58 protein-coding genes (1 of these 58 running past the window's edge) are annotated in these 55,927 nt (G+C 67.7%); 39 read left to right on the top strand and 19 right to left on the bottom strand.

Annotated elements, in window-relative coordinates; translation table 11 throughout:
• Positions 1-53 precede the first annotated feature (53 nt).
• The 11 genes from IG196_RS23275 (at position 54) to IG196_RS23225 (ending at position 14,057) form a co-directional block, all read left to right on the top strand.
• Positions 54-1,112 (top strand): flagellar basal body P-ring protein FlgI, encoded by a 1,059-nt coding sequence (locus IG196_RS23275; RefSeq protein ID WP_263864222.1) that lies wholly within the window; start codon positions 54-56, stop codon positions 1,110-1,112.
• Positions 1,113-1,122: 10 nt separating this feature from the next.
• A complete protein-coding gene (gene flgJ / locus IG196_RS23270; protein ID WP_192193198.1) occupies positions 1,123-2,115 on the top strand; it encodes a flagellar assembly peptidoglycan hydrolase FlgJ in 993 nt (330 codons plus the stop codon).
• Positions 2,116-2,190: 75 nt separating this feature from the next.
• Positions 2,191-3,756: a methyl-accepting chemotaxis protein gene (locus IG196_RS23265; RefSeq protein ID WP_192193197.1), complete on the top strand. Its 1,566-nt coding sequence runs from the start codon at positions 2,191-2,193 to the stop codon at positions 3,754-3,756.
• A 7-nt stretch (positions 3,757-3,763) separates the two neighbouring features.
• Positions 3,764-4,045: a hypothetical protein gene (locus IG196_RS23260; RefSeq protein WP_192193196.1), complete on the top strand. Its 282-nt coding sequence runs from the start codon at positions 3,764-3,766 to the stop codon at positions 4,043-4,045.
• Between the two features lie 186 nt (positions 4,046-4,231).
• A complete protein-coding gene (locus IG196_RS23255; RefSeq protein WP_192193195.1) occupies positions 4,232-5,815 on the top strand; it encodes a methyl-accepting chemotaxis protein in 1,584 nt (527 codons plus the stop codon).
• Between the two features lie 15 nt (positions 5,816-5,830).
• Positions 5,831-7,453, top strand: coding sequence for a methyl-accepting chemotaxis protein (locus IG196_RS23250; protein ID WP_192193194.1), 1,623 nt, complete (start codon positions 5,831-5,833; stop codon positions 7,451-7,453).
• A 16-nt stretch (positions 7,454-7,469) separates the two neighbouring features.
• Positions 7,470-7,976, top strand: coding sequence for a chemotaxis protein CheW (locus IG196_RS23245; protein WP_192193193.1), 507 nt, complete (start codon positions 7,470-7,472; stop codon positions 7,974-7,976).
• Between the two features lie 10 nt (positions 7,977-7,986).
• A complete protein-coding gene (locus tag IG196_RS23240; protein ID WP_192193192.1) occupies positions 7,987-9,705 on the top strand; it encodes a methyl-accepting chemotaxis protein in 1,719 nt (572 codons plus the stop codon).
• 125 nt (positions 9,706-9,830) lie between these two features.
• Positions 9,831-11,783, top strand: coding sequence for a flagellar hook-associated protein FlgK (gene flgK / locus IG196_RS23235; RefSeq protein WP_263864221.1), 1,953 nt, complete (start codon positions 9,831-9,833; stop codon positions 11,781-11,783).
• Positions 11,784-11,818: 35 nt separating this feature from the next.
• Positions 11,819-13,030 (top strand): flagellar hook-associated protein FlgL, encoded by a 1,212-nt coding sequence (flgL, locus tag IG196_RS23230; protein ID WP_192193190.1) that lies wholly within the window; start codon positions 11,819-11,821, stop codon positions 13,028-13,030.
• Between the two features lie 133 nt (positions 13,031-13,163).
• The gene (locus IG196_RS23225; protein WP_101489179.1) at positions 13,164-14,057 is read left to right on the top strand and encodes a DMT family transporter; all 894 of its coding nucleotides are present in this window, start codon (positions 13,164-13,166) and stop codon (positions 14,055-14,057) included.
• A 58-nt stretch (positions 14,058-14,115) separates the two neighbouring features.
• Here IG196_RS23225 and IG196_RS23220 read toward each other — a convergent pair whose 3' ends face one another.
• Positions 14,116-15,024 (bottom strand): LysR family transcriptional regulator, encoded by a 909-nt coding sequence (locus IG196_RS23220; RefSeq protein WP_192193189.1) that lies wholly within the window; start codon positions 15,022-15,024, stop codon positions 14,116-14,118.
• Between the two features lie 273 nt (positions 15,025-15,297).
• On the opposite strand from IG196_RS23220, the gene IG196_RS23215 reads away from it, so the two are divergent.
• From IG196_RS23215 to IG196_RS23205, 3 genes are all read left to right on the top strand, one after another.
• Complete coding sequence (locus tag IG196_RS23215; RefSeq protein WP_192197124.1) at positions 15,298-16,329, top strand: alpha/beta hydrolase; 1,032 nt, start codon at positions 15,298-15,300, stop codon at positions 16,327-16,329.
• 80 nt (positions 16,330-16,409) lie between these two features.
• Complete coding sequence (locus IG196_RS23210) at positions 16,410-17,540, top strand: MFS transporter (RefSeq protein ID WP_192197123.1); 1,131 nt, start codon at positions 16,410-16,412, stop codon at positions 17,538-17,540.
• 95 nt (positions 17,541-17,635) lie between these two features.
• Positions 17,636-17,977: a cyclophilin-like fold protein gene (locus tag IG196_RS23205; protein ID WP_192193188.1), complete on the top strand. Its 342-nt coding sequence runs from the start codon at positions 17,636-17,638 to the stop codon at positions 17,975-17,977.
• Here the strand turns inward: IG196_RS23205 and IG196_RS23200 are convergent.
• Positions 17,974-18,885, bottom strand: coding sequence for a LysR family transcriptional regulator (locus IG196_RS23200; protein ID WP_192193187.1), 912 nt, complete (start codon positions 18,883-18,885; stop codon positions 17,974-17,976). The genes IG196_RS23205 and IG196_RS23200 overlap by 4 nt on opposite strands.
• Before the next feature lie 136 nt (positions 18,886-19,021).
• Here IG196_RS23200 and IG196_RS23195 point away from each other — a divergent pair, with 136 nt between their 5' ends.
• Positions 19,022-19,513: a cupin domain-containing protein gene (locus IG196_RS23195; protein ID WP_192193186.1), complete on the top strand. Its 492-nt coding sequence runs from the start codon at positions 19,022-19,024 to the stop codon at positions 19,511-19,513.
• Between the two features lie 94 nt (positions 19,514-19,607).
• Positions 19,608-20,273 carry a carboxymuconolactone decarboxylase family protein gene (locus IG196_RS23190; protein ID WP_192197122.1) on the top strand — a complete coding sequence of 222 codons (666 nt, stop codon included), beginning with the start codon at positions 19,608-19,610 and terminating at the stop codon, positions 20,271-20,273.
• A 72-nt stretch (positions 20,274-20,345) separates the two neighbouring features.
• Here the strand turns inward: IG196_RS23190 and kdsA are convergent, their stop codons facing one another.
• From kdsA to IG196_RS23175, 3 genes are all read right to left on the bottom strand, one after another.
• The gene (gene kdsA / locus IG196_RS23185) at positions 20,346-21,197 is read right to left on the bottom strand and encodes a 3-deoxy-8-phosphooctulonate synthase (protein WP_192193185.1); all 852 of its coding nucleotides are present in this window, start codon (positions 21,195-21,197) and stop codon (positions 20,346-20,348) included.
• A 98-nt stretch (positions 21,198-21,295) separates the two neighbouring features.
• Positions 21,296-21,952, bottom strand: a complete 657-nt coding sequence (locus IG196_RS23180; RefSeq protein ID WP_192193184.1) for a dihydrofolate reductase family protein — start codon at positions 21,950-21,952, stop codon at positions 21,296-21,298.
• A gap of 79 nt (positions 21,953-22,031) precedes the next feature.
• Positions 22,032-23,219: an alpha/beta fold hydrolase gene (locus IG196_RS23175; RefSeq protein WP_192193183.1), complete on the bottom strand. Its 1,188-nt coding sequence runs from the start codon at positions 23,217-23,219 to the stop codon at positions 22,032-22,034.
• Positions 23,220-23,457: 238 nt separating this feature from the next.
• On the opposite strand from IG196_RS23175, the gene IG196_RS23170 reads away from it, so the two are divergent.
• The 3 genes from IG196_RS23170 to IG196_RS23160 all read left to right on the top strand — a co-directional run bounded on the left by IG196_RS23170 (position 23,458) and on the right by IG196_RS23160 (position 25,872).
• Complete coding sequence (locus tag IG196_RS23170; protein ID WP_192193182.1) at positions 23,458-24,522, top strand: sensor histidine kinase; 1,065 nt, start codon at positions 23,458-23,460, stop codon at positions 24,520-24,522.
• On the top strand, positions 24,486-25,313 hold the full coding sequence (locus IG196_RS23165; protein WP_192193181.1) for a LytR/AlgR family response regulator transcription factor: 828 nt from the start codon (positions 24,486-24,488) through the stop codon (positions 25,311-25,313). Before IG196_RS23170 ends, IG196_RS23165 begins: the two co-directional genes overlap by 37 nt.
• Before the next feature lie 187 nt (positions 25,314-25,500).
• On the top strand, positions 25,501-25,872 hold the full coding sequence (locus tag IG196_RS23160; protein WP_101489190.1) for a hypothetical protein: 372 nt from the start codon (positions 25,501-25,503) through the stop codon (positions 25,870-25,872).
• A 76-nt stretch (positions 25,873-25,948) separates the two neighbouring features.
• Here IG196_RS23160 and IG196_RS23155 read toward each other — a convergent pair whose 3' ends face one another.
• The 14 genes from IG196_RS23155 to fliF all read right to left on the bottom strand — a co-directional run bounded on the left by IG196_RS23155 (position 25,949) and on the right by fliF (position 37,987).
• Entirely contained in the window at positions 25,949-26,788 is an 840-nt protein-coding gene (locus tag IG196_RS23155; RefSeq protein ID WP_192193180.1) for a hypothetical protein, read from the bottom strand.
• A 152-nt stretch (positions 26,789-26,940) separates the two neighbouring features.
• Positions 26,941-27,738 (bottom strand): flagellar biosynthetic protein FliR, encoded by a 798-nt coding sequence (gene fliR / locus IG196_RS23150; protein WP_192193179.1) that lies wholly within the window; start codon positions 27,736-27,738, stop codon positions 26,941-26,943.
• The gene (fliQ, locus tag IG196_RS23145; RefSeq protein WP_192193178.1) at positions 27,735-28,004 is read right to left on the bottom strand and encodes a flagellar biosynthesis protein FliQ; all 270 of its coding nucleotides are present in this window, start codon (positions 28,002-28,004) and stop codon (positions 27,735-27,737) included. Before fliQ ends, fliR begins: the two co-directional genes overlap by 4 nt.
• The gene (gene fliP / locus IG196_RS23140; protein ID WP_370680129.1) at positions 28,001-28,732 is read right to left on the bottom strand and encodes a flagellar type III secretion system pore protein FliP; all 732 of its coding nucleotides are present in this window, start codon (positions 28,730-28,732) and stop codon (positions 28,001-28,003) included. The genes fliQ and fliP overlap by 4 nt, the downstream gene beginning before the upstream one ends.
• A 23-nt stretch (positions 28,733-28,755) precedes the next feature.
• Positions 28,756-29,238 carry a flagellar biosynthetic protein FliO gene (gene fliO, locus IG196_RS23135; RefSeq protein WP_192193177.1) on the bottom strand — a complete coding sequence of 161 codons (483 nt, stop codon included), beginning with the start codon at positions 29,236-29,238 and terminating at the stop codon, positions 28,756-28,758.
• Positions 29,235-29,663, bottom strand: coding sequence for a flagellar motor switch protein FliN (gene fliN / locus IG196_RS23130; RefSeq protein ID WP_192193176.1), 429 nt, complete (start codon positions 29,661-29,663; stop codon positions 29,235-29,237). The genes fliO and fliN overlap by 4 nt, the downstream gene beginning before the upstream one ends.
• Complete coding sequence (fliM, locus tag IG196_RS23125) at positions 29,656-30,657, bottom strand: flagellar motor switch protein FliM (RefSeq protein WP_192193175.1); 1,002 nt, start codon at positions 30,655-30,657, stop codon at positions 29,656-29,658. The genes fliN and fliM overlap by 8 nt, the downstream gene beginning before the upstream one ends.
• Before the next feature lie 30 nt (positions 30,658-30,687).
• The gene (gene fliL, locus IG196_RS23120; protein WP_192193174.1) at positions 30,688-31,203 is read right to left on the bottom strand and encodes a flagellar basal body-associated protein FliL; all 516 of its coding nucleotides are present in this window, start codon (positions 31,201-31,203) and stop codon (positions 30,688-30,690) included.
• 118 nt (positions 31,204-31,321) lie between these two features.
• The gene (locus IG196_RS23115; protein ID WP_192193173.1) at positions 31,322-32,644 is read right to left on the bottom strand and encodes a flagellar hook-length control protein FliK; all 1,323 of its coding nucleotides are present in this window, start codon (positions 32,642-32,644) and stop codon (positions 31,322-31,324) included.
• Between the two features lie 19 nt (positions 32,645-32,663).
• On the bottom strand, positions 32,664-33,125 hold the full coding sequence (fliJ, locus tag IG196_RS23110; RefSeq protein WP_192193172.1) for a flagellar export protein FliJ: 462 nt from the start codon (positions 33,123-33,125) through the stop codon (positions 32,664-32,666).
• Entirely contained in the window at positions 33,122-34,549 is a 1,428-nt protein-coding gene (fliI, locus tag IG196_RS23105) for a flagellar protein export ATPase FliI (protein ID WP_192193171.1), read from the bottom strand. Before fliI ends, fliJ begins: the two co-directional genes overlap by 4 nt.
• A gap of 4 nt (positions 34,550-34,553) precedes the next feature.
• Positions 34,554-35,318, bottom strand: a complete 765-nt coding sequence (fliH, locus tag IG196_RS23100; RefSeq protein ID WP_192193170.1) for a flagellar assembly protein FliH — start codon at positions 35,316-35,318, stop codon at positions 34,554-34,556.
• Positions 35,305-36,306, bottom strand: coding sequence for a flagellar motor switch protein FliG (fliG, locus tag IG196_RS23095; protein ID WP_062469343.1), 1,002 nt, complete (start codon positions 36,304-36,306; stop codon positions 35,305-35,307). The genes fliH and fliG overlap by 14 nt, the downstream gene beginning before the upstream one ends.
• The gene (gene fliF / locus IG196_RS23090; RefSeq protein WP_192193169.1) at positions 36,299-37,987 is read right to left on the bottom strand and encodes a flagellar basal-body MS-ring/collar protein FliF; all 1,689 of its coding nucleotides are present in this window, start codon (positions 37,985-37,987) and stop codon (positions 36,299-36,301) included. Before fliF ends, fliG begins: the two co-directional genes overlap by 8 nt.
• A gap of 281 nt (positions 37,988-38,268) precedes the next feature.
• Here fliF and fliE point away from each other — a divergent pair, with 281 nt between their 5' ends.
• From fliE to flhB, 20 genes are all read left to right on the top strand, one after another.
• Complete coding sequence (fliE, locus tag IG196_RS23085; RefSeq protein WP_192193168.1) at positions 38,269-38,589, top strand: flagellar hook-basal body complex protein FliE; 321 nt, start codon at positions 38,269-38,271, stop codon at positions 38,587-38,589.
• Positions 38,590-38,753: 164 nt separating this feature from the next.
• Positions 38,754-40,400, top strand: a complete 1,647-nt coding sequence (locus IG196_RS23080) for a flagellin (RefSeq protein WP_192193167.1) — start codon at positions 38,754-38,756, stop codon at positions 40,398-40,400.
• A 169-nt stretch (positions 40,401-40,569) separates the two neighbouring features.
• A complete protein-coding gene (locus IG196_RS23075) occupies positions 40,570-40,932 on the top strand; it encodes a flagellar protein FlaG (RefSeq protein ID WP_192193166.1) in 363 nt (120 codons plus the stop codon).
• 55 nt (positions 40,933-40,987) lie between these two features.
• Entirely contained in the window at positions 40,988-42,436 is a 1,449-nt protein-coding gene (fliD, locus tag IG196_RS23070; RefSeq protein WP_192193165.1) for a flagellar filament capping protein FliD, read from the top strand.
• 14 nt (positions 42,437-42,450) lie between these two features.
• A complete protein-coding gene (gene fliS / locus IG196_RS23065; RefSeq protein ID WP_192193164.1) occupies positions 42,451-42,870 on the top strand; it encodes a flagellar export chaperone FliS in 420 nt (139 codons plus the stop codon).
• Positions 42,870-43,235 carry a flagellar protein FliT gene (locus IG196_RS23060; RefSeq protein WP_225616770.1) on the top strand — a complete coding sequence of 122 codons (366 nt, stop codon included), beginning with the start codon at positions 42,870-42,872 and terminating at the stop codon, positions 43,233-43,235. Before fliS ends, IG196_RS23060 begins: the two co-directional genes overlap by 1 nt.
• A gap of 31 nt (positions 43,236-43,266) precedes the next feature.
• Complete coding sequence (locus IG196_RS23055; protein ID WP_192197121.1) at positions 43,267-44,478, top strand: flagellar hook-length control protein FliK; 1,212 nt, start codon at positions 43,267-43,269, stop codon at positions 44,476-44,478.
• Entirely contained in the window at positions 44,475-44,759 is a 285-nt protein-coding gene (locus tag IG196_RS23050; RefSeq protein WP_192193163.1) for an EscU/YscU/HrcU family type III secretion system export apparatus switch protein, read from the top strand. Before IG196_RS23055 ends, IG196_RS23050 begins: the two co-directional genes overlap by 4 nt.
• A gap of 341 nt (positions 44,760-45,100) precedes the next feature.
• A complete protein-coding gene (gene flhD, locus IG196_RS23045; RefSeq protein ID WP_412556351.1) occupies positions 45,101-45,481 on the top strand; it encodes a flagellar transcriptional regulator FlhD in 381 nt (126 codons plus the stop codon).
• On the top strand, positions 45,478-46,068 hold the full coding sequence (gene flhC / locus IG196_RS23040; protein WP_101489209.1) for a flagellar transcriptional regulator FlhC: 591 nt from the start codon (positions 45,478-45,480) through the stop codon (positions 46,066-46,068). Before flhD ends, flhC begins: the two co-directional genes overlap by 4 nt.
• 62 nt (positions 46,069-46,130) lie before the next feature.
• Positions 46,131-46,991, top strand: coding sequence for a flagellar motor stator protein MotA (gene motA, locus IG196_RS23035; RefSeq protein ID WP_099791973.1), 861 nt, complete (start codon positions 46,131-46,133; stop codon positions 46,989-46,991).
• A 13-nt stretch (positions 46,992-47,004) separates the two neighbouring features.
• The gene (gene motB / locus IG196_RS23030) at positions 47,005-47,913 is read left to right on the top strand and encodes a flagellar motor protein MotB (protein ID WP_192193161.1); all 909 of its coding nucleotides are present in this window, start codon (positions 47,005-47,007) and stop codon (positions 47,911-47,913) included.
• A 52-nt stretch (positions 47,914-47,965) separates the two neighbouring features.
• Positions 47,966-49,984 carry a chemotaxis protein CheA gene (cheA, locus tag IG196_RS23025; protein ID WP_192193160.1) on the top strand — a complete coding sequence of 673 codons (2,019 nt, stop codon included), beginning with the start codon at positions 47,966-47,968 and terminating at the stop codon, positions 49,982-49,984.
• A 26-nt stretch (positions 49,985-50,010) separates the two neighbouring features.
• The gene (locus tag IG196_RS23020) at positions 50,011-51,297 is read left to right on the top strand and encodes an EAL and HDOD domain-containing protein (RefSeq protein WP_192193159.1); all 1,287 of its coding nucleotides are present in this window, start codon (positions 50,011-50,013) and stop codon (positions 51,295-51,297) included.
• 91 nt (positions 51,298-51,388) lie between these two features.
• Positions 51,389-52,216 (top strand): CheR family methyltransferase, encoded by an 828-nt coding sequence (locus IG196_RS23015; protein ID WP_192193158.1) that lies wholly within the window; start codon positions 51,389-51,391, stop codon positions 52,214-52,216.
• On the top strand, positions 52,213-52,806 hold the full coding sequence (gene cheD / locus IG196_RS23010; RefSeq protein ID WP_192193157.1) for a chemoreceptor glutamine deamidase CheD: 594 nt from the start codon (positions 52,213-52,215) through the stop codon (positions 52,804-52,806). The genes IG196_RS23015 and cheD overlap by 4 nt, the downstream gene beginning before the upstream one ends.
• Positions 52,807-52,808: 2 nt before the next feature.
• Positions 52,809-53,900 (top strand): protein-glutamate methylesterase/protein-glutamine glutaminase, encoded by a 1,092-nt coding sequence (locus IG196_RS23005; RefSeq protein WP_192197120.1) that lies wholly within the window; start codon positions 52,809-52,811, stop codon positions 53,898-53,900.
• Between the two features lie 39 nt (positions 53,901-53,939).
• Positions 53,940-54,335 carry a chemotaxis response regulator CheY gene (cheY, locus tag IG196_RS23000; protein ID WP_180288722.1) on the top strand — a complete coding sequence of 132 codons (396 nt, stop codon included), beginning with the start codon at positions 53,940-53,942 and terminating at the stop codon, positions 54,333-54,335.
• A 323-nt stretch (positions 54,336-54,658) separates the two neighbouring features.
• On the top strand, positions 54,659-55,291 hold the full coding sequence (gene cheZ / locus IG196_RS22995) for a protein phosphatase CheZ (RefSeq protein ID WP_192193156.1): 633 nt from the start codon (positions 54,659-54,661) through the stop codon (positions 55,289-55,291).
• 123 nt (positions 55,292-55,414) lie between these two features.
• Positions 55,415-55,927, top strand: partial view of a flagellar biosynthesis protein FlhB gene (flhB, locus tag IG196_RS22990; protein WP_192193155.1) — the 5' portion only. Its footprint extends 630 nt past the window's final position; 513 of the gene's 1,143 nt are visible here — the first part of the coding sequence; the start codon lies at positions 55,415-55,417; its stop codon lies off the right edge, out of view.

Here is a 55,927-nt window from a genome sequence, read left to right as displayed (position 1 = left end):
CCACGAATGATTCGGCTCGCTGGCGCATCGCGGCGCTTGCGGTGGTCGCGTCCATGTTTTTTGCGCCTGCGCATGCAGAGCGCCTGAAGGAACTCGCCAGCATCCAGGGCGTGCGCGACAACCCGCTCATCGGCTACGGCCTCATGGTCGGCCTGGACGGCACGGGCGATCAGACGATGCAGACGCCGTTCACCACGCAGAGCCTGAACAACATGCTGCAGCAGCTGGGCATCACGATCCCGCAGGGCGTGAACATGCAGCTGAAGAACGTGGCGGCCGTCATGGTGACGGCCACGCTGCCGTCGTTCGCGCGGCCGGGCCAGAACATCGACGTCACGGTGTCGTCCATGGGCAATGCCAAGAGCCTGCGCGGCGGCACGCTGCTGATGACGCCGCTCAAGGGCGTGGACGGCGCGACGTACGCCGTGGCGCAGGGCAACATGGTGGTCGGCGGCGCGGGCGCGTCGGCCAACGGCAGCAAGGTGCAGGTCAACCAGCTGAGCTCGGGGCGCATTCCCGCGGGCGCGCTGGTGGAGCGCACGGTCGAGGCGCCGGTGGGCGCGGAGGGCTCATTCACCATCGAGCTGAACCGCTCCGACTTCGGCACCGCACAGCGCGCCATGGACGCGATCAACCGCCAGTTCGGCGCCGGCACCGCCGAGGCGATGGACGCGCGCGTGATCCGCGTGCAGGCGCCCGAGCCGCAGCGGCGCGTGGGCTTTCTCGCGCAGCTGCAGGAGCTCGAAGTCACGCCCACGCAGGCGGGTGCGCGCGTGGTGGTCAATGCGCGCACGGGCTCGGTCGTGATGAACCAGGCGGTGCGCGTGAAAGACTGCGCCGTGGCGCACGGCAACCTGTCGGTGGTGATCAACACCGAGCCGGTGATCAGCCAGCCCGGCGCGTTCTCGGGCGGCAGCACGGTGGTGGCCCAGACCTCGCAGATTTCCGTCAACCAGGGCGGCGGCGCGATCCAGATGGTGCGCGGCGGTGCCTCGCTGGCTGATGTGGTGAAGGGGCTGAACAGCCTGGGCGCCAACCCGCAGGACCTGGTGTCGATCCTGCAGGCCATGAAGTCGGCGGGTGCCTTGAGCGCCGAACTCGAGATCATCTGAGGACGACGGCATGACGATCTCTGCCAACACCGCATGGACCGGCACCGATGCGGCCAGCCGCAGCGGCGCGCTCGACCAGCGTTTTGCGCTCGACGTGCAAGGCGTCGATGCGCTGCGGCGCACCGTGCGCACCTCGCCCGAAGAGGGCCTGCAGCAGGTCTCGCGCCAGTTCGAGGCACTGTTCATGAACATGGTGCTCAAGAGCATGCGCGAGGCGACGCCCTCGAGCGGCCTGCTCGACAGCCAGGACCAGAAGGTCTATTTGTCGATGTTCGACCAGCAGCTCACGCAGAACCTCTCGGGGCGCGGCGTCGGGTTGGCCGAGGCGATGCTGGCGCAGCTGCGGCGGCAGATGCCTTCGGCGGCACCGGAGGCCGACGATGGCATCGGCACGCGGCCCCTGTCGCTCGAAGCGCCCCCCTGCCTGCCGTACGGTCCGCGCGCGGGCATTCCCATCGGCTCGGCGCCTGGCGCGCGCGTGTCGACGGCGGCCGACCTCGGCGTCTATCAAATGAAGAGCGGCCCCGCGCCCGCCGCCAACGCCTCGCTGCAAGGCCAGGTCGATGCGTTCGTGGACCGCATGGGCGCCTCGGCACAGGCGGCCAGCGCCGCCAGCGGCGTGCCCGCGCCGCTGATCCTGGCGCAGGCCGCGCTCGAATCCGGCTGGGGCAAGCGCGAGATCCGCGCGGACGACGGCACGCCCAGCTTCAACCTTTTCGGCATCAAGGCCGACAAGGGCTGGAAGGGCGCGACGGTCGAGACCACGACCACCGAGTACATCGACGGCGAGCCGCAGAAGGTGCGCGCGAAGTTCCGGGCCTATGCCTCGTACGAGGAGGCCTTCACCGACTACGCGCGCTTCATCACGCGCAACCCGCGCTACGCGAACGTGCTGGCGACCGCCGACCCGGCGCAGGCCGCGCACGGCCTGCAGCGCGCGGGCTATGCCACCGACCCGAAGTACGGCGAGAAGCTGGTTCGCATCATGCAGAAGTTCGGCTGAGCCGCTCGCACAGCCTGACTTGACTGCCCGGACCCGAGAACAACGACACCAGAGGCCCCGAGAGGAGACAAGCGAATGACGATCAAGAATTGGACGACCGGAATGCGGCTGGGTGCCGGCTTTGCGCTGGTGCTGGCGCTGCTGGTGGCCGTGGCGGGCATCGGCGTGCTGCGGCTGCAGGACGTGGGCGAGGCCACGAAGGACCTGGCCTCGCGCACCTTGTCGAAGGAGCGCTTGGCCACGGCCTGGCAGCTGGGCACGGCCACCAACAGCGTGCGCACCTTCTCGCTGCTCAAGAGCGACGACGCACAGGTGCAGGCCTACCTGCAAAAGCAGATTGCCACCACCAGCGCCACGATCTCCGAGACGCAGACGGCGCTCGAGGCGCTGCTCAGCACGCCCGAAGAACTGGCATTGAGCGCCGACATCCAGAAGCGGCGCGGCGACTACATCGCGCTGCGCAAGCAGATCCTCCAGCTGAAGGCCGACGGCCAGAAGGACGAGGCCGCGACACGCACCGACACGCAGCTGCTGCCGATGCTCGACGGCTACGACGCGAGCATCCGCGCCATGGTGACGCACCAGCAAAAGCACATCGACAGCACGGCCGCCGCCATCGACGCGCAGTACCGCGCAGGCCGTCTCTACATCGTCGCGCTGGCCGCGGCCGCGCTCGCGCTGGGCGCGGTGCTCGCCTGGCTGCTCACGCGCAGCATCGCCCAGCCGATCGCCGAGGCACTGCTGATCGCCGAGACCGTGGCCTCCGGCGACCTGAGCCAGGAGTTCGAGACCGACCGCGGCGGCGACTTCGGCCGGCTGCTGCGCGGCATGGGCGAGATGGAAGACACGCTCACCGACCTCGTGACGCGCATCAAGGCCTCGACCGATTCGATCGCGGTGGCGTCGCGGCAGATTGCGGCGGGCAACCAGGACCTGTCGTCGCGGACCGAAGAGCAGGCGAGTTCGTTGGAGCAGACGGCCGCGTCGATGGAAGAGTTGACCTCGACGGTGAAGCAGAACGCGGACAACGCACGGCAGGCGAATCAGTTGGCAGTGTCGGCTTCGGAAGTGGCGGTGAAGGGCGGCGCTGTGGTGTCGCAGGTGGTGGACACGATGGGGTCGATCAATGCCTCGTCCAGGAAGATCGTGGACATCATCGGCGTGATCGATGGCATCGCGTTCCAGACCAACATCCTGGCGCTGAATGCGGCTGTTGAAGCGGCGCGCGCGGGTGAGCAAGGCCGTGGTTTTGCAGTCGTCGCTTCCGAAGTTCGCAGCTTGGCTCAACGCTCCGCAGCCGCCGCCAAGGAAATCAAGACCCTGATCGGCGACTCGGTAGAGAAGGTCGAAGAGGGGAGCAAGCAGGTCGCAGAAGCCGGCCGCACGATGGAAGAGATCGTGGGCAGCGTGAAGCGCGTGACCGACATCATGGGTGAGATCACAGCAGCCAGCCAGGAACAGACCTCGGGCATCGAGCAGATCAACCAGGCGATCACGCAGATGGACCAGGTGACGCAGCAGAACGCGGCGCTGGTCGAGGAAGCCTCGGCGGCGGCGCAGTCGCTGCAGGAGCAGGCCGGCGCCCTGGTGGAGGCCGTGAGCACTTTCAAGCTCGACGCTGACGAAGCCGTCGCGGCTTGAACGCCCCGTGTCCACGCATTTCCATCCGAAAGCCGTGCGCCGCGTCGGCATGGGCTTCGCCGCATTGCTCCTGCTGCTGGCGGTCGCGGTCTTCCTCGGCTTCCATGTCGGCACCGGATGCGCCTGGGCACTCCATGCCGTGTGGGCGCTCGCGGGTGCGGCCTGCCTGACCGGCCTTGGCCTCGCGGGCCTCGCAGCGCATGCGCGGGCCCGTGCGAGCCGCCACGACGCCAAGGTCGCCGAGCGACTGGACCGGGTGTTCCAGCACGTCAACGCCACCGACGCCTGACAGAAACGCATGCGCCCGCGTTCCGATTTGCACCGAACTTTAGAAAAAAGACTCAAGTCTGGCGCCGCGCTGCCGATAACAGGGAGACGGGGTGGCGCAGGCCGCCCCGACATGAAGCCATGTCATGCCGGTGGCCCGCCGCGCGATGCGGCCACCGCTCCCCGTTATTGAAGGAAGAAAAGCGCAATGAGTTTGAAGGATCTGAAAATCGGCACCCGCCTCGGGCTCGGCTTCGCGGCGTTGCTGCTGCTGATGGCGTTCATTGCAGGCACCGGCGTGCTGCGCCTCACGAACGTGGGCCAGGCGACCGACGAGATGGTGCAGGGCGCGCTGGTCAAGGAGCGCCTGGCGACCGAATGGCTCAGCCTGCTCAAGTCGAACACCGTCGCCAACTACGCGATGGTGAAGACCACCGATCCCGAGATCGCGGCCTATTTCGCCAAGCTCCAGGCGGCCGGTTCGGCGCGCATCACGCCGGCGCAGAAGCAGCTGGAGGCGATGCTCGCCAGCCCGGAAGAAAAAGCGCTCTATGCCGCGGTGGTCGCGGCGCGCGTCGTCGTGCTCGAGACCGTGGGCACGCTCAACAAGCTGAAGGACGAGAAGAAGCTCGACGAAGCCAATGTGCTGGTCGACACCAAGTTCAGCGCGGCGCTCTCCGTCTATGCCAACGCCGTCGAGAGCCTGGCCAACCACCAGCGCGAGAAGATCGACGCTGCCGCCAAGGGCATCGCGGCCGACCACACCGAAGGCCGCACCACGCTGCTCGCGCTGTCGGCCATCGCCCTGGTGCTGGGCGCGCTGTTCGCCTGGCGCCTCACGCTGGGCATCGTGCGTCCGCTGGGCCATGCGCTCGAAGTGGCCGAGACGGTGGCGGCAGGAGACCTGAGCGCGAACATTCGCGTGGAGAGCCGCGACGAGACGGGCCAGCTGATGCAGGCGCTGAAGGACATGAACGCGAATCTCGCCAAGGTGGTGGGTGAAGTGCGCACGGGCACAGAGACGATCGCCACGGCATCGGGGCAGATCGCGTCGGGCAACCAGGATCTGTCGTCGCGCACCGAAGAGCAAGCCAGCTCGCTGGAGCAGACGGCGGCATCGATGGAAGAGTTGACCTCGACGGTGAAGCAGAACGCGGACAACGCGCGGCAGGCGAACCAGCTGGCTGTCTCTGCATCCGAGGTCGCTGTCAAGGGCGGCGCGGTCGTGTCGCAGGTGGTGGACACGATGGGCTCGATCAACGCATCGTCCAAGAAGATCGTCGACATCATCGGCGTGATCGATGGCATCGCGTTCCAGACCAACATCCTGGCGTTGAACGCGGCTGTTGAAGCCGCACGCGCCGGCGAGCAGGGCCGAGGCTTTGCGGTGGTTGCTTCTGAAGTTCGCAGCCTCGCTCAACGCTCCGCCGCAGCCGCCAAGGAAATCAAGACCCTCATCGGCGACTCGGTAGAAAAGGTCGAAGAGGGCAGCAAGCAGGTCGCAGAAGCCGGCCGCACGATGGAAGAGATCGTGGGCAGCGTGAAGCGCGTGACGGACATCATGGGCGAGATCACGGCGGCGAGCCAGGAGCAGACCTCGGGCATCGAGCAGATCAACCAGGCGATCACGCAGATGGACCAGGTGACGCAGCAGAACGCGGCGCTGGTCGAAGAAGCGTCGGCAGCGGCGCAGTCGCTGCAGGAGCAGGCGGGCAGCCTGTCGCAGGTCGTCGGCGTGTTCCGCCTCGGCGGCGGCGGCCACGGCCGCAGCAACGCCTTGGCGCTGGCTTAAGGCGACACACCGGCCATGCGTGTCAATCTGCCCGTCACCGACATCGAATACGAACTGTCGAAGGAAGAGGCCCTGGTGTCCCGCACCGACCTCAAGGGCCGCATCACCTACGTCAACCCGGCCTTCGTCGCGGCCAGCGGCTTCGCGGCCGCCGAACTGCTGGGCAAGGCGCACAACATCGTGCGCCACCCCGACGTGCCGCCCGAGGCCTTCGCCGACCTGTGGCGCACCTTGGACCAGGGCCTGCCCTGGACCGGCCTCATCAAGAACCGGCGCAAGAACGGCGACTTCTACTGGGTGCTCGCCAACGTCACGCCGATTCGCCACCAGGGCCGCGTGGAGGGCTACATGTCCGTGCGCAGCCGTCCCGCGCGCGAGGACGTTTTGGCCGCCGATGCGCTCTACCGCCGCATGCGCGAGGGCGAGGCCAAGGGTCTCGAACTGTTGCAGGGCGAGGTGGTGCGCAGCGGCTGGGTGCGTCCGCTGGCGCGGCTGCGGCGCATCCCCGTGCGGCGGCGTGTGTTCGGCGTGACGGTCGCGGCGGCTGCGCTGTCAGCGGGCCTGGGCGCGATGGGCTGGATGGAAGCGTCCCGCCTGGTGGCCGCGTCCGGCGCGCACAGCTGGCTGCCCAACGCCGTGGCAGCGGGCAGCCTTGGTGCCGCACTGGCGTGGCTGAGCCTCGGTGCGTTCCTCGGGCGCACGGTCTTCCGTCCGCTCGATGACGCCATCGAGGTCGCGCGGACCATCGCGGGTGGTGACCTCGTGCGTTTCACGGTGCGACCCGGCGACGAGATCGCGGGGCTGCTGCGCGCGCTGAACCAGATGAGCGCCAACCTCTTCGCGATCGTCGCGGACGTCGGCGCGAACGTGGCGGGCGTGATGTCGGCGTCGAGCCAGATCGCCTCGGGCAACCAGGACCTGTCGTCGCGCACCGAGCAGCAGGCCAGCTCGCTCGAACAGACGGCCGCATCGATGGAAGAGCTGACCTCGACCGTGAAGCAGAACGCGGACAACGCACTGCAGGCGAACCAGCTGGCTGTCTCCGCCTCCGAAGTGGCGGTGAAGGGCGGCGCCGTGGTGTCGCAGGTCGTGGACACGATGGGCTCGATCAACGCCTCGTCGAAAAAGATCGTCGACATCATCGGCGTGATCGACGGCATCGCGTTCCAGACCAACATCCTCGCGCTGAACGCGGCCGTGGAAGCCGCGCGCGCGGGCGAGCAGGGCAAGGGCTTTGCGGTGGTCGCGTCGGAGGTGCGCAGCCTCGCGCAGCGCTCGGCGGCTGCCGCGAAAGAAATCAAGACCCTCATCGGCGACTCGGTGGAGAAGGTCGAGGCGGGCAGCAAGCAGGTGGCCGAGGCCGGCCGGACCATGCAGGAGATCGTCGGCAGCGTGAAGCGCGTGACCGACATCATGGGCGAGATCACCACGGCGAGCCAGGAGCAGACCTCGGGCATCGAGCAGATCAACCAGGCCATCGCGCAGATGGACCAGGTGACACAGCAGAACGCCGCGCTGGTCGAAGAGGCCACGGCCACGGCGCAGTCGCTGCAGGAACAGGCCGAGGGCCTGGTCCGGGCCGCAGGGGTATTCAGGACCGGGGCGGGCGAGGGTGCCGGCGTCCGGGATGCGTATTGAACGAGGAGAAGAACACATGCTGAACCACACCAGAGACAACACATCGCCGTCCGCATCCGCCGCGGCCAACCGCCTGGAGGTCGTGACCTTCAAGCTTGGCGACGAGGAATACGGCATCGACATCCAGAAGGTGCAGGAGCTGCGTGGCTACGACGCCGTGACGCGCATCGCGAACGCGCCCGACTACATCAAGGGCGTGGTCAACCTGCGCGGCATCATCGTGCCGATCATCGACATGCGCATCAAGTTCGAGCTGGGCGCACCCACCTACGACCAGTTCACGGTGGTGATCGTGCTGAACATCTCGGGCCGCGTGGTGGGCATGGTGGTGGACAGCGTGTCGGATGTGATCACGCTCACGGCCGAGCAGATCAAGCCGGCGCCCGAGATGGGCTCGGTGCTCGACACCGACTACCTGATCGGCCTGGGCACGCTGGATGAACGCATGCTGATCCTGGTGGAAATCGACCGGCTGATGTCCAGCGAAGAGATGGGCCTCATCGAATCCGCCGCCACCGTTTGAGGACCACCCCATGACATTCTTTTCGAACCTTCGCATCGGCACCCGCCTGACCCTCGCCTTCGGCATCGTGCTGGGGCTGTCGATCATCTCCAGCGCCGTGGGGCTGATGTCCGCGCACAAGAACGCCGAAGCCACGCGCATCATGATGCAGAGCCCGCTGGCCAAGGAGCGGCTCATTTCCGACTGGTACGTGCTGACCTACTCGGCCATTGCGCGCACTTCGATGATCGCGCGCACCACCGACGAGGCGCTGCCGATGCTGTTCGCCGACGTGATCTCCGAGAGCGTGAAGAAGGGCACCGAGACCATGGCCAAGGTCGAGGCGCTGCTGGTCACCGACGAAGAGAAGGCGACCTACAAGTCGATCGTCGAGCTGCGCGCCAAGTACCAGGCCTCCAAGGACGACGTGACCCGCGCCAAGGCCAGCGGCAACACGGTCGAGACCGTGCGTGCCTACCAGCTGTCGTTCCAGCCGGCCGCCAAGGCGTATGAAAACCGCGTGCTCGAACTGCTGGCCATCGAACGCCGCGCCATCGACGACATGAGCCACGCCATCGACGCGGCGAATGCGAAGAGCTTCAACCTGCGGCTGCTGCTGACGGCGCTCACGGTGCTGTTGGGCGGCCTGTTCGCGTTCTTCATCTCGCGCAGCATCGTGCGCCCGCTGGCCAAGGCCGTCGGCGTGGCCGAGACCGTGGCCGCCGGCGACCTGAGCGCGAACATCCGCGTGGACAGCCGCGACGAGACGGGCCAGCTGATGCAGGCGTTGAAGGACATGAACACCAATCTGGCGAAGGTGGTGGGCGAGGTGCGCACGGGCACGGAGACGATCGCCACGGCATCGGGGCAGATCGCTTCGGGCAACCAGGACCTGTCGTCGCGCACCGAAGAGCAAGCCAGCTCGCTGGAGCAGACGGCGGCATCGATGGAAGAGCTGACCTCGACGGTGAAGCAGAACGCGGACAACGCGCGGCAGGCGAATCAGCTGGCCGTCTCCGCTTCGGAAGTCGCCGTCAAGGGCGGCGCTGTGGTGTCGCAGGTCGTGGACACGATGGGTTCGATCAACGCCTCGTCCAAGAAGATCGTGGACATCATCGGCGTGATCGACGGCATCGCTTTCCAGACCAACATCCTTGCGTTGAATGCTGCTGTGGAAGCGGCACGCGCCGGCGAGCAAGGCCGAGGCTTTGCGGTCGTGGCTTCGGAAGTCCGCAGCCTCGCACAACGCTCTGCCGCAGCCGCCAAGGAAATCAAGACGCTGATCGGCGACTCGGTGGAGAAGGTCGAAGAAGGCAGCAAGCAAGTCGCCGAGGCGGGCCGCACGATGGAAGAGATCGTGGGCAGCGTGAAGCGCGTGACGGACATCATGGGCGAGATCACGGCGGCGAGCCAGGAACAGACCTCGGGCATCGAGCAGATCAACCAGGCGATCACGCAGATGGACCAGGTGACGCAGCAGAACGCAGCGCTGGTCGAGGAAGCGTCGGCCGCGGCGCAGTCGCTGCAGGAGCAGGCCGGCAGCCTCGTGCAGGCCGTGAGCGTCTTCAAGCTCGACGCGAACGCGGTCGCTACGACCCGCGCCAGCTTCACGCGCATCACGCCGATTCCCAAGCCGCCGAAGCCGACGCCCAAGCCGCGCGCCAAGGCGCTGCCCACGCGCCGGGAACCGACTGGCACACCACAGCTCGCGATGGCCGGCGACGCCAAGGGCGACTGGTCGGAGTTCTGAGAAAGACGGCATGAATGTGTGCGCCCTCAACTTCGGGCGCGCGCTGCCGATAACTACGGGGAGGCATCGCGCGCGATGCCGCTCCCACACACCCCTTTGACAGGTAAAGCCTTATGTCCGGAAGCATGTTCTACACAGGTCTGAGCGGCCTCGCGGTCGCCCGCACCGCGCTGATGACCACGGCCCACAACACCGCCAACGTGTACACGGCCGGCTACAGCCGCCAGATCGCGCAGATCGCCACGGCCGGCGGCATTGCCAGCGGCTCGGGCTTCATCGGTTCGGGCGCCAACGTGACGACCGTGGCGCGCAGCTACGACCGCTACCTCACGGCGCAGCTGGCCACCGCGCAGTCGCAGTCGGCCGCGCTGGCCACCAACGGCGTGCAGGTCAACCGCATCGACACGCTGCTGGCCGACAAGACCTCGGGCATTGCGCCGCTGATGCAGAGCTTCTTCACCAGCGTGCAGGGCGTGGCCAACACGCCGGCCGACCCGGCCGCGCGCCAGCAGATGATCAGCGCGGCGCAGTCGCTGGCCAGCAAGTTCCGCGCAACCGACCAGTACCTGTCGGACCTGAACACCTCGGTCAACGAGCAGATCGTGGGCAGCGTGAGCCAGATCAACACCTACGCCGCCAAGATCGCCAGTCTGAACCAGCAGATCAGCCAGATGAGCGCCGTGGCCGGCGGCCAGGCGCCGAACGACCTGCTCGACCAGCGCGACCAACTCGTGAGCGAGCTGAGCCAGGTGGTCGACGTGCGCGTGCTGCAACAGGACGACGGCAAGTACAACGTGTTCATCGCCACCGGCCAGTCGCTGGTGGTGGGCGACCATGCGTCGAAGATGGCGGCGATGGCGTCGTCGTCGGACCCGACGCGCCAGGTGGTGGCCCTGTCGGGCTTTGCCGGCAACACCGTCGAGCTCGACGACAGCGCCTTCACCGGCGGTGTGCTCGGCGGCCTCCTGGCCTTTCGCAAGGACACGCTGATTCCCACACAGAACGCCATCGGCCGGCTCGCCATGTCGGTGGCCGACGCGGTGAATGCGCAGCACAAACTGGGCGTGGACCTGAACGGCGTGCTGGGCCAGAACTTCTTCTCGCAGGCCGTGCCGGGCACGATCGCCAATGCGGGCAACACCGGCAACCTCGAATTCGGCGCCACGCTGAGCGATGCGTCGAAGCTCACGACCAGCGACTACAACGTGAGCGTCACCGACGTGGCGGGCACGCTCACCTACACGGTCACGCGGCTTTCGGACAAGACGCCGATGGGCAGCTTCACGACCTTCCCGATCAGCTTCGACGGTGTGAGCCTCACGGCCGCGAGCGGCACGGCGCAGGCCGGCGATTCGTTCCTGGTGCAGCCCATGCGCACCGGCGCGCGCGACCTCGACGTGCTGGTGCGCGACCCCGCCAAGGTGGCCGCCGCATCGCCCGTGATCACCGGCAACACCGCGGGCAACAAGGGCAGCGGCGCGCTGGGCGCGGCCACGGTCGACGCCGCCTACCCGGGCTCGCCGCTGGCCGGCAACGTCACGCTGAGCTTCAATGCGGGCACCGGCACGCTGTCGGGCTTTCCGGCCGGCTCGGCCGTGACCGTCACGCGCGCCGACGGCACCGCCACCAGCTACCCGGCCGGCACGCCCGTGCCGTACACGGCGGGCGCGAAGATGAGCTTCGACGGCATCACCGTGAGCATGACCGGCGCGCCCGCGCAAGGCGACACCTTCACCCTCGGCAAGAACACGGGCGGCGTCTCCGATGGCGGCAACGCGCTGCTGCTGGGCGCGCTGCAGCGCAAGACCACCATGTCGAACGGCACCGCGACCTTCAACGGCGCCTACTCGCAGCTGGTGAGCGACGTCGGCAACCGCGCCATGTCGATCAAGGTCGCCGCCACCACGCAAGACAGCGTGACCGGCCAGATCAAGGCCAGCCAGCGCGCGATTTCCGGCGTCAACCAGGACGAGGAAACCGGCAACCTGCTGATGTTCCAGCAGATGTACCAGGCCAACGCCAAGGTGATCCAGACCGCCTCGGCGATGTTCGACGCCATCCTCGGCATCAGCAACTGAGCCCCACCTCCCACGCACAGATTCCAGGACCCGCGATGCGCATCAGCACCCAATCCTTCTTTGAACAGAGCCTGCAGTCGATGGGCCTGCAGCAGCAGAAGCTGTTCAGGGTCCAGCAGCAGCTGGCGACCAACTCCAAGTTCTTGTCGGCCGGCGACGACCCGGTGGGTGCGGCGCGTGCGCTCGGCGTGAGCCAGACGCTGGCGGAGGGCGCCCAGTTCGCCACCAGCCGCCAACGCGCGGCGCTGGCGCTGTCGACCGAGGAGAACGCGCTCGACTTCGTGACGTCGATCCTGCAGCACGTGAAGACGCTGGTCGTGCAGGCCGGCGGTGGCGGCCTGTCGGACGCCGACCGCGGCTCCCTCGCCACCGCCATCCAGAGCAGCCTGGAGCAGCTCGTGGGCGTGGCCAACAGCGACAACGGCAATGGGCAGTACCTGTTCGCCGGCTTCAAGAGCGGCAGCCCGCCCTTCGTGATGGCCGACGGCGGCGGCGTGCAGTACGTGGGCGACCAGGGCGAGCGGCTGATGCAGATCGACGTGGCGCGCCAGATGTCGACCTCGGACGACGGCCGCAGCATCTTTCAGACGGTGCAGGGCGGCGCGGGCTACGTGGCCTCGGGCGCGCCCGCCAACACCGGCTCGGGCGTGTTCGGCGCGGTGAGCACCACCGATGCCACCGCCCCGAACTACGGCCGTGATTTCACCATCCGCTTCACCGGCACCGACTACACGGTGATGACCAAGGACACGCCGCCGGTCGTGGCCGCGAGCGGCACGTTCACCGCGGGAAGTCCGATCACGTTCGGCGGCGTGCAGATTGCGATCAGCGGAACGCCGGCCAACGGCGACAGCTTCGACGTGTCGACCGCGCAGAACGCCGGCACCGACATCTTCGCGGCCCTGGGCGAGCTGGTGACCGCGCTGCGCGCACCGCTCAACGGCGGCGGCGCCGCGGCTCAGGCGCAACTGCGCAATGCGTTGAGCACCGCCAACGTGAAGGTCACGAACGCGCACGACAACGTGCTCACCGTGCTGTCGTCGGTGGGCTCGCGCCAGGTCGAGCTGGAGGCGCTCGACAGTGCGGGTGCGATGAACAAGCTGCAGGAAGAAAGTTATCTGTCGTCGATCGAGGATCTCGATCCGTACGCCGCGATCTCGGATTTCTATCAGCGGCAGTCGTCGCTGCAGGCGACGCAGATGACGTTTGCGCGGTTGAACAGCATTTCGCTCTTCAACTACCTGTAAGGGTGGAAGGGGCGACCGTGGTGACTTGCGTCACGACGGTGGCCCATGCAGCACCAGGCGTTCGCAGGGCCTATGCTTGGCGGTCAAGAACAAGCCCCGTCTCTGCCGGCCACTGCCGCGAGACAACGTCACCATGCACCCGACCGGAACCCTGCGCGGCATCGCCGCGATGCTGTTGGCTTGCGCCTTCTTCGCCTGCATGGATGCGCTGCTCAAGAACCTGGCCGGGCACTACCCGCCGGTGCAGGTCATGGCGCTGCGCGGCCTCACGGCGCTGCCGTTGGTGTGCCTGTACATCGCCTGGCGGCGCGAGGCGGCCGGTGTCTTCAACCGCCGGCTGCGATGGCCTTTGCACCTGCTGCGCACTGGGTTGAACATGACGATGCTCGTGCTCTTCGTGCACGGCTTGAAGTCCCTGGGCCTGGCCGAGGCCTACACCCTCACGTTCATCGCGCCGCTGCTGATGGTGCTCATCGCCGTGCCGCTGCTGGGCGAGTCGATTCTTCCGCGCCACTGGATTGCCATCGGGCTGGGCTTCGCCGGTGTCGTGATCGCATTGCGGCCCGAGCAGGGCGCCTTTCTCTCGACGGGCGCCGTGGCGATTCTGGTGGCCGCCGTCTGCTATGCGCTGTCGAACATGCTGGGCCGGCTCATCAGCCGCACCGAACCGAGCACCGCGCTGGTCTTCTGGACCACCGCGGGCATGGCGCTCGGCGGGAGCCTGCTGGCGGCACCGCAATGGGTGCCCCTCCAGGCCGAGCACACGTGGGTGCTGGCAGGCTTGGCCGTCAGCGGCTTTCTGGGCCAGCTGGCCATCGCCGAGGCCTTCCGCCACGGCCAGGCCGCGGCCATCGCGCCCTTCGAATACAGCGCCCTCGCGTGGGCGCTCGTGCTGGACTGGGTGTTCTGGCAGGCCGCGCCCGATGCATGGACGCTGGGCGGCGGCGCGTTGATCATTGCGAGCGGGCTGTGGCTGGCGCGCAGCGAGGCGCCCAGGTCTGCGCAGAAAAGGCGGAAGGCCGCCTGAGCCGCGACGTCTTGCTCAGGCGTTCCAGGTCAACCTCGCCACCCGCCCTTGCCGTTGACTAGCCGCCTGCACCTGGAGGCAAGAAGCGCAGCGCGTTGAGCACCAGCGAGAACGCGTGCGAGGGCTGCCGGCGGCTCGGGTAATACAGGTAGTAGCCCGGGAACGGAGGGCACCAGTCTTCCAGCACCCGCACCAGCTGGCCCTTGCCGAGGTGCGGTGCGAATTCATCTTCGGGCAGGAAGGCGATGCCCAGCCCGGCCAACGCGGCATCCACCATGCTGGGCGACGTGTTGAAGGTGAGCTGCCCATCGACCCGCACGTTCAACGGCTTGCCGCGTCGCTCGAAGTCCCAGACCCACAGCCCTCCCGCGGTCTGCATGCGCATGTTGATGCAGTTGTGCGTCAGCAGATCGCGTGGCGTCTTTGGCGGCGCATGGGCCTTGAAGTAGGCAGGAGAGGCCGCCACCGCCATGCGCAGTTGCGGCCCGATCGGCACCGCAATCATGTCCTTGTCGATGGTGTCGCCCAGACGCACGCCCGCGTCGAAGCGGTCGGCCACGATGTCGCGGAATCCGTAGTTGACGTCGAACTCGACCTTGATGTCGGGATAGTCGCGCAGCAAGGGCGTGAGCTTGGGCAGCAGCGTGGTGCGAAGGATGTGTTCGCCGCACGTGATGCGCACCGTGCCCGCTGGCTTGTCGCGCATTTGCGTCAGCTCATCCAGTTCGGCGTCGATCTCGTCGAAGCGATGGCCGATGGCGTTCAGCAGCCGTTCGCCGGCGGCCGTGGGCGACACGCTGCGCGTGGTGCGCGTGAGCAGGCGGATCTCCAGCCGCGCTTCCAGGCCGCTGATGGCCTGACTGAGGGCCGATTGCGTGACACCCAGCAGCGAGGCGGCGCGCGTGAAGCTGCGTTCGCGCGCCACGGTCACGAAGTACAGGAGATCGTTCAGATTGCGTTTGACCATGCGGGCAGTCTCCCATCGGGATTGATTAGTCTGACTTATATAGCTTTTAAGAATTCATTAGCTAGTCAGAACGACCGCCGGGGCCGAACATTCAGGGCAAGAGATCCCGCCGGCGGCCTCCCTGGCCGCTGGTTCCCACCCCTCACCACCACAGATCGAACCATGAGCAACGCCTTCAACCCCGAACACGCCGCAGACACCACGCGCAGCCAGGCGGCCCCGCGGCGTGAGTTCCTGAGGCAGGCGGGCACCGGCGCGGCGGCGCTGGGCCTCATGTCGATCACAGGCCATGCCGCTTTGGCGGCGAACATGAAAGCGAGCCCCGACGTGTCCAACGGCGCAGACAATTTCTACAAGAGCGACAAGGTGACGCTGCAGAAGGTCACCTTCAAGAACCAGTACCAGATGAACGTGGTGGGCAACCTCTTCGTTCCCAAAACCTTCGACCGCAGCAAGGCCCACCCGGCGCTCGTTGTGAGCCACCCGATGGGGGCCGTGAAGGAGCAAAGCGCGAACCTCTACGCGACCAAGATGGCCGAACAGGGCTTCGTCACGCTCGCCATCGATCTGCCGGGCTGGGGCGAGAGCGACGGGCCTCGCAACCTCGTGTCGCCGGAGATGTATGCCGAAGCGTTCAGCGCGGCGGTCGATTTCTTGGGGACGCAGTCGTTCGTGGACCGGCACCGCATCGGCGCAATCGGCATCTGCGGCAGCGGCAGCTTCGTGATCAGTGCGGCCAAGATCGATCCGCGCATGAAGGCGATTGCCACGGTGAGCATGTACGACATGGGTGCCGTCAACCGCCATGCGCTCCAAAAGTCACAGACGCTGGCGCAGCGCAAGGCCAGCATCGTCGCGGCCGCCGAGCAGCGCTATGTGGAGTTCCAGGGCGGCGAAATCGCTGTCGCGGGCGGCACCGATCTGGCGCTGACGGCAGGCACGCATCCGATACAGCGCGAGTTCTACGATTTCTACCGCACGCCGCGCGGCGAGTTCACGCCTGCTGGCGCATCGCCCCAAAGAACCACGAAGCCGACGGTCGCCAGCAACGTCAAGTTCATGAACTTCTATCCGTTCAATGACATCGAGACGATCTCGCCGCGTCCGCTGCTGTTCATCAGCGGCGACCAGGCGCATTCCAAGGAGTTCAGCGAAGACGCCTACCGGCGCGCCGCGGAACCGAAGGAACTGGTGTGGGTGCGGGGCGCGGGGCACGTCGATCTCTACGACCGCGTGAACCTCATTCCGTGGGACAAGCTGAGTTCGTTCTTCGGCCGGCACCTGGCGCAGACGGGGGCGTTGTGACGGCGCAGCTGTCCGAATCCGTCGACCGGCGAAGTTGTCCCACGGCCGCGACCGCCGCAAATTGGAGTGGCGTGTTCGCGATGTCGCTGTGCGTGTTCGCGCTGATCGCCTCGGAGTTCATGCCCGTCAGTCTGCTGACGCCGATCGCGGCCGATCTCCATGTCAGCCAGGGCATGGCCGGGCAGGGCATCGCGATCTCCGGGGCGTTCGCGGTGCTGGCCAGCCTTTCGGTATCGAGGCTCGCCGCAGGCATGGACCGCAAGACCTTGCTGCTGGGATTGACCGCGCTGATGGCCGTCTCCGGCGCGGTGGTCGCGGCGGCGCCGAGCTACCCGGTCTACATGGGCGGCCGTGCGCTCATCGGCGTGGTCATCGGCGGCTTCTGGTCGATGTCGGCCGCCACGGCGATGCGGCTCGTGCCGTCCCGCGAGGTGCCACGCGCCCTGGCCATCTTCAACGGCGGCAACGCACTGGCCACCGTGATCGCCGCGCCACTGGGCAGCTATCTCGGTTCGGTCATGGGGTGGCGCGGCGCCTTCTTCTGCCTGGTCCCGGTGGCGGTGATCGCCGGGGGCTGGCAGTGGATTAGCCTGCCGGCCATGAGGGTTCAGGGCGGCGCTCCGGGTTCGGGCCATGTGTTCAAGGTGCTGAAGCGCCGCCCCGTCGCCTTGGGCATGGCGGCATGCAGCGCCTTCTTCATGGGCCAGTTCGCGTTGTTCACTTACGTGCGGCCGTTCCTCGAAACGGTGACGCACGTGAACGTGTCGACGCTGTCGCTCATCCTGCTCGTGATCGGCGTGGCGGGGTTTGTCGGCACGGCACTGATCGGCGCGGTGCTCAAGCGCGGCCTGTACAAGACGCTGATCACGATTCCGATCCTGATGGCGGTGATCGCGGTGACGCTCATTCCCTTCGGCGCGCGGGTCCTGGCCATCGTGGCGCTGTTGGGCGTGTGGGGCCTGCTGGCGACGGCCGCGCCGGTCGGTTGGTGGAGCTGGATTGCCGAGGCCATGCCGCACGACGCCGAAGCCGGCGGCGGGCTGATGGTGGCGGTGATCCAGTTGGCCATTGCACTGGGATCGACCGTGGGCGGTCTGCTGTTCGATGCGACGGGCTACCAGAGTACCTTCATCGCGAGTGCCGCCGTGCTGCTGCTGGGCGCCTTCCTCGCCTGGCTGGCGGCGCGTTCGCAAGCGCGGCAAGCGACATGAGACGGCGGCACACGATCGTCCTGTGGTGCGGTCTGCTCATGCTCGGGACATCTGGCGCCGCCCCGGCGGCACCTGTTCAAACGGAGGAATCACACATGTGGATGACCGTCGGCGAACGTCGCTTCGCCATCACCCTGGCCGACACCGAGGCAGCCCGCGCCTTCGCCGCGATGCTGCCGCTCTCGATCGACATGCCGGACCTCCACAGCAACGAGAAGCATGCGGCGTTGCCGCGATCGCTGCCGACGAACGAGATCCGTCCCGGCACGATCAGAAGCGGCGATCTGATGCTGTACGGACCGCGAACGCTGGTCGTGTTCTACAAGACCTTCGACTCGCCCTACGCGTACACCCGCCTCGGCCGCGTGGACGACGCCTCAGGCCTGGCACAGGCACTCGGCGGCGGCAGCGTGCGGATCGGGTTCTCCAAGCCCTAAGCGCGCCGGGGCGGTGGCGCCCGGTATCGCAGCGCTTCGATGACCAGCGCGAGCGCGGGGGACAGATGGCGGCGGTTGGCGTAGTACAGGTGATAGCCCGGGAAGGTCGGCCACCAGTCCTGCAGCACCGGAACCAGCCGCCCCTCCTGGATGTGCTGTTCCATGATGTCGAAAGGCACGTACGCGAAGCCCATGCCGTCCAGTGCCGCGCGCAGCATCAGGAAGGTGTTGTTGAACACCGTCTGGCCTTGCACCCGCACGCTGACCTGCTTCTTTCCTTTCTCGAAGTCCCATGCGTACAGACCGCCGTGCGTGGGAAGCCGAAGGTTCACGCAGCGATGCGCCGTCAGGTCTTCGGGCTTCCGGGGAATGGACTTGCCCGCGAGGTAATCGGGAGAAGCCGCCACCGCCATCCTCAATGCCGGTGCAATCGGCACCGCCACCATGTCCTTGTCGACGCGGTTGCCCACCCGCACGCCGGCATCGAAGCGTTCGGCTGCGATGTCGGTGAAGCCGTAGTCGACGCTGAACTCCACCTCGATGTCAGGGTACTGCTTGAGCAGCGGCATGAGCCGGGGCCACAGCACGGTGGCAATCGCGTGGTCGTGCGTGGTGATGCGCACCGTGCCGGCCGGCTTGTCGCGCATCGCGCTGAGCGATTCGAGTTCCCGCTCGATGTCCTTCAGGCGCGGCGCCAGCGTATGCAGGAGCCGGGCACCCGCGTCGGTCACCGAGACGCTGCGCGTGGTGCGCGTCAGCAGGCGCACGCCCAGACGGGCCTCCAGCGCCAGCATCGAGTGGCTGAGCGCCGAGCGCGACACGCCCATCTGGGCGGCGGCACGGGTGAAGCTGCGTTCGCGCGCGACGACGACGAAGGCCTGGAGGTCGTTCAGGTTTTCCTTTGCCATTGGTGAGCCCTGTTCACATAAGCATCCCGATTTTGCAGTCTTCTCAATCAAGCACCGGGTCCATAAAGTTGCTTCATCGCGTCGCCCCGACAGCGGCGACGCACTTCTTTTCATCGACGACCAGGAGCTGACCCCCATGTGCATCCGACCCTTGAAGGCGGCGCTTTACCTCGCAGCCTTGAACGCCATCGGCGCAGGCGCCGAACCTGCATCAGCGCCGGCCGCGGCCCAGCAGATCGCCAGGGCCGGAAGCCAACCCTCCGCCGTCGGGCCTGCCGAATATTTCACCGGCCGCGTGCGTGTCGACCCGGTGTGGCCCGCCACCGACACCCTCAATGCCTCCGGCGGCCTCGTGACCTTCGAACCCGGCGCCCGCTCCGCGTGGCACACCCATCCGGCGGGACAGCGCCTGGTGGTCCAGTCGGGTGTCGGCCTGACCCAGGAGTGGGGCAAGCCCGTGCAGGAGATCCGCCCCGGCGATGTCGTCTGGTGCCCTCCGGGCGTCAAGCACTGGCACGGCGCCGCGCCTTTCACGGCATTGGTTCACCTGGCCGTCACCGGCACCGTGGGCGGAAAGAACGTCGAATGGATGGAGAAGGTCACCGATGCGCAATACAACCAACGCTAGCCAGGACAAGGGCGGGGCATTGGCCCTGGCCTTCGCCCTGTTCCTGGCTGCCGCCGCGTGCCACGCCGGCACAGGGTCCCCGGAGTCCACGTACATGAACGCCACGCGCACCGCCACCGAGCCGCTTTCGCAGCGCCAGCAATCCATCATTCCCATTGCAGCGTTCGCAGCGGCTGGCGACATCGCCCGTTTGAACACCGCGCTCGAGCATGGACTCGATGCAGGCCTCGCGGTCAACGAGGCGAAAGAGATCCTCGTGCAGGTGTACGCCTATGCGGGGTTCCCGCGCAGCCTCAATGCGCTGGGCGAACTGATGAAGGTCGTGCAGGCGCGCCAGCAGCGCGGCGTCCTGGACACGCAGGGGGCGCTGCCCTCGCGCCCCATTCCGACAGGCGCGGCGCTGCGGGCAGCCGGCACGGCCAACCAGACGAAGCTCGTGGGGCAGCCCGTCAAGGGCGCGTTGTTCGATTTCGCGCCGGCCATCGACGAGTACCTGAAGACGCACCTCTTCGGCGATGTGTTCGAGCGAGACAACCTCGACTGGCCGAGTCGTGAGCTGGCGACGGTCGGGATGCTGTCGGCGCTTGCGGGTGCCGAGTCGCAGCTCCAGTCCCACATGAGCATCAGCATGAACCTGGGCATCACCGCGGCCCAGCTGAACCAGCTGACCCAGGTTCTTGCAGACCGCGTCGGCGCGGGGGCGGCCCGCAGGGCGCGCGAAGCGCTGGATCGCCAGCTGGCCGCACGTCCCGGACGTTGACATCGCGTCGGGATGCCATGCGGCATCGGGAGAAGCGCCGCACACCGCGACGCTAGAAACAGCGTCAGGCGTTCAGGCGCGGATGTGCAGCGGCGCGAACGACTTCACCAGGTCGTCCAACGCCTTCAACTGCGTGAGGAACGGCTCCAGCTGGTCCAGCGGCAGCGCGCTGGGACCGTCGCACTTGGCCTGCGCCGGGTCGGGATGCGCTTCAAGAAAAAGACCCGCCAGGCCCACCGCCAGGCCCGCACGCGCCAGCTCGGCCACTTGCTCGCGTCGCCCACCAGAAGCGACGGCGTTCGCCTCGCGTTGCTGCAGCGCATGGGTCACGTCGAAGATGACGGGCAGGTTCCCCGTGACCTTCTTCATGGTGCCGAAGCCGAGCATGTCGACCACGAGGTTGTCGTAGCCGAAGCAGGTGCCGCGGTCGCACAGGATGACGGGGGAGGTGCCCGCTTCCTTGATCTTCTCGACGATGTTGAGCACCTGCGTCGGGCTCAGGAACTGGGGCTTCTTGACGTTGATGACCTTGCCTGTCTGGGCCATCGCGACGACCAGGTCGGTCTGGCGGGCGAGGAACGCAGGCAGCTGCAGAACGTCGACCACTTCGGCAACGGGTTTCGCCTGCCATGGCTCGTGCACGTCGGTGAGCACGGGAACGCCGAACGCCGCCTTGACGGCCTCGAAGATCTTCAGGCCCTCTTCCATGCCGGGGCCCCGGTAGGAGTGGATCGACGAGCGGTTCGCCTTGTCGAAACTGGCCTTGAAGACGTAGGGGATGCCGAGCTTTTGCGTGACGCGGACGTATTCTTCTGCAGCACGCAGGGCCATGTCTTTCGACTCGAGGACGTTGACGCCGCCGAACAGGACAAAGCCGTTGTTGTTGCTGACGTGGATGGCGGGGGTGATGGCGACGGTGGTCAAGGCGAGCTCCTCTGTACGGTGTGGGCTGCATTCTCGCGGTTCGGCATCTGGCCAGAAGCCGTCGATCGATCGAGCGAGCGAGGGCTGCCTTGCTGACGTCAAGCTGCGTTGCGGCGCAGGAACATGTGCGTGGCGCGCTCGCCTGCGACCTGCCGCTCGCAGCGGTAGCCCAGTGCGGGCAGATCCAGGCCTGCGAACAGCGGCTCGCCCTTTCCCATCAGCACCGGTCGCACGGCCAGGTGAAGTTCGTCGATGAGCCCGGCCTTCAGATATTCGCGCACGGTCGCCGCGCCGCCGCCCACGCGCACGTCGCGCGCACCCGCGGCCGCCTTTGCCTGCGCCAGCGCCTCGTGGATGCCGCCGGTGACGAAGTGGAAGGTGGTGCCGCCCTGCATCGTCAGGGGCGCGCGGGCATGGTGGGTCAGCACGAAGACCGGCACGTGGTACGGGGGCTCGTCACCCCACCAGCCTTTCCAGCTGTCATCGGGCCAGGGGCCGCGCACCGGGCCGAACATGTTGCGCCCGAGGATCCAGGCCCCCATCTCGGCGAAGCCCTGTTCGGCCATCTCGTTGTCGACGCCGGTCTCGCCGTTGGCCTCGCCCGTCTTTTGCATCTGCTGCCAGACGCGTGTGGGAACGAACCAGTCCATGAGTTCCGGGCCGCGAACGCCCAGCGGATGCGCCAGGCTCTGGTCCGGGCCGGCGGCAAAGCCATCGAGCGAAACGCCGAAGCTGCGCACGAGCAATCGGGTCATGGCGGGTCTCCTGAAAAAGGAGCCGCAGTTTAGCGCCGGGCGAGCCCGCCATCGAGGGGCGCAGCCCCTCACCGCATGCCTACTTCGCCAAGAGCGACGCAATCGCCGGCCCGGCCTGACCGATGGTGGCGCCCAGTGCATCGGCATGGCCATTGGGACTGTTCATCTCGACATACTCTGCCGGCGTGCCTTGCGCCTTGAGGATCTCCACGGCGCGTTTCGACAGGAGCGGCGGAAAGATCTGGTCCGAGCTGATGCCCACGAACAGCGACCTGGCCTTGATGCGGTCGGGTTTGGCGCTGGGCAGCTGCAAGGCCTTCAGCGTGTACAGCCAGCTGTTCGCGTCCATGCCCTTGGCACGCGCTTCGCCGATCTTCTCGAGGGTGGCATCGACCGCAAACTGGTTCGCGGCCGCTTCGCCGGGGTTCTTGCCCGGGTCGGCCCACTTCTGGCCGAAGGCCTTGTCGGCCCAGGCGAAACTGAGCGCGTCGAGCGTGACCAGCCGCATGGCCTGCGTCATGCCTGCCAGCGGCTCGGCCTTGCCATGGTAGTCGCCGTTGGCCCAGTTCGGGTCCAGCTTTACGGCCGCGCCCCACGAGCTCATCTTGGCGATGGCGTAGGCCGGGCTGTCGACGCCAGGTCCCACGATGGACACCAGGCGCTGCACGCGCTCCGGGTAGGCCGAGGCCCATTCCACCGACATCCAGGCGCCGGCCGACGCGCCCGCCACGGCGTAGAGGGTTCGAATGCCCAACGAATCGAGCAGGGCCTTCTGCACCTCCACCGTGTCCCGCGCCGCCAGCACCGGGAAGCGCGGGCCATACGGTTTGCCGGTGGCGGCGTCGATGCTGGCGGGGCCGGTGCTGATGACGGTGGCCGATGCGCGATTCGGGTTGGATAACGCGTCGGTCGCGATGACGAAGAACCGATCGGTGTCGATCGGCAGGCCGGCGCCGATGATCGTGTCCCAGTACCCCGGCGCGGCGTCGCTCGCGGCATACCGCCCGGCGGCGTGCGAGGTGCCGGTGATGAAGTGGTTGATGAGGATCACGTTGTCTCGCGCCGCATTCAGGCGGCCATAGGTTTCATAGCCAATGCGCACGCCCTTGATGGCCTGGCCGTTCACGGTCGTGTAGGCGGGCAGGGTGAACACCTGCTTTTCCACGATGCCGTCGAAGGCCTGTGCGTTCGTCGTGACGAGGGCTGCACAGACGGCGGCCGCGGCGCAGAGCAGCGTGTTCGAAAGAGAAAAAGAAGATCGTTGCATGGGGACTCCCGAGTGGTGAGGCACGCACTGTCGGCCGCCGCTGCCAGGCGTGCATCCGGTTTGGCGCCCAAACGCCCGGCGGAGGGTGCCAACGGTCGTGAGGCGGCATTGAGCGGTCGCCGTTCGGTCCACTAAAACGACGGCTCGAGGACAAACTCGCCCCCACGGGCCTCTGATCAGTAGCGGCATGGCCTGCCAACCTCTACAGTGCCGCGATGCATGCAGCCGACTGCCGCCCGTGATCCGTGTTGACTCCTCCCTTCCCGCCCGCTGGCTTGGCGCAGCGCGGCTGACGGCCGGCGCGTTCCTGCTGTGCGCGATCGCGACCGGGCTGCTCTTCTGGGCCGCGCCTGCGCTCGGGTCGCCGGCGCGCCTGTTCGTCTTCGTCGGATGCGTCGGCATGGTGTTCATCGCGTGCATCGCGGTGCTGGGCCGCTCCAGGCGGCTGCGGCGAATGCAGGCGCTGCCCCGTTGGCTTCTGATCGGCGTGATCGCCATCCCGACGGGGTACTTCGGGGGGCACCTGGTCGCGCTCCTGATCCTGGGCGAACCGATCGGCCGCGTCGTGGGGCATGAAAGCGACTACATGGTGGCGTTCGCATTCGGCCTGGTGCTGGCCGTGTTCGTCCTCTACGTTGCTGCGACGCGTGACCAGCTTGCCAAGGAGGCGATCGCGCGGTCCGACGCCCAGCGCCTCGCCACCGAATCGGAACTGAGGCTGCTTCGCGCGCAACTCGAGCCTCACATGCTGTTCAACACGCTGGCGAACCTGCGCTCGCTCGTCAGCGAGGACCCGCGACAGGCCGAGCGCATGATCGACCAGCTGATCGTCTACCTGCGCAGCACGCATGCCGCGTCGCGCGACGAAGTGACGACGCTGCAGTCGGAGTTCGCCCAGCTGAGGGCGTACCTCGACATCATGTCCTTGCGCATGGGGCCCAGGCTGGCCTACCGGCTCGACCTGCCCGCCGAACTGGCGCGAATCGCCGTCCCGCCGATGCTGTTGCAGCCGCTGGTCGAGAACGCGATCAGGCACGGCCTGGAACCGAAGTTGGGCGCAGGAAGCATCGACGTGCTGGCGCGGTCGATCGAGGGCGGCATTGAGGTCGCGGTAGACGATTCCGGCCTGGGCTTGTCGCCGCACCATTTCGCTTCGAGTGATGACCAGGCCGGCGAGGTCTGCGGCTCCGGACTGAAGAATGTGCGTGACCGCCTGCAGGCCCTCTATGGCCTGCGCGCGTCCCTGACTCTGCAAGCGCGATCGCCATGCGGCGTTCGCGCGGTCGTGAGGATTCCCTCGTGAACGCGTGGCGTGCCGTGATTGCCGAAGATGAACCGGTGCTGTCGAGAACACTGCAGCGGTTGCTGTTCGAAGCCTGGCCCGAGCTGAACATCGTGGGCGTCGCCGAAGATGGCCTGAAGGCGATCGAACTGGCCCAGACCCTGGCGCCCGATGTGATGTTCCTGGACATCAAGATGCCGGGAAAAACAGGCCTGGAAGTTGCCGAGGCCGTCGCGGACGAGTGGCCCGACGATCAGGCCGAACCGCTCTTCGTCTTCATCACCGCGTACGACAACTTCGCGATCTCGGCGTTCGAGCATGCGGCAATGGACTACATGCTCAAGCCGGCGACGCTCGAACGCCTGCAGGTCTGCGTGCAACGTCTGAAGCAACGGTTGCACGAGCGCGCGCACACACCGGTTGCCGGTGGCATGGCAGCCCTGATGCAGCGCGTTCAGTCGATCACGGACCCGGCCGACGCGCCTGAAAAGATCAAGGTCATCCGCGCCGGCGTCGGCAACACCGTGCGGATGATTCCGGTCTCGGAGGTGATCTGTCTGGAAACCGCCGAGAAGTACGTGAATGTCGTCACGGCCCAGGGCGAGGCGTTGGTGCGCATGAGCCTGCGCGATCTGGTCTCGCGCATCGACGCCGCCGACTTCACGCAGGTGCATCGCGGCGTGCTCGTCAACACCCACTGCATCGAAAGCGCCACCCGCGACGAGAACGGGCGCTACAGCCTGTCCGTGCGGGGCCTGGCGCGATCGCTCAAGGTCAGCCGTGCGTTCGGGCACCTGTTCCGCGCGATGTAGCGGCAGCCCGACGGCCGCGTTGCCGGACGTGGTGCCGACCGCCTGCACGCAGGGGGCTGCCGGCCCCCGCCCGGCCAGTTGGGAATGTGACATTTGGGAACGTTCTTCACCGTGGCGATGTACGCGGTGCCGCAAGGCCAGGCGTTGGTGATGCATCAGGGCGATTTCTTGCCCTCCAGGAGATGAAATGACTTTTTCCCGAACCGCTCTCAAGCTGGGTGCCGCAGGTCTCGTGGCTGCCGGCGCCTTGTTCACCGCCGCATCGGCCAATGCGGCCACCAGTTGGTCCATTGGCGTCAACTTGCCCGGCGTGGTCGTGAGCGAGCCCGCACCGGTCTATTACGAGCCGGCGCCGGTCTACTCGAGGCCGGCCCCGACCTACTACCAGCCTGCCCAGCCGGTCTACTCCGTGCCGGCACCTGTCTACTACGAGCCTGGATCTCGTTGGGAGGAGCGTCGCGCGCAACGCTGGGAAGAGCGCCGCGCGGAGCGCCGTGAATGGCGTCGCCGCCAATGGGAGCGTGAGCAGCACCAGCGCTACTACGAAGAGCGTGACTGATGCCGGCAACGGCTGTCCGTGAGTGGATCGACGCGCAAGTTCGCATCGCGAAACCGACGGCCCGCTGCCCGCATGGTCAGCGCCTCGGGGCGCGCAATTTCGCGATGCCAAAGCCCAATGCCACGGCGACGCACAAAAAGGCCAGCACGGCCAGCCAGGTGGATTGGGTGAAGTAATAGGCGCCCAAGGCCGCACCCGCAGCCACGAAGGCGCCCAGCCATTCCAGGGCGGGGTCGAGCCAGCTCTTGGCAGCGTGCGCCTTGGGTTCCGCGAATGCGCGATCGTGCTCGTCGATCTGCTGTGGTGTCGGTGGTCTGCGGGCCTTCCTTTTTTGTCGCGGGTCGGGAAAGTGTTCTCGCAACGCCGACGTGGGCCACGCGCCATCGCTGGATGACGCGATGCCGCTCAAGGTCCAGACCGGGTCCACATCGTGCCTTGCAAGATCCGACATCAGGCTTTCGCGCGCCTTGCCGTCGCGGAGACCGTCGATGTCCTCAAGATCGGCGCGCAGCCATGGCTCGGCGTCGGCCGCATCTGGCAAGCCAGAGGTGCGCAGCAGGAGGTAGTCCCCGAAGTGCTGCGCAATCAGTGCTTCAAAGGACGCGTAGATCGGGCGGTAGCGTTCTCCGACAGCGCCGAGGATCGCTTCACGCCGTGTCGCCAGCCGCGCAACCGCCACGGCTTTTTCAACGACGAGGTAGGGATAGGTTGCGTCGGCGCCGAAATCGTCCATGCATTCCTCCCGGTCGACGGCCGAGGCTTCGTCGTCCATGTCGTATTCGTCGATGAAGCGCGCGTACCGGATGTCGCTGGTGCTGAAGAGCGCCCGCCAGAACAGCGGGAAGAACGCATTGGCCTCCAGCTCGGCGCCATGGCCGAAGAAGCTGCGCCATTCGTTGCGGCTGCCTTCCGGCATCCGGGGCAGGGAGGAGCTGGACAGATAAATAGGGTGTGACATGCGCGACCTTCCGTGTTGCGACCGGAATGATCTCAGGGGGAGTGGCTTTTCATCAAGTGACCCTGCTGTTCTTCAAAACCGCTGAACGGCCGCAAGCAGATGTCCACCCCTCAAGGCCGCAGCCCCTGCGTGAACCGCAGCATGTTCGCCAGCGACTCCGCAAACCGCGGCTCCAGAAACGCCGCCAGGTGCGGCATCAATAACTGCAGCATCACCAGCCCCGCCAGCAGCGTCAGCGGAAAGCCCACCGCGAAGATGCTGAACTGTGGCGAGGCGCGGTTCAGGATGCCCATGGCGAGGTTGAGCGTGAGCAGTGCGGTGATCAGCGGCAGCGCCAGCAGCAGGCCGGTCGCGAAGATGTCGCCGCCCGCCAGCACCAGGAACATCCAGCCGCCGGCCGCCAGCGGCGCGTCGGCGATGGGCAGCGTGTGAAAGCTCGCGGCCAGCGCTTCCAGCATCAGCAGGTGGCCGTCAAGCGCCATGAAGATCAGCATCGCCAGCATGTTCAGCAGCCGCGACACCACCATCGTGCTGCCGTGGCTCATGGGGTCGAAGAACGACGCGAACGACAGGCCCATCTGCAGGCCGATGTATTCGCCCGCAGCCAGCACGGCGGTGAAGATCAGGCGCATCGAGAAGCCCATGGCGGCGCCGATCAGCACTTGCTGCACAAGAATCCAGAGGCCGCCTGCCGACACCACGGGCACCGCCGGCAGCGGGCCGAGGGTGGGCGAGATCACCAGCGTGAGCACGGCGGCGATGCCCACCTTCACTTGCCGCGTCGCCCACGGCTCGCCGAACACCGGCGCCGTGGAGACCATGGCCAGCATGCGAACGAAAGGCCAAAGAAAGGCGATCAGCCAGGCCTCGAGCTGGCCCGAGGTGACGGAGAAAACCGAAGGCGTCACACCAGCATCTGCGGGATGCTGGCGAACAGGGCGCGCATGTAGTCGAGCATGCGGTCGAGCATCCACGGCCCGGCGATGACCAGCGTCGCGAACACCGCAAGCAACTTGGGAATGAAGGACAGCGTGGCCTCGTTGATCTGCGTGGCCGCCTGGAAGATGCTGACCACCAGGCCGATCACCAGTGCCACCAGCAGCAGCGGCGCGCCCAGCAGCAGCGAGATTTCCATGGCCCGGTGGCCCATGGTCATGACGGCTTCGGGCGTCATAAGTAGAAGCTCTGCGAGAGCGCACCGATGAGCAACTGCCAGCCGTCGGCGAGCACGAACAGCATGAGCTTGAAGGGCAGCGCGATCGACGCGGGGGGCACCATCATCATGCCCATCGACATCAGCACGCTCGCCACCACGAGGTCGATGATGAGAAAGGGAATGAAGATGGTGAAGCCGATCTGGAAGGCCGTCTTCAGCTCGCTGATGACGAAGGCCGGCAGCAGGATGCGCAGCGGCACGTCTTCGGGGCCTTGCATCTCGGGCGCCTTGGCGAGCCGCGCGAACAGCGCCAGGTCGGTCTCGCGGGTCTGCTTGAGCATGAAGGTCTTGAAGGGCGCGATGCCGCGTTCCAATGCTTTCTCGGCGCTGAGCTTGCTTTCCGAGAAGGGCACGTAGGCCTCGGTGTAGGCCTTGTCGAACACCGGCGACATCACGAAGAAGGTGAGGAACAGCGACAGCCCCACCAGGATCTGGTTGGGCGGCGAGGTCTGCGTGCCGATGGCGGTGCGCAGCAGGCCCAGCACGATGAGGATGCGCGTGAAGCTGGTCATCGACAGCAGCAGCGCGGGCAGGAAGGTGAGCGAGGTCAGCAGCACCAGCGTCTGCACGCTCAGCGACCAGGTCTGGCTGCCGCCGGGGCCGGGCGTGCTGGTGAGGCCGGGCAGCCCTTGCGTCCACGCGGCGGCGGGCAGCGTGGCGGCGAGCAGCAGCAGGGCGGTGCGCAGGCCGCGGTGCAGGGCAGGGCGCGTCATGGGGCGGTGCGCGCTTTGCCGGCGAGGGAGTCGCGCAGCTTCTGTGCAAACAGGCCCACCGGGTTTTGTGGCGACATCGGTGTGACTGCCGCAGGCGTTGCTTGCGCCGGCAGCGTGTGCAGCGTGTTGACCTGGCTGCCGGTGACGCCGAGCACCAGCCACTGGCCGGCCACTTCCACCACGACCACGCGCTCGCGCGGACCGACCATGGCGGTGGACACCACCTTCACCACCTGGCCGCCGCCCAGCCGCTGCAGGCCGAAGCGCCGCGCCAGCCACGCGCACAGGAAGATCAGCCCCACCACCGCCGCCATGCCGAAGCCCGCCTGCAGCAGGCCGGCGCCGCCGACTGCCGACGGCGGCGCGGCTTCGCGCACCGGCGTGGGCACGGTGGGCAGCGCGGCATGCGTCGCATGCAGGCCCAGTGCGAGCAGCGCGGTTCCCCGCACGAACAGCGAAGACACCCGCGCCAGGTTCATGCGCGCGCGAGCTTCTGCATGCGCTCGGAGGGCGTGACGATGTCGGTCAGGCGAATGCCGTACTTCTCGTTCACCACCACCACCTCGCCCTGCGCAATGAGGTAGCCGTTGATCAGCACGTCCAGCGGCTGGCCGGCCAGGCCGTCGAGCTCGACCACCGAGCCCTGCGACAGCTGCAGCAGGTTCTTGATGGTGATGCGCGTGCGGCCGATCTCGGCGGTGAGCTGCACCGGCACGTCGAGCACGCGCGCGATGTCCACAGGCGTGGTGGACGATGCAGCCGGTGCGTCCTGGATCTGCTGGAAGACGTGTGCCGTTGCAGGTGCCACGGCCGGGTCGGGCGTGGGCGCGCTGGCCGCGGTCTGCTCGGCCAGTGCGCTGGCCCAGTCGTCCGCGTCGCTGGCGGCAGAGGTGTTGTCAGTCATGGTCGTTCTTCGAATCACTGTCTTGGTGGGAGATCATGTGTTGCACGCGCAGGGCGTAGCGCTCGTTGGAGGTGCCGTAGCCGCAGGCCATCACCGGCACGCCGCCGACCTTGGCGACCACCGTCGCCGGCAGCTCGATGGGAATGACGTCGCCCACGCGCAGCTTCATCACGTCGCCCAGCGTCGAGGGCATGGTCACGAAGTCGGCGGTGAGCTCGACGTCGGCGGCCTGCATCTGGCGCGACATCTGCGTGACCCAGCGCTTGTCGACCTCGACCTCGTCCTGGATCGGGTTGGACAGCAGGTCGCGGATCGGCTCGATCATCGAGTAGGGCAGGCACACGTGCAGAAAGCCGCCGATGGGGCCGAACTCGATCTGCAGCGTGGTGTTGATCACCACCTCGTTGGGCGCAACGATGTTGGCGAGCTTGCCGTGCATCTCGGCGCGCACGTAGTCGAAGGCCAGCGGGAACACGGGCTGCCACGCGTCGCCGTAGCACTGCAGCGACAGGTCGAGCAGGCGCTTGATGATGCGTTGCTCGGTGCGCGTGAAGTCGCGCCCTTCCACGCGCACGTGGTAGCGCCCGTCGCTGCCGAACAGGTTGTCCACCACGAGGAACACGAGCTTCGGGTCGAACACGAAGAGCGCGGTGCCGCGCAGCGGCTTCATGTGGATCATGTTGATGTTCGCGGGCACCGGCAGGTGCCGCACGAACTCGCCGAACTGCTGGATCTGTACCGGCCCGACCGAGATGTCGGGGCTGCGGCGCATGAAGTTCAGCAGCGCGCTGCGCAGGCCGCGCGCGAAGCGGTCGTTGATGACCTCCAGCGTGTGCATGCGGTTGCGCACCACGCGGTCGGGCGCACCGAGGTCGTAGGCCGGCAAGCCGTCGGGCGGCGGCGCGGGCGCGGCGGCCTGGTCGAGGTCGCCGCCGGTGACGCCCTGCAGCAGCGCATCGACCTCGTCCTGGGAGAGCACCTGTTCATACGCCATGGATCGCGGGTCCGCAAACGGGCATCGTCGTCACTGCACGACGAAGGAGTTGAAGGACACGCTCGCAATGCCCAGCTCGGGCAGGCCCTCGGCCAGCGGTGCGTTCAGGGCGCTGTGAATCTCGGTGGCCAGCCGGGCCTTGTCTTCCGACGTGACCAGCGATTCGGGCGGGCGGTTCGACAGCAGCACCAGCAGGCGGCTGCGCAGCTCGGGCATGAACTCCACGATCTGCGCCTTGGCCTGCTCGTCGCGCAGCTTCAGTGCCAAGCCGATCTGCAGGAAGCGCGAGCGGCCTTCGGACTGCAGGTTGACGGTCAGCGGCTCCAGCATGAGGAAGATGGGCTTTTCGGGCACCGGTGCCTTGGCCGTCTCGGCGGCGGCGTGCTCGGTGAAGCGGGGAAGCACGAAGACGTACGCAGCCGCGCCGGCCGCGGCCAGGCCGAGAGCGGCCACACATCCGATCAGCAGTTTCGAGGTGCGGCGCGAGGCCGGCGGGTCGGTCGCGACCGACGCAGCCGCGGTGGCGGCGGGAGAAGAGGTAGCCATGGTGAAACGGTGGACGGGTCCGATCTATTCTTTGCGAAGTCCCCCGCGAACGAACGGCCGAACAAGCGCACAAAGGCGCTTCACATCCGTTCATTGCGGGAGGCGGGCGGGGGCGGTTTCAGGCGAAGGTGTCGACGCCCGGGCCCGTGCGTGGGGTGGCAACGGGGCGGGGTGCCGCCGTGGTCGTGCGGGCGATGTCGGCCGTGGCAGATGTGCCCTGCGGTCGCCACGCACCCTGTCGCTGGTGTTGCTGCTGCTGTTGCTGCGCGAACGCGGCGTCCTGCCCGAAGGGTGCGCGCGTGTCCGCACCGACCGAGGTCTGGCCCAGCGTGATGCCCTGCTCCGACAGGCTGGTGCGCAGCTGCGGCAGTGCGGCCTCGACGGCCTTGCGCACGCTCTCGTGCGCCGACACGAACGCGGCCTGCGCCTGGTGCTCGCCGATCGACAGCGTGACCTTCAGCGGGCCGAGGCCGGCGGGGTTGAGGTTCAGCTCGGCCGTGTGCGTGCCGGTGAGGCTCATGCGCGCGAGTTGCTGACCGAGTGCGGGCGCCCATTTCTCGCTGCCGACTTCGGGGGCGAGCGTGTGCACGAGGTAGCGTGCGACGGGGCTCTCGGTCGTGCGCTCGGTGGAAGCGGCGGCGGGTTGTTGAAGTGCGAAAGAAGCGGCTGGGGTTGCCGCGTCGTCGCTTGAAGCGGTGGCGGGCACTGCGGCGAGAGGTCCGGCTTCCGCCGTCACGGGCTTCGCGTCGCCGGCGGGCTGGGCTTGCGCGGCGGCTGCGAGTTGTTCGGTGGTGGTGGCGCTCACGGTGCGCGGTGCGCCCGCGCGGCCCGGTGCGGCGGTGCCGACGGGTGGGCCTGCGGGTGCGGCAGCCGGCTTCTTTCCGTCGACAGCCATCGGCTGCGCGGCCACGGCGGCGCGCACGATCTCGTACAGCGACGGTGGGGCTGCGCTGTCGGCTTCGGGGGCTGCGCTTTGTGCGGCGGCGGTTGCGGTGGGGGCGGAGACGTCTTCAGTGGCGAGGGCCGGCTCGGGCACGGTTGCTGCGTCGCTGCTCAGGCGCGCCGGGCCTGCAGGCAGGGCGGCTTGCGCATCGGGTGTCAGGACAGTGTCTGGCGCACCGCTGCCCTGCGTGGCCGCAGGTCCTGCAAGAGCCAATGCCTGTTGCGGCGTGACAGCCACAGCAAGAAACGCGAGATCCGGTTCCGCAGGCTGCGCATCCCGCATGTCTTCAGCGAGATCCGTCTTGCGCGGCGGCTTGGCCTCCGCGACCACGGTGTCGGCATCCGATGTCTTCTCGGCCTGGCTCGCACGCGAACGCTCAAGCGCAGCACCGAACGCACGGCCCTGCGCCTCGTCGGCGTTGCTGCGGCCACGTGCGCCGGCCTGTGCCACCGGCGAAGCAGCGGCAGGCGTGACGGACGGCGGAATCATGGGAGGCATGTCGGTTCCTGGAGGAGATTCAGTGGGTGGGGTGCGAGGCGCGATCGAAGAACTGGCGGGCGGCGCGCTCGTCGCTGTCGCGCTGTTCGCGCTTGGCCTGCGCCATCAGCTCTTGCGTGCGCACGCGATCGGCCAGCGTGTCGAACGAGCTGAGGCGGCGCTTCTCGCGCTGCCAGTCGGTGCGGCCCCGGTCGAGCTGGTGCCCGGCCCGCTCGGCGATGGCGCGCTGCTGCGCGATCGCGTGGTCGAGCGTGCCGAGAAAGTTGCGGTAGTTGCGCCACTGCGACGACGGCAGGCCGCCGCGCATCAGCGTGTCGAGCTGCGCGTGGTAATCCTGGCGGTACTGCAGCAGCAGATCGAGCTTCTGCTGCGCGCTCAGGTGCGCGCTTTGCAATGCGCCCAGGCGGCGCGCGGCGTCGTCGGTCTGGCTCTGCGCCAGGTCGATGAGCATGCCGAGGGGGAGCTTGCTGCTACTGCTCATGGGCGTCCTGACGGAGGTGTGTGCGTGAACAGGCTGTCCATGTGGGCGATGGCCTCCTCGTAGCCGGTGCGTTCGTGCATCGACTGCTGCAGGAAGGCCTCGATGCGCGGGTACATCGCGATCGCCTGGTCCAGCTGCAGGTCGTGCCCCGGCGCATAGGCGCCCACGCTGATCAGGTCGCGGTTGCGCTGGTAGCGCGACAGCATCTGCTTGAAGCGGCGCACGGTGTCGAACTGCGTGGACGGAATCAGCGACGTCATCGCGCGGCTGATCGACGCTTCGATGTCGATGGCCGGGTAGTGCCCCGCCTCGGCCAGCGTGCGCGAGAGCACGATGTGGCCGTCAAGAATCGCGCGCGCCGAATCGGCGATCGGGTCCTGCTGGTCGTCGCCTTCGGACAGGACGGTGTAGAAGGCCGTGATCGAGCCGCCGCGCCCCTGCGCGTCGCGCGCGCCGTTGCCGGCGCGTTCGACCAAGGCGGGCAGCCGCGCGAACACCGAAGGCGGGTAGCCTTTGGTGGCGGGCGGCTCGCCCACGGCCAGCGCGATCTCGCGCTGCGCCATCGCATAGCGCGTGAGCGAATCCATGATGAGCAGCACGTCCTTGCCCTGGTCGCGAAAGTACTCGGCCAGACAGGTGGCATAGGCCGCGCCTTGCAGGCGCAGCAGCGGCGAGTTGTCGGCCGGCGCGGCCACCACCACCGCGCGGGCCAGGCCCTCTTCGCCCAGCGTGTTCTCGATGAAGTCCTTCACCTCGCGCCCGCGCTCGCCGATGAGGCCGACCACGATCACTTCGGCGCTGGTGTAGCGGGCCATCATGCCCAGCAGCACGCTCTTGCCCACGCCCGAGCCGGCAAACAGGCCCATGCGCTGGCCGCGGCCGACGGTGAGCATCGCGTTGATGGCGCGCACGCCCACGTCGAGCACCGAGTCGATGGCCGCGCGCGACAGCGGGTTGATCGGCGGCGCTGCGAGCGGCACCTGGCGCGCCACGTCGAGCGGGCCGAGCCCGTCGAGCGGGCGGCCGGCCGCATCGACCACGCGGCCGAGCATGCCTTCGCCCACGGGCAGGCGTTTGGTGTGCGCGTCGCCGGTCGCGTCGGGTTCGCGCAGACCCGGCCGTGCGAACACGCGCGCACCGGGCAGCAGGCCCGCCACTTCGGTCTGCGACATGAGGAAAAGACGGTCGCCTGCGAAGCCCACCACTTCGGCTTCGGCATGCCGCTGCGGATGGCCGGGCGGCAGCTCGATGAGGCAGTCGCTGCCCACGGGCAGCTGCAGGCCCACGGCTTCGAGCACGAGGCCGACGGCGCGCGTGAGGCGGCCCGAGGCGGTCGTGGTCGTGCAGCGGGCGACGTCGGCGCGCGCCTGCTCCAGCGCGGCCCGCACGCTGTTCAGATGAGGATTGGTGTCGGCGGTCTGCATCGGCTCAGCGGGCGTCACCACGCAGCGCCGCACCCACACGCGCCCAGCGCGTGGCCAGGCTGGCGTCCAGCTCGCCCGTGGCCGACTGCACGCGGCAGCCGCCGCGCGCCAGGCTGTCGTCGGCGCGCAGTTGCCAGCCGGCCGCTTCGATCTCACTGCCCAGGCTGTTCTTCACCAGCGCGATGTCGTCGGGGTGCAGCAGCAGGCGCGGTTCGCCGCGCAGCGCGGGTTCGGCATGCAGCAGGTCGCGCACCAGCGGGAGCACCCACTCGGGCTCGGCCTGGTAGGTGCGGTGCACGATCTGGCGCGCCACGTCGAGTGCGAGCGCGAGCACGGTCTCGGCCAGTTCGGTTTCGGCGCCGCGCAGCGCCTCGGGCAGTGAGCGGGCGAGTGCGCGCAGGCGTTCGGCGTGCACGCTGGCGGCGGCGAGGCCGGTGGCCAGGCCTTCGGTGTGGCCGACCTGGCGGCCTTCGGCCAGCCCGGCGGCGCGGCCTTCGGCTTCGCCTGCAGCACGCGCCTCCTTGCGGATGCGGGCCAGCTCGGCGAGGTCGACTTTGGGCGCGGGAGACGCAGGCGGTGGAGAAGGGCGCTGCGCCGTGTGGCGCGAGAGGGCCGTGCCCGACGGCGCCTTGCCATCGAGCGTGCCCATCTCCCAGCGCTCCCACGCCGACAGCGCGGGCGTGCCGGCGCCGGCCTGGCGCGCGGCCGCGTGGATGGCGGCGAGGCGCTCGCGCGATCCACCGAAGGCGCCGGGGTCAGACGAAGTCATCGGTGCCAGGCGCTGCGATCACGATCTCGCCGGCATCCGCGAGCCGGCGCGCCACCTGCAGGATGGCCTTCTGCTCGGTCTCGACCTGCGACACGCGCACGGGGCCGCGCAGCTCCATGTCCTCGCGCAGCGTTTCCGCCGCGCGCTGCGACATGTTGCTGAGGAACTTGTCGCGCAGCTCCAGCGGTGCGCCCTTGAGCGCGATGATGAGCGAGTCGGACTCGATGTCCTTGAGCAGGCGCTGGATGCTGCGGTCTTCCAGGCCCAGCAGGTTTTCGAACACGAACATCTCGTCGACGATGCGCTGGGCCAGCGCCTCGTCCTGCTCGCGCACATGGGCAATGGCTTCTTCTTCCACCGTGGTGCTCATCAGGTTGACGATCTCGGCCGCCGTGCGCACACCACCCAGGCGGCTGCGGCGCAGGCCCTGGCCCGCGAGCATTTCGGTGAGCACTTCGGTCAGCTCGTTCAGCGCCGACGGCTGCACGCCGCCGAAGGTGGCCACGCGCATGATGACGTCGTGGCGCAGGCGCGCGGGCAGCTTCTCGAGCACCTCCGACGCCTTCATGCGGTCCAGGTGCACCAGCAGCGTCGCAAGGATCTGCGGGTGCTCGTCGCGGATGAGCTCGGCCACCTCGCCGGCCTCGAGTTCGTTCAGCCGCTCGATGCCGCCGTGCGGCTCATCGGGCTGCAGGATGTCCTCGAGCAGGTTGCTCGCGCGGTCGTCGCCCAGCGCCTTCTTGAGCACGGCGCGGATGTAGCTGGTCGAGCCCAGGTGCAGCGCCGAGAGCTGCTCGGTCTCCTGGCGGAACTCGGCCAGCACCGAGGCCAGCTCGTCGCGCGACACCGCGCTGAGCTTCGACATGGCCAGGCCCAGCGCCTGCACCTCGGAGGTGGGCAGCAGGTGCAGCGCGGCGGCGGCGCGGTCTTCGCCCAGCGCCATGAGCAGGATGGCGCTCTTGCGGGTTCCTGCCTCGCTGCTAGTCATTGGTGTGCATCCAGTGCTGGATCAGGGCGGCCACGAGCTTGGGGTCCTTGTCGGCGGTCTGCTGGGCGTAGTCCATGTCGGCCTTCTGGCGTGTGGACTCGCGCTGCTGCAGTGTTTCTTCGGGTTCGGCGGAAGGCGCGGCAGCGTCAGCGACCACGGGCGTCGCAGGTTGTGCGGGCGGCAGCGGCGCCAGGTGCCGGCGCATCAGCGGACGCACCACGGCGAACCAGGCGAACAGCGCGAGCAGACCGATGAGCAGGTACGGGCCCAGTGCCTTGCCGAGCGCGAGGTTGTCGCGGTCGCGCCAGAACGGCAGCTCGGGTGCGGGGCCGGCCTCGGCGTCGCGGACGAAGGCGCTGTTGACCACGTTGAGCGAATCGCCGCGTTCGGTGCTGAAGCCCATCGCTTCCTTCGCGAGGTTGCGGATCTGCTCCAGCTCGGCCGGTGTGAGGGCGTGGGTGCCGGCCTTGCCCGCGGCATCGACCGTGTCGCGGTGGTTCACCACCACGGCGACCGACAGGCGCTTCACGCCGCCGGCGGCCTGCTGCACGTGGCGGATGGTGCGGTCGAGTTCGTAGTTGGTCGTGACGTCCTTGCGCGTGTTGCTCGGGCCGGCCGGTGCAGCAGCGGGAGGCGTGTTCGTCGCGCCCGGTGCGCTGGGCGCATTCGGCGGCCGGGGCGCAGTGATCGGCGCAGTCGGGTTCACCGGCGGCTGGTTCGACAGCGCGCCCGGCACGCCGCCGGGCGGCGCACCGTTCTGCTGTGCCGACTCGCTGGACTGCTGGCTGCGGATCGCGGCCTGCGCCGGGTCCTGGTTGGGCTTGTACTTCTCGTCGGTGTGTTCCACCACCGAGAAGTCGATGTCGGCCGCGACCTGCGCGCGCACATTGCTCGCGCCCACCAGCGGCTGAAGAATGGCTTCGATGCGACGCACGTAGCCCTGCTCGATCTCCTGTGCGTACTTGAGCTGGCTCACGTCCAGGCCCTGGCTGGTGCCGCGCGCCGACGACAGCAGGTTGCCGCGCTGGTCGACCACCGTGACGTTCTTGGCGTCCAGGTCGGGCACGCTGCTGGACACCATGTGCACGATGGCGCTCACCTGGCCTTCGTCGATGCTGCGCCCGCGCATCAGCGTGAGCACCACGGAGGCCGAGGGCTTCTTCTGGTCGCGCACGAACAGCGACGGCTTGGGCAGCGCCAGGTGCACGCGCGCCGCTTCGATGGTGCCGATCGATTCGATGGAGCGCGCCAGCTCGCCTTCGAGCCCGCGCTGGTAGTTGACCTGCTCGGCGAACTGGCTGGTGCCGAACTTCTGGTTGTCCATCAGTTCGAAGCCCACGCCGCCGGCCTTGGGCAGGCCTTGCGCCGCGAGCTTCAGGCGCGTCTCCGCGACCTTGTCGCCCGCGATGAGGATCGCGCCGCCGCCCTCGGCGAACTTGTAGGGCACGTTCATCTGCTGCAGCGACGCGATGATCGCGCCGCCGTCGCGGTCCGACACGTTGGTGTAGAGCACCTTGTAGTCCGGGCCGCGGCTCCACAGCAGGGCGGCGGCCAGCACCGTCACCAGCGCCGCGGCGCCAATGATCAGCGGCAGGCGCGGCTGCGCGCGCATGCGCTCCAGCATCGGGGGCAGGCCGTTGCCGTCCGCCGGCAGGCTGCCCGTGGGCGCGGCCGTGCTCATCGGCGCGCCTTCGCTGCGGCCGTCGCGCCGCACAGGGCCGGCGCCGGGGTGAGAGAGAGGATTCGGTAGGGGGATGTCATTCCAGGGGCCGGCGATCTCGGCCAAGGCCTGTTCGTTTCGCGAACGATTTTCAGCAGGCACCGCCCAATTCGATCGGTCGAACAGCCGGGGGTTTTGCCCTCAGTTGCGCGTTTGAATCGGGGTTCTCCCTTGGTACGCTGCCTGCCGGTTGGAGGGCTCGCGCGCTCCGTGTCAAGTCAGCTGGAAGTGAACTTTTCCCCATGTCCTCCATCAATGCCATCGAATCCGTCCTGCAGCAGATGCGCGCCACCGCGCTCGCCAGCGGCATGGGGCCTGCGACCTCTGCGCCGGCCGGCGCGGGCAGCTTCGCGGCCGAGCTGCAACGCTCGCTCGCCAACATCAGCGGCGCGCAGCAGCAGGCCTATGCGCAGGCCGAATCGTTCGAGCTCGGCAAGCCCGGCGTGGCGCTCAACGACGTGATGGTCGATCTGCAGAAGGCCAACGTGGCGTTCCAGACCGGGCTGCAGGTGCGCAACCGGCTGGTGACGGCTTATCAGGAAATCATGGGCATGCAGGCATGACGAGGCAGGGTGGCGACGTCAAACTTTTTTCGTCGTCGCCCTAAAGGTTTGCGGACACCCGCCGATATCCCCTTCAACGATGGCTTGAGTCTCACCGTGGAAGCGGGTCCAGCGTTACGGCCGATGGCCGGAGTCCACAACCTTTTGTCAATCAGGAGTCGAACATGGCGCAAGTCATCAATACGAACAGCCTTTCTCTTCTCACGCAGAACAACCTCAACAAGTCGCAATCGGCACTGAACACGGCCATCGAGCGCCTGTCTTCGGGCATGCGCATCAACAGCGCCAAGGACGACGCGGCCGGCCAGGCCATCGCCAACCGCTTCACGGCCAACATCAAGGGCCTGACGCAAGCTTCGCGCAACGCCAACGACGGCATCTCGATCGCGCAGACCACCGAAGGCGCGCTGACCGAAGTCAACAACAACCTGCAGCGCATCCGCGACCTGTCGGTGCAAGCCGCCACCGGCACCAACTCGGCCACCGACCTGGACTCGATCCAGTCGGAAATCGGCCAGCGCCTGGACGAAATCAACCGCGTCTCGGAGCAGACCCAGTTCAACGGCGTGAAGGTCCTGTCGGCCAACGCCGGCAAGCTGACGGTGCAAGTGGGCGCGAACGATGGCGAAACCATCGACATCGACCTGAAGGAAATCAGCGCCAAGACCCTGGGCCTGGAAAGCTTCAACGTCAACGGCACGGGCACGCTGAACAAGGCTGCCACCAAGGACGACCTGACGCTGGCTGGTGCCGTCGCCAACGGCGCGCCGGTCAACGGCACGCAGAAGTACGACGTCACGGCCACCAACACGCTGGCCACGCGCAGCCAGCTGCTGGCGGGCGCCAAGGCTGGCGACTCGGTCGTCACCGCTGGTTCCACCTACACCTACGACGCAGCCAAGTCGAAGTTCACCTTTGGTGAAACGGGCCGCACGAACGCCGCCACGATCGCTTCGCTCCAGCCCGCAGCGGGCGAGAGCAAGACCGCAACGGTCACCATCGGCGGCAACTCGCTGGGCGTCAAGATCGACAGCGCAGGCACGATCACCGCGACCGACGGCTCGGCATTGTTCGTTGATGGCTCGGGCAACCTGACGCAGAACAGCGGCGGCGCCGGCGTTCAGGCAGCCACGCTGACCAGCCTGACGACCAGCATGGCGTCTGGTACCGGCACGGGCGGCACCATCAAGGTCGGCGGCACCACCTACACGGCGACCGCCGCTGCAGCCAACTTCGACGTGACCGGCGACGAAATCTCGGCCGCCGCGCTGAACGACAAGCTGGCTGCAGGTGCCGGCACCGCCGTGGCGGCATCGACCATCGGCGGCGTGGCAGGTGTCACGATCACTGCTGGCGGCACGGTTGCAGGCGCCTACGTGGGCGCCGACGGCTCGCTCGGCAACTCGCTCACCACCGTGTCGACCTACAGCGTGCACAGCAACGGCGCAGTGACCGACGGCGCTGGCAATGCGGTCTACGCCGATTCGGCCAAGGCCGGCGCCTTCACGCTGAACGCCCGCAGCGGCAGCTCCTCCACCGTTGACCCGCTCAAGGCCCTGGACGCTGCCCTGTCGAAGGTCGACCAGCTGCGCTCCTCGCTGGGTGCGGTGCAGAACCGTTTCGACTCGGTGATCGCCAACCTCGGCACCACCATCACCAACCTGTCGTCGTCGCGTTCGCGCATCGAAGACTCGGACTACGCCGTGGAAGTGTCAAACATGACGCGCGCGCAGATCCTGCAACAGGCCGGTACCTCGGTGCTGGCGCAGGCGAACCAGACGACGCAAGGCGTGCTCTCGCTGCTGCGTTAATTCGCGAAAACCGCCGGGCGCGCCTCACGAGGGTGGCGCCCGGTGTCTTTGTTTTTTGCTCGCAGGCCTTCGGGGACACCCGAAGCTGCCTGCGTTGTCCTGTGCGGCCACGTGGTCGGCGAGGCCGCACAGGACAACGAACACCAGAAGAAGAAACGGAACGCAGACCATGTCCCAGCCCGTACCCGCCGCCTCTGCCGCGACAGAAAGCCCCTGGCTGCAGCAACTGCTCGCCGGCCGCACCGGCGGCGCGGCGACGGCTGCCGCCGAGGCCACCGCACTGCGCAAGGCCGAGGTCGAAGAGGCGACGCCGGTGCAGATCGAGATGGCGGTGAAGTCCGTCAACGCGTCGCTCGAAAGCCGTTCGATCAGCCTGCAGTTCGAGGTCGACCGTGACACCGACAAGCTCATCGTCAAGGTGGTCGACCGCAGCAACGGCGAAGTCATTCGCCAGATTCCGACCGAAGAGGTCGTTCGCATCGCCAAGGTCATGGACCAGCAGGCCGGGCTGCTCGTGAGCCAGCAGGCCTGACGGCGCGCTTCTTCCAGACCGCTTCATTTCATCCGCTTTTCAGGACACCCTCGACATGGCATCGATCAGCAGCATCGGCGTTGGCGCCAACCTTGACCTGGGCGCTTTGCTGACCCAGCTGCAGACGGCAGAAAACCAGCCGCTCGTGGCCCTGAAGGCCAAGCAGACCAGCTACAACAGCAAGCTCTCGGCCTACGGCACGCTGCAAAGCGCGCTCACCGGTATCCAGTCTGCCGCCAAGAAGCTGGGAGACCCGGCGCTGTTCCAGGCCATCACCGGCACGCCGAGCGTGAGCGGCATCCTGGCCGCCAGCGGCACCGACCCCCGCTCGGCGGGCACCTATGCCGTCGACATCTCGCAGCTTGCGCAGGCGCAGTCGGTCATCGCGAAGGGGCAGACCAACACCACCACCGCGATCGGCAGCGGCAAGATCACCATCGAATTCGGCAAAGTGGCTGGCGGCACGCTGGACCCGGTGACCGGGCAGTACACCGGTGCCACCTTCGACAAGGACACGACACGCGCGGCCAAGCCGATCACCATCGACGCCAGCAACAACACGCTGGGCGGCATCCGCGATGCGATCAACGCGGCCAACGCGGGCGTCTCGGCCACCATCGTGAACGACGGCAGCGGCACGCCCAACCGGCTGGTGCTCACCTCCACGCAGACCGGCGAAACCTCGGCCATGCGCATCTCGGTGGACGGCGACGCCGCGCTGCAGAACCTGCTGAACAACGACCCCGCCGGCACGCAGAACCTGCAGCAGACCGCGGCGGCGCAGAACGCGAAGCTCACCGTCAACGGCATCGCTGTCACCAGCACGACCAACTCGGTGACCGACGCCATCCAGGGCACCACGCTCACGCTGGTGCAGACGGGCAAGCTCAACCTCGTGATGAAGGCCAGCACGACGGCGGTGAAGACGGCCATCACCGATTTCGTGAAGGCCTACAACGCGCTGCAGAGCACCGCGAAATCGCTCACGGCCTTCGACGCCGAAGCCGAGACGGCCGCGCCGCTGGTGGGCGACTCGACCTTGCGCAACCTGCAGACGCGCATCCGCCAGGCGCTCACGAGCCCGCAGCCCGGCGGCGCGAACGACCTGAAGGTGCTCACGTCCATCGGCATCTCGTTCCAGAAGGACGGCACGCTGGCGATCGACAACGACAAGCTCGACAAGGCGATCGACACCAACCTGGAAGGCGTGTCGAAGCTCTTTGCCAGCGACACCGGCAGCACCACCGGCTACGGCAAGCAGCTGACCGCGGTGATCGACGACCTCACGGGCAGCAAGGGCGCGCTCAAGGCCGCCACCGACGGCGTGACGACCTCGCTCAAGCAGCTCGACACCCAGTACACCGCGATGAAGGAGCGCGCCGACGCGACCGTGGAGCGCTACCGCAAGCAGTTCGTGCAGCTGGACGTGGCGATGAGCAGCATGAACAACACGTTGAAGTACCTCGCGCAGCAGTTCGACGCGATGAACGCCAGCAAGGGCTGAGGACAGCACGCCCCATGTACAGCTCTCACCACTCCCGCACCGGCGCCGGCGTCTACGCGCGCGTCGGCATCGAGACGCGCGCCATGAGCGCGTCGCCGCTGCAGCTCATCCACATGCTGTTCGATGGCGCGAAGACCGCCATCGGCGCGGCGCGCCTGCACATGGCGGCGGGCGACATCGGCGCCAAAGGGCAGGCGATTTCGAAGGCGATCAACATCGTCGACAACGGCCTGAAGGCCAGCCTCGACGCCGAAGCGGCCGGCGAGGCTGGCACCGACATCGTCGGCAACCTGTCGTCGCTGTACGACTACGTCGTGCAACGCCTGCTGCTGGCCAACCTGCGCAACGACGTGCAGGCGCTGGACGAGGCCGACCGCCTGCTCGACCACCTCGCTTCCGCCTGGCGGGAGATCGACGACAGGCCTTCCAACTGATGATGCAGAGCGTGACCTGGGGGCAGGAACAGATGGCCGTGCGCAGCGAGATCGTTCATTGCTACGAGCAGCTGGCCGCGTGCATCTCGACGATGCTGGCGCTGGCCCGTGCCAAGGATTGGGGGCAACTGCCCGAGCTGGAAGCGCGGTGCTCGGCGTCGGTCGAGCGCCTGAAGGCGATCCAGCCGCTGGCGTCGCTGGAGCCCGCGCAGCGCGACCTGGTGCTGCGCCTGCTCGAGCGCATCTGCACCGAGCAGGCCGAGCTGTCGGGGCTCATCAAGCCGCAGCTCGACGACCTGATCCGCCGCATGGATTCGCTGAACCACCAGAAGAACCTGGGCAAGGCCTACGGCCTCGCGCACTGACGCGAACCGACAGGACAACACCACCGTGGCCATGCTGGGACTCACCGGACTGATCGATGCACTGATGGCCGCGCGCCTGACGCCGCGGCTGGACCTGCTCGGCCTCAAGCCGGAGACCACGGTGGGCGCGCCCGGTGCGGCGGTGGCCGTGCCGAAGACGGCGAACGATGTGCGCCTGCCGTCGCGTGCGGCGCTGGACCGGCTGGTGCCGTCGGGAGCGTCCGGTGGTGATGTGGCTGCGCCTTCGGCTGGCGGTGCACCGTCTTCCATCGACACGCGCCTGTCGGTGGCTGCGCGTGTGATCGGCGCGGTGCTGGCCGACCTGCAGGCCGAGCCCGGGCCGGTGCGTGGTGAGGCGCCGTTGTTGCTGCCCGTGGCGCGGCAAGGCGCGAACACCGCAGCACTCGCGGGAACGCTGGCACAGACGGTGTCGGACAGCGGACTTTTCTACGAATCGCACCTCGCCGAGTTCGCTGCGGGAACCCGCACGTTGGCGCAGATGGCGCGGGAGCCGCAGGCGCGTTGGGCGAGTCCGATGATGGTGGCGACATTGGTAACAGCAGGGCAGGGCGTGGTGGCCGCTGCGACGGCGTTGGCGGTGGCTGACATTGCGACCCCGCCCGCGCCGAATGCAGCGGCGCAGGCCGACGCGCCGGAATCTGAAGTCCCGCAACCTGCGCGTGGGGTCGCGCGAAGCGAGACCGTCGCCGCTCCCGCACCGGATGCGGCGCGCGTGCAAGCGGCTTACGGTGTGTCCGACACGGCGCAGGAGATGCCCGCGCCCCGCATCGCAGAACAAGCACGCGCCACAGTCGACGTCGCCAGCACGCCCACCCCACGCAGCGCCGAAGTGATTCATTCGCAAGCCGTCACCGTCGTGCATCAACAGCTCGACCTGCTGGCCAGCGCCGCCTTCAGATGGAACGGTCAGGCCTGGCCCGAGGTGCCGATGGCGTGGTCGATCGAGGAAGAGCAAGCCAGGTCCGGCACACGCGAAGGCGAGCCACCCGACGAAGAAGGCGCACGCCGCTGGTCGACCACCGTGTCGCTCGTGCTGCCGCGCCTGGGCGAAGTCGATCTGCGCCTGAGCCTCAGCGGCCCGACCGTGCAGGCGCATCTGCATGCGCGCGAAGACAGCACCGCGGCCCGCCTGCGCGGCGACGCCGGCCGGCTCGCGCAACGTTTCGAAGCCGTGGGCCTTCAGCTGCAGCAGTTGCAGGTCACGGCGAAGGACGCTGCATGACCGACGACCTTCGCAACCGCCACACCGCCGTCGTGCTCTCGCATGCAGACACGCGCAAGGCGCCCGTCGTGGTCGCGAAGGGCTATGGCGTGGTGGCCGAATCGATCATGCGCGAGGCGCGCGCGCACGGGCTCTATGTGCATGCGTCGGCCGACCTCGTGAAGCTGCTGATGCAGGTCGACCTCGACCGCCAGATTCCGCCGCAGCTGTACCAGGCAGTCGCGGAAGTGATGGCCTGGATTCACCGGCTGGAAGGCGGTGCCGAGGCTGCGGCGCCTTGATGGGCTGCTCTTCTATGGAAAGTCATTGATCTATTGAGGGATTTAAATAACCCGCCCGCCGATTAACGCCGGACGGCGCTCGATAGTCTTTTTAAATTCAATTGGCGAGATGATTGCCAATGCCGGAATACACACGCCAGTAACAATTGCTTGCGCTGCCTGAGCACTCGCACGCACCGTGCATGAAACCGATTCCCTAGAGGGAAGGTCGGGCTTTCCTGTCGACCGTCCATTTAACTTTTTGGGCTACTTTGTCTTCTAAGTGTAAATAAGTGTGTATATAATGTATACATGTTGGATTGGACGGCGGAGTCGACATGGAATCGGAAATGGAAGTAGACGTGGAAAATTGCAATGTCAACGCAGGCGGTGTGATTTCGAAGGAAATCGGCGAGATCAATCTGGCCTACATGCTGCTCGCGCAGAAGCTGGTGAAACGGGATCGGGCCGAGGCCATGTTCCGCCTCGGCGTGGGGCGCGAGCTGGCCGATCTGCTCATGAACATGTCGCTCAGCCAGATCGTGAAGCTGGCCGCGTCCAACTTCCTGCTGTGCAGCTTTCGCCTGGACGACCGGCCCATGTTTGCCGTGGTCGGCGAGGGCAAGGAGTCGGCGCTGCAGCAGGCCCACATGTCGATCCTGATGAGCGCGCGCCAGGCGCAGGCACAAGCGCACGCCCACACCCCGTCGCAGATGCGCAAAGCGGGTTCGGCCAGCGCATGACTGCCAAGAGCATCCTGGGCGAGGTCCGGCAGGTGCAGCTCGCGGTCGAGCTCATCGGCCTGGGTGCGCGCCTGCAGTTCCTGGAGGCCGTGGTCGCGCTGAGCCGCGAGCGGCTGATCCGCCTGTACAAGGAACTCAAAGGCGTCTCGCCGCCCAAGGGCCTGCTGCCGTTTTCTACCGACTGGTACATGACCTGGCTGGCCAACATCCACTCGTCGATGTTCTACAACATCTACCGCTTCATGCGCGACGAGGCCGGCGAGGACGAGCTGCCCGCGCTCATCAAGGCCTACCGCCTGTACACCGAGCAGGTCGAATCGCAAGGCAGCGAGGTCGTGCTCGACTTCACGCGCGCCGAGACCATGGTGCGTTTCTTCGACAGCGACATGCTGCAGCTGAGCCCGTGCAGCCGCTGCGGCGGCCACTTCGTCGCGCATGCCCACGACCACAAGCACGGCTATGTGTGCGTGCTGTGCCGTCCGCCTTCGCGCGCGGGCAAGGCGCGCAAGCCCAAGCTCGCGCCCGTGCGCCGCACCGGCCTCATCGCCGGCGGCCCGGTGCTCGACATCGGCGGCGCCGTCTCGTGAAAGTGCCCCGGCGCCCGGCGCGGGTTTTTTGTTTTGGACGCCTCAGGGCATAGGGGAAGCGCGTGCTGGTTCTGTTGGGATATCTGGTGGTGATCGGCGCCGTGTTCGGCGGCTACGGCCTCATGGGCGGGCATTTCGGCGTGCTGTTCCAGCCGGTGGAGCTGCTCATGATCGGCGGCTCCGCGCTCGGCGCATTCATTGCGGGCAACAACGGCAAGACCATCAAGGCGACCATCCGGGAGCTGCCGTTGCTGCTGCGTTCCTCGAAGCACAACCGCCAGCTCTACATGGACCTGCTGGCGCTCTTGTACGAGCTGCTCGCCAAGGCCCGCAAGGAAGGCATGATGAAGCTCGAGTCCGACGTGGAAGCTCCGGCGCAGAGCGAAATCTTCAGCCGCTACCCGACCATCCTGGCGCACGAGGGCATCACCGTGTTCCTGTGCGACTACCTGCGCCTGGTCATCAGCGGCAACACCGACGCCCACGAGATCGAGGCCCTCATGGACCACGAGATCGAAACGATCCGCCACGAGGCCGCCGTGCCCGGCCACAGCCTCTCGCGCGTGGGCGACGCGCTGCCCGCGCTGGGCATCGTCGCGGCCGTGATGGGCGTGGTGCATGCGCTGGGCTCGGCCCACCTGCCGCCTTCGGAAATGGGTGCGCTCATCGCGCACGCCATGGTCGGCACCTTCCTGGGAGTGCTGCTGGCGTACGGCTTCGTGTCGCCGCTGGCCTCGCTGATCGAGCAGAAGGTCGAAGAGGCCATGAAGGTTTATCAATGCGCCAAGGTCACGCTGCTGGCCAGCCTGAACGGCTACGCGCCGCAGCTGGCCGTGGAGTTCGGCCGCAAGGTGCTGTTCTCGACCGAGCGCCCGTCCTTCACCGAGCTGGACGACCACGTCCGCGAAGTCAAGGCGCGCTGACCTGCCAACCGCCATGAGCGACGCGAAGCCCCGCATCATCATCAAGCGCGCCCACGGCGGCGGGCATGGCGGCGGCCATGCAGGCGGCGGCTGGAAGATCGCTTATGCCGACTTCATGACGGCCATGATGGCCTTCTTCCTCGTCATGTGGCTGCTGTCGATCTCGAGCCCGAAGCAGCGCGAAGGCATTGCCGAGCACTTTCGCATGCCGCTGCGCGTGGCGCTGGCCGGTGGCGACAAGAGCAGCATGAGCACCAGCATGATCCCCGGCGGCGGCGCCGACGTGATGCACGCCGAGGGCGAAGTGCGGCACGCCGAAGCTGACAGCGAAGACGCGGCCGACGCGAGCCGCCTGGCGGAGATGAAGAAGAAGCTCGACGAACTCATCGAGAAGAGCCCGGTGTTCCAGCAGTTCCGCTCGCAGATCCTCATCGACATCACTACCGAAGGCCTGCGCCTGCAGATCGTGGACAGCGAGAACCGCCCGATGTTCGAGCTGGCCAGCGCCCGCGTGGTGCCGCACATGCGCGCCATTCTTCGCGAGCTGGCGCCGGTGCTCAACGGCCTGCCCAACAAGCTCACGCTGTCGGGCCACACCGATGCCATCGTCTACACCAACGACCGTTCGTACGGCAACTGGGAACTCTCGGCCGACCGCGCCAACGCCTCGCGCCGCGAGCTGGTGACCGGTGGCATGACCGAGGACAAGGTGCTGCGCGTGATCGGCCTGGCCGACAGCATGCACCTGGACCGCGCCGACCCGCGCAACCCCATCAACCGCCGCATCAGCATCATCTTGCTGAACCACCGCACGCAGGAGCGCATCGAGCGCGAGAACAGCAACGACGCCGGCGCCACGCGCATCGGCCTGCCGCCACCGGCCGCGCAGGCGCGCACCGCGGCGGGACACACGGCGGGATAACAAGAACAAGGAAGTGGCCGCGCGCGCGAGCGTGGGCCCCGGAGCACCACAGATGGACCTCAGTCAATTCACCCAGGCCTTCTTCGTCGAAGCCATCGAGCTGCTGGCGGAGATGGAGCAACTGCTGCTCGACCTCGACGTCGAGGCGCCCGACGGCGAACAGCTCAATGCCATCTTCCGCGCGGCGCACTCGATCAAGGGCGGCGCGGCCACCTTCGGTTTCACCGCATTGACCAACACCACGCACGTGCTCGAAACGCTGCTGGACAGGGCCCGCCACGGGCAGCTGCACCTGAGCGCTCCGATGATCGATGCCTTTCTGGAAACGAAGGACGCCTTGCAAGAACAACTCACCGCCTACCAGGCCGGCAAGGAGCCGGATGCCGACCGGGTCGCCCACATCTGCGGCGTGCTGCAGCAGCTGGCGATGGAGAACAACCACGCCGCAGCGCCCGCGCCGGCTCCCGTGCCCGCACCGGCGCCTGTCGTTCAAGCCGCTGCGCCGGCCGACGAAGGCAGCAGCGACGGCGTGCTGGTCATCCGCTTCGCGCGCCTGTCCGACAGCGAATGCGACCTGCTCGCCGGCGAGCTGACCAACCTCGGAACCGTGCTGACGCGCACGCGCAGCAACGACCAGCTGACCGTGCGGCTCGCCACCACCTGCGACCCCGACGACATCGTGGCCGTGTGCTGCTTCGTCATCGACGAATCGCAGATCGACATCACGCGCGAAGTGGCTGACGTTGCCGCACCCGTGGTCGAAGTTGCAGAACCCGTCGTGCAGCCACCCGCCGCACCGGCCCCTGCACCGGCCGCCGCCGCGCCCGCACCGGCCAGCGCCAAGGAATCCAGCTCCATCCGCGTCGATGTGGAAAAGGTCGACCAGCTCATCAACCTCGTGGGCGAGCTCGTCATCACGCAGTCGATGCTCACGCAGGCCGCGACCGTGCTCGACCCCGTGGCCTACGAGCGCTTTCTGAGCGGGCTGGGTCACCTGGAGCGCAACGCGCGGGACCTGCAGGAATCGGTGATGTCGATCCGCATGATGCCGATGGACTACGTGTTCAGCCGCTTCCCGCGCGTGATCCGCGACGTGAGCGCCAAGCTCGGCAAGCAGGTGCGCCTGGACACCTACGGCAAGGAGACCGAGCTCGACAAGGGCCTCATCGAACGCATCGTCGATCCGCTCACGCACCTGGTGCGCAACAGCCTGGACCACGGCATCGAGGCCCCCGACGTGCGCCTGGCCAAGGGCAAGGACGCCACCGGCCAGCTGCTGCTGTCGGCGCAGCACCACGGCGGCAACATCGTGATCGAGGTGAGCGACGACGGCGCCGGCCTGAACCGCGAGCGCATTCTCGCGAAGGCGCGCCAGCAGGGCCTGCCGGTGAGCGACGCCATGCCCGACGAAGAGGTGTGGCAGCTGATCTTCGCGCCAGGTTTCTCCACGGCCGAGCAGGTCACCGACATCTCGGGGCGCGGCGTGGGCATGGACGTGGTCAAGCGCAACATCCAGGAGATGGGCGGCCATGTGGAGATTCATTCGCGCGGCGGCCAGGGCACGTCGACGCGCATCGTGCTGCCGCTCACGCTCGCCATCCTCAACGGCATGTCGGTGCGCGTGGGCAGCGAGGCCTACATCCTGCCGCTGAGCTACGTGATCGAGTCGCTGCAGCCGCTGCCCGAGCACCTGCATTCCATCACCGCCGACGGCCACGTGATCCGCGTGCGCGGCGAGTACCTGCCGCTCATCGAGCTGCACCGCGTGTTCGACGTGGCCGGCGCGCAGACGCAGCCCACGCAGGGCATCCTCGTGATCGTGCAGGCCGACGACAGCCGCTTCGCGCTGCTGGTCGACGAGCTGCTCGGCCAGCACCAGGTGGTGGTGAAGAACCTGGAGACCAACTACCGCAAGGTGCCGGGCATCTCGGCCGCCACCATCGTGGGCGACGGCAGCGTGGCCTTCATCGTCGACGTGGGCGCCATGCCGCGCTTCCAGCGCGCGCAGGCCGCGAGCGCGGCGGCGCTGGCCGGCGCCGCACGCCGCAGCACCGACGCCCTCGCGTCCTGACACCGATTTATTCGACGGACGGCCGCATGAGGTTCGATTTCTTCCGGCGCCCTGGCGTCGACGGCAACGGCGTGCCCGCTGAAGCAGCTCTCGCCATTCCACCCGCAGTCGGGGCCGACGGCCACGTGGCCTACGCCATGCTGCTCGACGGCAAGCGCCGCGTGGTCGGCTACCGCATGGCCTGGCGCGCAGCCGGGCAGGGCACCGACGCCGGCGCGGCGGCCGGCGTCAAGGCGCTCATGGACACGCTGGGCCTGCACCTGAACCCGGGCGGCCACGGCTGGCTGCTGGGCGGGCAGATGGTGTTCGTCGACGTCACGGTCGATGCGCTGTTCCAGAGCGAGCTGCAGTCGCTGCCGCCGCGCAACGTCGTGCTGTGCATGAAGGCCGACGAGCTGATGGATGCCGACATGCGCTCCATCCTGCTGTTCCTGCGCGAGCAGGGCTTCGGCTTCATGCTGTGCGGCGGCGCTGCGCTGCCGGACGACGAGGAACTGCGCGCCATCGTCACGCACCGCGAGGTGGCGCCCGCCCAGCTTGCGGATGTGTCGCCCGCGGGCCCTGCGCCCATCGCCGCGCGCGTGGCGAACTGGGCCGAGTTCGAGGCCTGCGCCGCACGCGGCGTGCAGGTGTTCGTCGACGGCGCCGTGCGCCTGCCCCCGACGCGCGACAGCGCCGACGCATTGCAGCCCGAGTCGCAGCTCATCGTGCATCTGATGCAGATGATCCTGCGCAACGAAGACGTGCGCGCCATCGAGGGCGCGCTCAAGCACGACGCCGCGCTCACCTACCGGCTGCTGCGCTACATCAACTCGCCCTCGGTCGGGCTGGCGGTCGAGATCCACTCGCTGCGCCATGCGGTCGCCATGCTCGGCTACTCGCCGCTGTACCGCTGGCTGTCGCTGTTGCTGGCCACCAGCAACAAGGTCAGCTCGCCCTTCATGATGAAGAAGGCCATCCTGCGCGGGCGTTTTGTCGAGCTGATGGGGCAGGGCATGCTGCCGCCGAGCGAGGCCGACAACCTGTTCGTCGCGGGCATGTTCTCGCTGCTCGACCAGCTGCTGGGCGTGCCGATGGAAGGCGTGCTGCGCAAGGTGCAGCTCACCGAGGCGGTGCAGCAGGCGATTCTTTCGCGCAGCGGCGTCTACGGCCCCTTCGTGGCGCTGGCCGAAAGCTGCGAGACCGACGACGGCCGCGCGGCCCGGCTGTCGGAGGCGCTCTTTTTGAGTGCCGCGCAGGTCAACGCCGCGCAGCTGTCGGCGCTGGTGTGGGCGCTCGACGCCGGCCCCGCCGTGACCGCGCCGCCTGCCTGACCTCCGGAAATGCAGGGCTTTTGCGCGTCTGATCGACCGATTGGAAACGGCGGTTGCTGTGACCATTGAAAGTCACGCTTCCAGGCTGGCTGTGACGACCGAGTTCCTTTTTACCGACCACGACTTCTCCAGAATCCGGACCCTCATCCATCGCCGCGCCGGCATCGCCCTGGGCGAGCAGAAGCGGCAGATGGTGTACAGCCGGCTGTCGCGGCGCCTGCGCGAGCTGCAGGTGCCCGCGTTCGCGTCGTACCTGGACCAGCTCGAGGCGCGCCACGACGGCGACGAGTGGCAGCTGTTCATCAACGCGCTCACCACCAACCTCACCTCGTTCTTTCGCGAGGCGCATCACTTTCCCACGCTCGGCGCGCACGTGCGCAAGATGACCGCCCCGATCACCGTCTGGTGCGCCGCCGCCTCGACGGGCGAAGAGCCGTACTCGATCGCCATCACGCTGATGGAAGCGCTGGGCGACCGCGCCGGCTCGGCCCGCGTCATCGCGAGCGACATCGACACGGCCGTGCTGGCCAAGGCCGCCACCGGCGTCTTCACCACCGAGCAGGTGCGGCGGCTGTCGCCCGAGCGGCTGCGGCGCTTCTTCAACAAGGGCACCGGCACCAACGCGGGCAAGGTGCGCGTGCGCCCCGAGGTCGCTGCGCTGGTGAAGTTCTCGCGCGTGAACCTGCTGGACGGCGCCTGGTCGGTGAAGGAGCCGGTGGACGCGATCTTCTGCCGCAACGTGATGATCTATTTCGACAAGCCGACGCAGAAGAAGGTGCTCGACCGCTTCGCGCCGCTGCTCAAGCCGGGCGGCCTGCTGTTCGCCGGGCACTCCGAGAACGCGTCGCTCGTCAACCCGGCCTTCCGCCCGCTGGGGCAGACGGTGTACGAGCTGTCGCGCACGCCGGGCATGGCATGAGCCTGGCGAGCCACCACTACTTCGACCGCGATGTCGGGCGCATGGCCGTCAAGCTGCTGCCTTCCGAGTACTACGTGACCACCGACCACACCGTGCTGAGCACCGTGCTCGGCTCGTGCGTGGCCGCCTGCCTGCACGACGCGCAGGCGGGCGTGGCCGGCATGAACCACTTCATGCTGCCCGACGACGGCGAGCCCGGCGTGGGCTCGATGCGCTACGGCGCCTACGCCATGGACGTGCTGGTGCGCGAGCTGGTGCGCGCGGGTGCGCGGCGCGAGCGATTGCAGGCCAAGGTGTTCGGCGGCGGCGCCGTGCTGGCCGGCATGACCACGCTCAACATCGGCGACCGCAACGCCGACTTCGTGCTGCGCTATCTGGAGGCGGAACGCATCGAGGTCGCGGCACAAGACCTGCGCGGACCGCACGCACGCCGCGTGTGCTTTTTGCCCGAGAGCGGCAAGGCCGTGGTGCGCCGCCTGCGCGCGCAGACCGAGGTGCTGCGGGTGCGCCACGACGAAGGCGAGCTGCTGCGCCGGCTGTCGGCGCCCGGCCTGCCGCACGAGATCGACAGAACCAAAGGAAGCCGGTGAGCCTGACAAGCAAGAAGAAGATCAAGGTGCTCTGCGTCGACGATTCGGCGCTGATCCGCAGCGTGATGAGCGAGATCATCAACAGCCAGCCCGACATGACCGTCGTCGGCACGGCGGCCGACCCGCTGGTGGCGCGCGACCTCATCAAGGTCACGAACCCCGACGTGCTCACGCTCGACGTGGAAATGCCGCGCATGGACGGCCTGGAGTTTCTCGAGAAGCTCATGCGCCTGCGGCCGATGCCCGTGGTCATGGTGTCGTCGCTCACCGAGCGCGGCTCGGAGATCGCGCTGCGCGCGCTGGAGCTGGGCGCCATCGACTTCGTGACCAAGCCGCGCCTGGGCGTGCGCGACGGCCTGCTCAACTACACCGAACTCATCGCCGGCAAGATCCGAACGGCGGCCAGCGCGCGGCTGCTGCCCACCCGGCCCGCGGCCACCGCAGCGCGCCCCGCCCACGAGGCCGCGCCCGAGGCGCTGCTGCGCAGCCCGCTGCTGAGCACCGAGAAGCTGCTCATCATCGGCGCCTCCACCGGCGGCACCGAGGCCATCCGCGAGGTGCTGCAGCCGCTGCCGCCCGATGCGCCCGCGGTGCTCATCGCGCAGCACATGCCGGCCGGCTTCACGCGCTCCTTCGCGCAGCGGCTGGACGGCCTGTGCCGCATCCGCGTCAAGGAGGCGGAGCAGGGCGAGCGCGTGCTGCCGGGCCATGCCTACATCGCGCCGGGCGGCTTTCACCTGTCGCTGGCACGCAGCGGCGCGAACTACGTGGCGCACCTGGACCAGGAGCCGCCCGTGAACCGCCACCGGCCGTCGATCGACGTGCTGTTCGATTCGGCCGCCAAGCATGCGGGCAAGAACGCCATCGGAATCATCCTCACCGGCATGGGCAAGGACGGGGCCGAGGGCCTGCTGCGCATGCGGCGCGCGGGCGCGCACACGCTGGCGCAGGACGAAGCCAGCTGCGTGGTCTTCGGCATGCCGCGCGAGGCGGTGGCGCTGGGCGCGGTGGACGAGGTGTCGCCCCTGAACGAAATCAGCCGCCGCGTGATGGCGCACCTTCGCACGTTCGGTGAACGCGCGAACCGGGTTTGACGAGTTTGAATAACGACCTGTGGAGTTGGAAACATCGTGATCGATAAGAGCATCAAGATTCTGGTTGTGGATGACTTCCCGACCATGCGGCGCATCGTGCGCAACCTGCTGAAGGAGCTGGAGTTCCTCAACGTCGACGAGGCCGAGGACGGCGTGGCCGGCCTGGAGAAGCTGCGCGGCGGCAACTTCGGCTTCGTGGTGTCCGACTGGAACATGCCGAACATGGACGGCCTGACCATGCTGCAGACCATCCGCGCGGACCCCGAGCTGAAGAAGCTGCCGGTGCTGATGGTCACGGCCGAAGCCAAGAAGGAAAACATCGTCGCGGCTGCGCAAGCGGGCGCTAACGGCTACGTGGTGAAGCCTTTCACCGCGGCGACGCTGGAAGAGAAGATCACGAAGATCTTCGAGAAGCTGGCCAAAGAGGCGGCTTGATGTGGCTTGGGTGTGCGTGCGCTCTGGTTCAGGGCGACGCTCCCGCCGACGGGGTACCTTGCTCCGCGAATGTCCCCCGGGGCTTCGCCCCTCCTCCTTGATTTCGCTGCGCAAGGCACCCCATCGACGTGAGCGTTGGGCAGTGCAGTCGTTGATCGGCGAGCACCCGCAGCGTGTCCCGTGCTCAGGGCACTGGGTGCTTCCCGCAGCGAAATCAAGGAGGAGGGCGAAGCCCGGGGGACATTCGCGGAGGGAAGTACCCGGTGGCCTGTGCACGCACCCTGAAAGAACAACAGCAGCGCACAACGCAATGGACAACTGACATGAACGACAACGCCCCGGAACCCGCCAACACCACCGAAGAACTGCTCGGTCGCATCGGCCACCTCACGCGCCAGCTGCGCGAAGGCCTGCGCGAGCTGGGCCTGGACAAGCAGGTGGCCAAGGCCGCGCAGGCCATCCCCGATGCGCGCGACCGTCTGAACTACGTGGCGGCCACCACCGAGCGCGCGGCGCATCGCGCGCTCAACGCCATCGACGTTGCCCAGCCGTTGCAAGAGGCATTGGCGACCGATGCCAAGGCCCTGACGCAGCGTTGGGACCAGTGGTTCGAGAACCCCATCGAACTCGACCACGCGCGCGAGCTCGTGCTCGACACGCGCGGCTACCTGAGCGACGTGCCGCAGCGCGCGAGCGCCATCAACACGCAGCTCATGGAGATCCTGATGGCGCAGGACTTCCAGGACCTCACCGGCCAGGTCATCAAGAAGATGATGGAAGTCGTCAACGACGTCGAGACGCAGCTGCTGCAGGTGCTCATCGACAACTCGCCGCCCGAGAAGCGCCACGAAGCGGCGCAGAGCCTGCAGAACGGGCCGCAGGTGAAGGCCGGCAACCCCGATGCCGTGACCGACCAGTCGCAGGTCGACGACCTGCTCGAAAGCCTCGGGTTCTGAGCCGCTTGATTGGCCGAATTGCAGGGCGATACCGGCCCTGATCGGGCGATTGTTCCGAACCACCGGATTCAATAATTTGGGTCTGGGCAAGGCGTACTTCGCCAGTGCTGGTTCGGAGCATGAATGGCTGAGGAAAGCGATCTCGAGAAAACGGAACCCGCCTCCGAGCGGCGCCTGGAGAAGGCGCGCGAGGAAGGCAATGTGGCCCGTTCGCGCGAGCTCACCACCTTCGTCATGCTCGCCACCGCGAGCGCCGGGCTGTGGTTCGCCGCGGAGCCGCTCGGCGCGAGCATGAGCGGCGCGCTGCGCCACGGCCTGCAGTTCGACCGCGCCAGCGCCTTCGACCCCGCGCACATGCTTTCGCAGAGCGGGCGCATGGTGATGCAGGCGCTCTTCGCCATCGGGCCGCTGTTCGCCATGATGGTCGTGGCCGCGGTGGCCGCGCCGCTGATGCTCGGCGGCTGGATGTTCTCCGGCAAGGCCGTCGCACCGAACTTCGGAAAACTCAATCCTCTGGCCGGCATCGGCCGCATGTTCTCGGCGCAGGCGCTGGCCGAACTCGTGAAGGCGCTCGCCAAGTCGGCGCTGATCGGCGGCGTGGCGTGGTGGGTCATCGTGGACGACATCGAGGCCGTG

The organism is Variovorax sp. 38R, assembly GCF_014843395.1.
Taxonomy (GTDB): domain Bacteria; phylum Pseudomonadota; class Gammaproteobacteria; order Burkholderiales; family Burkholderiaceae_C; genus Variovorax; species Variovorax paradoxus_H.
Note: the sequence above shows the minus strand (reverse complement) of the source record. Positions and strands in the feature narration are given on the sequence as shown.

Bases quoted from the DNA above. Each gene is read 5' to 3' on its own strand.
- IG196_RS23275 (WP_263864222.1), top strand. From the start codon at position 54: ATGTTTTTTGCGCCTGCGCATGCAGAGCGCCTGAAGGAACTCGCCAGC.
- flgJ (WP_192193198.1), top strand. From the start codon at position 1,123: ATGACGATCTCTGCCAACACCGCATGGACCGGCACCGATGCGGCCAGC.
- IG196_RS23265 (WP_192193197.1), top strand. From the start codon at position 2,191: ATGACGATCAAGAATTGGACGACCGGAATGCGGCTGGGTGCCGGCTTT.
- IG196_RS23255 (WP_192193195.1), top strand. From the start codon at position 4,232: ATGAGTTTGAAGGATCTGAAAATCGGCACCCGCCTCGGGCTCGGCTTC.
- IG196_RS23250 (WP_192193194.1), top strand. From the start codon at position 5,831: ATGCGTGTCAATCTGCCCGTCACCGACATCGAATACGAACTGTCGAAG.
- IG196_RS23245 (WP_192193193.1), top strand. From the start codon at position 7,470: ATGCTGAACCACACCAGAGACAACACATCGCCGTCCGCATCCGCCGCG.
- IG196_RS23240 (WP_192193192.1), top strand. From the start codon at position 7,987: ATGACATTCTTTTCGAACCTTCGCATCGGCACCCGCCTGACCCTCGCC.
- flgK (WP_263864221.1), top strand. From the start codon at position 9,831: ATGTTCTACACAGGTCTGAGCGGCCTCGCGGTCGCCCGCACCGCGCTG.
- flgL (WP_192193190.1), top strand. From the start codon at position 11,819: ATGCGCATCAGCACCCAATCCTTCTTTGAACAGAGCCTGCAGTCGATG.
- IG196_RS23225 (WP_101489179.1), top strand. From the start codon at position 13,164: ATGCACCCGACCGGAACCCTGCGCGGCATCGCCGCGATGCTGTTGGCT.
- IG196_RS23220 (WP_192193189.1), bottom strand. From the start codon at position 15,024: ATGGTCAAACGCAATCTGAACGATCTCCTGTACTTCGTGACCGTGGCG.
- IG196_RS23215 (WP_192197124.1), top strand. From the start codon at position 15,298: ATGTCGATCACAGGCCATGCCGCTTTGGCGGCGAACATGAAAGCGAGC.
- IG196_RS23210 (WP_192197123.1), top strand. From the start codon at position 16,410: ATGTCGCTGTGCGTGTTCGCGCTGATCGCCTCGGAGTTCATGCCCGTC.
- IG196_RS23205 (WP_192193188.1), top strand. From the start codon at position 17,636: ATGTGGATGACCGTCGGCGAACGTCGCTTCGCCATCACCCTGGCCGAC.
- IG196_RS23200 (WP_192193187.1), bottom strand. From the start codon at position 18,885: ATGGCAAAGGAAAACCTGAACGACCTCCAGGCCTTCGTCGTCGTCGCG.
- IG196_RS23195 (WP_192193186.1), top strand. From the start codon at position 19,022: ATGTGCATCCGACCCTTGAAGGCGGCGCTTTACCTCGCAGCCTTGAAC.
- IG196_RS23190 (WP_192197122.1), top strand. From the start codon at position 19,608: ATGAACGCCACGCGCACCGCCACCGAGCCGCTTTCGCAGCGCCAGCAA.
- IG196_RS23180 (WP_192193184.1), bottom strand. From the start codon at position 21,952: ATGACCCGATTGCTCGTGCGCAGCTTCGGCGTTTCGCTCGATGGCTTT.
- IG196_RS23175 (WP_192193183.1), bottom strand. From the start codon at position 23,219: ATGCAACGATCTTCTTTTTCTCTTTCGAACACGCTGCTCTGCGCCGCG.
- IG196_RS23165 (WP_192193181.1), top strand. From the start codon at position 24,486: ATGCGGCGTTCGCGCGGTCGTGAGGATTCCCTCGTGAACGCGTGGCGT.
- IG196_RS23160 (WP_101489190.1), top strand. From the start codon at position 25,501: ATGACTTTTTCCCGAACCGCTCTCAAGCTGGGTGCCGCAGGTCTCGTG.
- IG196_RS23155 (WP_192193180.1), bottom strand. From the start codon at position 26,788: ATGCCGGAAGGCAGCCGCAACGAATGGCGCAGCTTCTTCGGCCATGGC.
- fliQ (WP_192193178.1), bottom strand. From the start codon at position 28,004: ATGACGCCCGAAGCCGTCATGACCATGGGCCACCGGGCCATGGAAATC.
- fliO (WP_192193177.1), bottom strand. From the start codon at position 29,238: ATGAACCTGGCGCGGGTGTCTTCGCTGTTCGTGCGGGGAACCGCGCTG.
- fliN (WP_192193176.1), bottom strand. From the start codon at position 29,663: ATGACTGACAACACCTCTGCCGCCAGCGACGCGGACGACTGGGCCAGC.
- fliM (WP_192193175.1), bottom strand. From the start codon at position 30,657: ATGGCGTATGAACAGGTGCTCTCCCAGGACGAGGTCGATGCGCTGCTG.
- fliL (WP_192193174.1), bottom strand. From the start codon at position 31,203: ATGGCTACCTCTTCTCCCGCCGCCACCGCGGCTGCGTCGGTCGCGACC.
- IG196_RS23115 (WP_192193173.1), bottom strand. From the start codon at position 32,644: ATGCCTCCCATGATTCCGCCGTCCGTCACGCCTGCCGCTGCTTCGCCG.
- fliJ (WP_192193172.1), bottom strand. From the start codon at position 33,125: ATGAGCAGTAGCAGCAAGCTCCCCCTCGGCATGCTCATCGACCTGGCG.
- fliI (WP_192193171.1), bottom strand. From the start codon at position 34,549: ATGCAGACCGCCGACACCAATCCTCATCTGAACAGCGTGCGGGCCGCG.
- fliH (WP_192193170.1), bottom strand. From the start codon at position 35,318: ATGACTTCGTCTGACCCCGGCGCCTTCGGTGGATCGCGCGAGCGCCTC.
- fliG (WP_062469343.1), bottom strand. From the start codon at position 36,306: ATGACTAGCAGCGAGGCAGGAACCCGCAAGAGCGCCATCCTGCTCATG.
- fliF (WP_192193169.1), bottom strand. From the start codon at position 37,987: ATGAGCACGGCCGCGCCCACGGGCAGCCTGCCGGCGGACGGCAACGGC.
- fliE (WP_192193168.1), top strand. From the start codon at position 38,269: ATGTCCTCCATCAATGCCATCGAATCCGTCCTGCAGCAGATGCGCGCC.
- IG196_RS23080 (WP_192193167.1), top strand. From the start codon at position 38,754: ATGGCGCAAGTCATCAATACGAACAGCCTTTCTCTTCTCACGCAGAAC.
- IG196_RS23075 (WP_192193166.1), top strand. From the start codon at position 40,570: ATGTCCCAGCCCGTACCCGCCGCCTCTGCCGCGACAGAAAGCCCCTGG.
- fliD (WP_192193165.1), top strand. From the start codon at position 40,988: ATGGCATCGATCAGCAGCATCGGCGTTGGCGCCAACCTTGACCTGGGC.
- fliS (WP_192193164.1), top strand. From the start codon at position 42,451: ATGTACAGCTCTCACCACTCCCGCACCGGCGCCGGCGTCTACGCGCGC.
- IG196_RS23060 (WP_225616770.1), top strand. From the start codon at position 42,870: ATGATGCAGAGCGTGACCTGGGGGCAGGAACAGATGGCCGTGCGCAGC.
- IG196_RS23055 (WP_192197121.1), top strand. From the start codon at position 43,267: ATGCTGGGACTCACCGGACTGATCGATGCACTGATGGCCGCGCGCCTG.
- IG196_RS23050 (WP_192193163.1), top strand. From the start codon at position 44,475: ATGACCGACGACCTTCGCAACCGCCACACCGCCGTCGTGCTCTCGCAT.
- flhC (WP_101489209.1), top strand. From the start codon at position 45,478: ATGACTGCCAAGAGCATCCTGGGCGAGGTCCGGCAGGTGCAGCTCGCG.
- motB (WP_192193161.1), top strand. From the start codon at position 47,005: ATGAGCGACGCGAAGCCCCGCATCATCATCAAGCGCGCCCACGGCGGC.
- cheA (WP_192193160.1), top strand. From the start codon at position 47,966: ATGGACCTCAGTCAATTCACCCAGGCCTTCTTCGTCGAAGCCATCGAG.
- IG196_RS23020 (WP_192193159.1), top strand. From the start codon at position 50,011: ATGAGGTTCGATTTCTTCCGGCGCCCTGGCGTCGACGGCAACGGCGTG.
- cheD (WP_192193157.1), top strand. From the start codon at position 52,213: ATGAGCCTGGCGAGCCACCACTACTTCGACCGCGATGTCGGGCGCATG.
- cheZ (WP_192193156.1), top strand. From the start codon at position 54,659: ATGAACGACAACGCCCCGGAACCCGCCAACACCACCGAAGAACTGCTC.